This window comes from Oceanicola sp. 22II-s10i (assembly GCF_002210105.1).
GTDB lineage: Bacteria > Pseudomonadota > Alphaproteobacteria > Rhodobacterales > Rhodobacteraceae > Pseudooceanicola.
Map to the genome: position 1 here is coordinate 1 of NZ_AQQU01000020.1, position 42127 is coordinate 42127.

The 42127-nt window shown below is 60.7% G+C and carries 37 protein-coding genes and 2 pseudogenes; 17 read left to right on the top strand and 22 right to left on the bottom strand.

All coding sequences use genetic code 11. The annotated features are described in order from the left end of the window. Positions 1-1292, bottom strand: a pseudogene (locus ATO6_RS25235) (hypothetical protein); the annotation flags it as partial. Between the two features lie 427 nt (positions 1293-1719). Further along, a complete protein-coding gene (locus ATO6_RS25650) occupies positions 1720-1959 on the bottom strand; it encodes a hypothetical protein (protein WP_369597081.1) in 240 nt (79 codons plus the stop codon). A gap of 406 nt (positions 1960-2365) precedes the next feature. Here ATO6_RS25650 and ATO6_RS23380 point away from each other — a divergent pair, with 406 nt between their 5' ends. Next, complete coding sequence (locus ATO6_RS23380; protein WP_088626359.1) at positions 2366-2596, top strand: hypothetical protein; 231 nt, start codon at positions 2366-2368, stop codon at positions 2594-2596. A 564-nt stretch (positions 2597-3160) separates the two neighbouring features. Then, entirely contained in the window at positions 3161-4501 is a 1341-nt protein-coding gene (locus ATO6_RS23385; protein WP_088626360.1) for a DUF6538 domain-containing protein, read from the top strand. Positions 4502-5101: 600 nt separating this feature from the next. On the opposite strand, the gene ATO6_RS23395 is transcribed toward ATO6_RS23385, so the two are convergent. Beyond that, positions 5102-6292 carry an NnrS family protein gene (locus ATO6_RS23395; protein ID WP_088626362.1) on the bottom strand — a complete coding sequence of 397 codons (1191 nt, stop codon included), beginning with the start codon at positions 6290-6292 and terminating at the stop codon, positions 5102-5104. 76 nt (positions 6293-6368) lie between these two features. Next, on the bottom strand, positions 6369-6797 hold the full coding sequence (locus tag ATO6_RS23400) for a pseudoazurin (RefSeq protein ID WP_088626363.1): 429 nt from the start codon (positions 6795-6797) through the stop codon (positions 6369-6371). Between the two features lie 102 nt (positions 6798-6899). Here ATO6_RS23400 and ATO6_RS23405 point away from each other — a divergent pair, with 102 nt between their 5' ends. Beyond that, positions 6900-7595 (top strand): Crp/Fnr family transcriptional regulator, encoded by a 696-nt coding sequence (locus ATO6_RS23405; protein ID WP_088626364.1) that lies wholly within the window; start codon positions 6900-6902, stop codon positions 7593-7595. A 66-nt stretch (positions 7596-7661) separates the two neighbouring features. Here the strand turns inward: ATO6_RS23405 and ATO6_RS23410 are convergent, their stop codons facing one another. Next, on the bottom strand, positions 7662-7874 hold the full coding sequence (locus ATO6_RS23410) for a DUF1858 domain-containing protein (protein ID WP_088626365.1): 213 nt from the start codon (positions 7872-7874) through the stop codon (positions 7662-7664). 125 nt (positions 7875-7999) lie between these two features. Between ATO6_RS23410 and ATO6_RS23415 the strand changes: the two genes are divergently transcribed. The 11 genes from ATO6_RS23415 (at position 8000) to ATO6_RS23465 (ending at position 20121) form a co-directional block, all read left to right on the top strand. After that, complete coding sequence (locus ATO6_RS23415) at positions 8000-8452, top strand: cytochrome c (protein ID WP_088626366.1); 453 nt, start codon at positions 8000-8002, stop codon at positions 8450-8452. Positions 8453-8473: 21 nt separating this feature from the next. Next, a complete protein-coding gene (locus ATO6_RS23420) occupies positions 8474-9817 on the top strand; it encodes a cbb3-type cytochrome c oxidase subunit I (RefSeq protein ID WP_088626367.1) in 1344 nt (447 codons plus the stop codon). A gap of 4 nt (positions 9818-9821) precedes the next feature. Continuing rightward, positions 9822-10616: a CbbQ/NirQ/NorQ/GpvN family protein gene (locus ATO6_RS23425; protein WP_088626368.1), complete on the top strand. Its 795-nt coding sequence runs from the start codon at positions 9822-9824 to the stop codon at positions 10614-10616. Positions 10617-10620: 4 nt separating this feature from the next. Next, positions 10621-12495, top strand: a complete 1875-nt coding sequence (locus ATO6_RS23430) for a nitric oxide reductase activation protein NorD (RefSeq protein WP_088626369.1) — start codon at positions 10621-10623, stop codon at positions 12493-12495. Between the two features lies 1 nt (position 12496). Continuing rightward, positions 12497-12682 (top strand): hypothetical protein, encoded by a 186-nt coding sequence (locus tag ATO6_RS23435; RefSeq protein WP_088626370.1) that lies wholly within the window; start codon positions 12497-12499, stop codon positions 12680-12682. Then, positions 12679-12894 carry an NnrT protein gene (locus ATO6_RS23440; RefSeq protein ID WP_088626371.1) on the top strand — a complete coding sequence of 72 codons (216 nt, stop codon included), beginning with the start codon at positions 12679-12681 and terminating at the stop codon, positions 12892-12894. Before ATO6_RS23435 ends, ATO6_RS23440 begins: the two co-directional genes overlap by 4 nt. Next, entirely contained in the window at positions 12894-13586 is a 693-nt protein-coding gene (locus ATO6_RS23445; protein ID WP_088626372.1) for an NnrU family protein, read from the top strand. The genes ATO6_RS23440 and ATO6_RS23445 overlap by 1 nt, the downstream gene beginning before the upstream one ends. Positions 13587-13636: 50 nt before the next feature. Beyond that, the gene (hemN, locus tag ATO6_RS23450) at positions 13637-14992 is read left to right on the top strand and encodes an oxygen-independent coproporphyrinogen III oxidase (protein ID WP_088626373.1); all 1356 of its coding nucleotides are present in this window, start codon (positions 13637-13639) and stop codon (positions 14990-14992) included. A gap of 356 nt (positions 14993-15348) precedes the next feature. Further along, the gene (locus ATO6_RS23455) at positions 15349-17595 is read left to right on the top strand and encodes an ATP-dependent endonuclease (protein WP_088626374.1); all 2247 of its coding nucleotides are present in this window, start codon (positions 15349-15351) and stop codon (positions 17593-17595) included. Then, the gene (locus ATO6_RS23460; RefSeq protein ID WP_088626375.1) at positions 17592-19544 is read left to right on the top strand and encodes a UvrD-helicase domain-containing protein; all 1953 of its coding nucleotides are present in this window, start codon (positions 17592-17594) and stop codon (positions 19542-19544) included. The genes ATO6_RS23455 and ATO6_RS23460 overlap by 4 nt, the downstream gene beginning before the upstream one ends. Before the next feature lie 355 nt (positions 19545-19899). After that, complete coding sequence (locus ATO6_RS23465) at positions 19900-20121, top strand: hypothetical protein (protein ID WP_088626376.1); 222 nt, start codon at positions 19900-19902, stop codon at positions 20119-20121. Between the two features lie 288 nt (positions 20122-20409). Here ATO6_RS23465 and ATO6_RS23470 read toward each other — a convergent pair whose 3' ends face one another. From ATO6_RS23470 to napE, 16 genes are all read right to left on the bottom strand, one after another. After that, on the bottom strand, positions 20410-21225 hold the full coding sequence (locus tag ATO6_RS23470) for an SUMF1/EgtB/PvdO family nonheme iron enzyme (protein ID WP_254919257.1): 816 nt from the start codon (positions 21223-21225) through the stop codon (positions 20410-20412). 97 nt (positions 21226-21322) lie between these two features. Further along, positions 21323-22471: a copper-containing nitrite reductase gene (nirK, locus tag ATO6_RS23475; protein WP_088626377.1), complete on the bottom strand. Its 1149-nt coding sequence runs from the start codon at positions 22469-22471 to the stop codon at positions 21323-21325. Between the two features lie 83 nt (positions 22472-22554). Next, positions 22555-23466, bottom strand: coding sequence for an FAD:protein FMN transferase (locus tag ATO6_RS23480; protein ID WP_088626378.1), 912 nt, complete (start codon positions 23464-23466; stop codon positions 22555-22557). Further along, positions 23463-23996: a nitrous oxide reductase accessory protein NosL gene (locus ATO6_RS23485; protein ID WP_088626379.1), complete on the bottom strand. Its 534-nt coding sequence runs from the start codon at positions 23994-23996 to the stop codon at positions 23463-23465. Before ATO6_RS23485 ends, ATO6_RS23480 begins: the two co-directional genes overlap by 4 nt. Continuing rightward, a complete protein-coding gene (locus tag ATO6_RS23490) occupies positions 23993-24820 on the bottom strand; it encodes an ABC transporter permease (RefSeq protein WP_088626380.1) in 828 nt (275 codons plus the stop codon). Before ATO6_RS23490 ends, ATO6_RS23485 begins: the two co-directional genes overlap by 4 nt. Then, positions 24817-25725, bottom strand: coding sequence for an ABC transporter ATP-binding protein (locus tag ATO6_RS23495; RefSeq protein ID WP_088626381.1), 909 nt, complete (start codon positions 25723-25725; stop codon positions 24817-24819). Before ATO6_RS23495 ends, ATO6_RS23490 begins: the two co-directional genes overlap by 4 nt. Continuing rightward, positions 25722-26975, bottom strand: a complete 1254-nt coding sequence (locus ATO6_RS23500; RefSeq protein ID WP_088626382.1) for a nitrous oxide reductase family maturation protein NosD — start codon at positions 26973-26975, stop codon at positions 25722-25724. The genes ATO6_RS23495 and ATO6_RS23500 overlap by 4 nt, the downstream gene beginning before the upstream one ends. A 17-nt stretch (positions 26976-26992) precedes the next feature. Beyond that, positions 26993-28891 carry a TAT-dependent nitrous-oxide reductase gene (nosZ, locus tag ATO6_RS23505; RefSeq protein WP_088626383.1) on the bottom strand — a complete coding sequence of 633 codons (1899 nt, stop codon included), beginning with the start codon at positions 28889-28891 and terminating at the stop codon, positions 26993-26995. A gap of 13 nt (positions 28892-28904) precedes the next feature. Further along, entirely contained in the window at positions 28905-31085 is a 2181-nt protein-coding gene (locus ATO6_RS23510; RefSeq protein WP_088626384.1) for a NosR/NirI family protein, read from the bottom strand. Positions 31086-31249: 164 nt separating this feature from the next. Beyond that, a complete protein-coding gene (locus ATO6_RS23515) occupies positions 31250-31420 on the bottom strand; it encodes a twin-arginine translocase TatA/TatE family subunit (protein WP_088626385.1) in 171 nt (56 codons plus the stop codon). Between the two features lie 132 nt (positions 31421-31552). After that, positions 31553-32245 carry a NapC/NirT family cytochrome c gene (locus ATO6_RS23520; protein ID WP_088626386.1) on the bottom strand — a complete coding sequence of 231 codons (693 nt, stop codon included), beginning with the start codon at positions 32243-32245 and terminating at the stop codon, positions 31553-31555. Between the two features lies 1 nt (position 32246). After that, on the bottom strand, positions 32247-32705 hold the full coding sequence (locus ATO6_RS23525; RefSeq protein WP_088626387.1) for a nitrate reductase cytochrome c-type subunit: 459 nt from the start codon (positions 32703-32705) through the stop codon (positions 32247-32249). Then, positions 32705-35212: a periplasmic nitrate reductase subunit alpha gene (napA, locus tag ATO6_RS23530; protein WP_088626388.1), complete on the bottom strand. Its 2508-nt coding sequence runs from the start codon at positions 35210-35212 to the stop codon at positions 32705-32707. The genes ATO6_RS23525 and napA overlap by 1 nt, the downstream gene beginning before the upstream one ends. Next, positions 35197-35472: a chaperone NapD gene (locus ATO6_RS23535; RefSeq protein WP_088626389.1), complete on the bottom strand. Its 276-nt coding sequence runs from the start codon at positions 35470-35472 to the stop codon at positions 35197-35199. Before ATO6_RS23535 ends, napA begins: the two co-directional genes overlap by 16 nt. Continuing rightward, positions 35465-35956 (bottom strand): ferredoxin-type protein NapF, encoded by a 492-nt coding sequence (locus ATO6_RS25655; protein WP_088626390.1) that lies wholly within the window; start codon positions 35954-35956, stop codon positions 35465-35467. The genes ATO6_RS23535 and ATO6_RS25655 overlap by 8 nt, the downstream gene beginning before the upstream one ends. A 6-nt stretch (positions 35957-35962) precedes the next feature. Next, positions 35963-36214 (bottom strand): periplasmic nitrate reductase, NapE protein, encoded by a 252-nt coding sequence (gene napE / locus ATO6_RS23545; protein ID WP_369597080.1) that lies wholly within the window; start codon positions 36212-36214, stop codon positions 35963-35965. A gap of 1038 nt (positions 36215-37252) precedes the next feature. Here napE and ATO6_RS23550 point away from each other — a divergent pair. From ATO6_RS23550 to ATO6_RS23560, 3 genes are all read left to right on the top strand, one after another. Next, positions 37253-37801, top strand: coding sequence for a hypothetical protein (locus ATO6_RS23550; protein ID WP_088626392.1), 549 nt, complete (start codon positions 37253-37255; stop codon positions 37799-37801). A 119-nt stretch (positions 37802-37920) separates the two neighbouring features. Continuing rightward, positions 37921-39726, top strand: a complete 1806-nt coding sequence (locus tag ATO6_RS23555) for a hypothetical protein (RefSeq protein WP_088626393.1) — start codon at positions 37921-37923, stop codon at positions 39724-39726. A gap of 11 nt (positions 39727-39737) precedes the next feature. Beyond that, positions 39738-41480: a hypothetical protein gene (locus tag ATO6_RS23560; protein ID WP_088626394.1), complete on the top strand. Its 1743-nt coding sequence runs from the start codon at positions 39738-39740 to the stop codon at positions 41478-41480. Positions 41481-41641: 161 nt separating this feature from the next. On the opposite strand, the pseudogene ATO6_RS23565 reads toward ATO6_RS23560, so the two are convergent. Continuing rightward, positions 41642-42073 (bottom strand): annotated as a pseudogene (locus tag ATO6_RS23565) (integrase core domain-containing protein); the annotation flags it as partial. Between the last annotated feature and the right edge of the window lie 54 nt (positions 42074-42127).

Sequence of the window (42127 nt, forward strand, 5' to 3'; positions counted from 1 at the left end):
ACGCCGCTCACGATGCCGTCTTCGCCCGCCACGGTATCAAGGACGCCGCTCACGAGGCCGTCTTCGCCCGCCACGGTGTCGAGGACGCCACCCACGAGGCCGTCTTCACCCGCCACGGTATCAAGCACGCCGCTTACGATGCCGTCTTCGCCCGCCACGGTGTCGAGGACGCCGCTCACGATGCCGTCTTCGCCCGCCACGGTGTCGAGCAGTCCATTGACCAAACCGTCTTCGCCCGCGACACCCTCAAGCAGACCATCGACGATACCGTCGTCACCAAGCACCGCGTCCACGACGGTGTCGACCGCGCCATTATCGCCCGTCACCGCCCCCAGCAGACCGCCGACGATACCGTCGTCGCCGAGCACCGCATCGGTCAGGTTGCCAACCAGGCCGTCGTCGCCGGTCACCGCGTCGAGGACGGTTTCCAGCACGCCATCTTCGCCCGCGACCGCGTCAAGGAGGCCGTTCACGACACCCTCCTCTCCGAGGACCGCGTCGACGACCCCATCCTCGCCGGCAACGGCGCCGAGCAGTGTGTCCACCACGCCGTCCTCGCCCACGACGTCGTCTAGGAGGCCGTTGACGGCCCCATCCGCTCCGACGACGGCGCCAAGCACGGTGCCAACGACGCCGTCTTCACCCGTCACGCTGTCGAGGACGCCGTCCTCGCCCTTTTCGAGATCCGGGGCCGTGTCGGTTTCGGCGGCAGTCCCGGTATCCATTTGAGGCGGCGCCTCGGGACTGGCCGGACCGTTGACGAAGACGGCCACCTCGGGCACCGACTGCACGGTTGCCGCCGCGGACGCGCGGGCGATGTCCACCGGCGATGGCTCCGGAGTGTCGCTTTCGGTTGTAAAGGGGAAGGTTCCACCGTCAGGGTCTATGATGACCGGCGCCACCGTCGCCACGACATGCACATCCGGCATCTCGGTGGCGGCAACACCGGGTGCCTCGTCGGCTGCCCCTATCGCCTCACCCGCTGCGACAGGCTCCGTCGCGGAAGGCGCTTCCGCCGCCGCTGCATCGGAGGTCTCGCCGGCTCCGGGCCTGACCTCGGGCTTCGGAGAGGCCTCCGCCGAAGCCTCCTGCAACGCGGACAGCCCCTCGGCCGTGGCGCTCTGGGCCGCAAGGCCCATGCCGATCGCACCGGCCGCGGCAGTGGTGCCGCCCACCCCGGTCGCGGCCTTCAGCGACTCGGTTCTGAAATTGCTCGGGAACAGAGAAAGCTCGACGGCATCGACAGATGTCGACCGCCCTGCAGCGCCAGGCTTTTGCTTGCTCGTGGCCAACTGGCCTCTCCTCATTTCACCGGCAGATGTCTTGGCACAGCGGGGGCATACCACGAAAGGATGTTCGACGCTTGCCGGATTCTGTCTTTAGAATGTAGTGGACCTTTAGCACGTAGTAAACTGAAGACTTCGAAAAGTCTATATCCTAAAGTATGTCTTCCGGGACGCCCCGACGGCACCCTCATGCAAACCGTGTCGACGAAAACGCCTTGCCTCGCGAGGCGGCCATGCGGGTCTGATCGATGGCTTGGGAACAGATCACCGCCCTCGCCTGCGTGGCGCGCTGGATCAAATCCAACGGAACTGCCCTGAGACCCGACTCTCCTCCGAATTGGCGGAGAGCCCGCAGGTTGTTCCCGCACACATCGGCCACGTGGCCACAGGACCGCTCAGCGGCGCGATGGAAGGTCATGGGACGCCCCTGCCCCTAGAGGCGGAGGCAGATCACCACGGCCTCCGACAGCTTCACCGTGGCTTGCTGAAGCGTAGCACCTGCCACCTGGACCGAGGCAATATCGGCGTTCTGCGCAAGGCGAAGCACGTGCTTCCCCTGCAGCTCGTTGTCCTTGAGCCTGAGGTGGGACCAGTACTCATCAAGCTGCTCTGCGGCTCTGGTTGCCCTTGTCGCAGCCACCGCAACAGATCGCGTACGCAATGAGTATGCGATTTTCCGGGACGTTTAATAATGCACCAGGTCGTTCGGGACGCACCTCGCAAAGTAGTGGCCGCCGTCTTTCACGAAGGTGTGGGCCGCTGTTTTGTACTCGGCCATGTTCTACGCCCGCTCCATCCAGAGATAAAGCTGAGGCAAGCCAATGAATTAGCATGGGGAGTGGTGTCAGAGTCGGAATCGAACCACCGACACGAGGATTTTCAAGGAGGATTCATTCCATTGATATTACTCAATAATCTGAGCCAACCGATAGACTTGTGAATAAAATATTCTCGTGGCCATCCCAAAATATACCCCCAATTTCATAAACTTATGATTTCAACAGGTTAGGTGGTGAAAAACGAGACTGACCTGAGACTACGTGGTGCTATAGCCCGTTATTCAATAGCTAATTCTATTTATGCCAAACGAACCAACATACGGCAAAAAAGCCGTTGATCTATCATTCAACCCATCAGGCGATGATGAGGTGACAAACATCAAGAAATTGTATGCCAAAATTATCGACCGCTGTGCCAAACTTCGTGAGCAATCCGGTCCTGGTGAGAAGCGTCGCCTTCTTTCTGTTGCCATCACCGAGGCGCAAACCGCTCAGATGTGGGCAGTGACAGGGGTCACTTGGAACGACTAAGCTTATTTTGACCAGGGCTTGAACCCAGTCTCGAATTGGCGTATTTTGATCCTTGAGGACGTGTGTCCAGATGAAGCCCTGCTATGGCGGGGCTTTTTCGTTTCCGACCACCCTCGTCCATCAACCAATGTGAGATGCGATGCTGGAAGCCCTGCTAGTGCTTCTGCTCAAGGTTCTGTGGGATGTGGTCTGGTACCTCATCCGGCGGAAGCTTGACCGGAAGGACTAATCTGATCCTGCGCTGACCCCACAAAGCGCGTGATTTATTGGCAACGGATTTTAGTGGGCGGGAGAAGTGTGTCTGCCGAAAATGGTCGAGACCAACCCGAGACTAAACGTCTCTGAGACTAACCAACCAACCTCTAAGTCCTTGATTTTTATGGTGCCCGGGGGCGGAATCGAACTCGTCACGATTTCTCTTATTTTATTGATCAACCATGGACGGCACGGACGCCTTGCTGTAGCAAAAACTGTAGCATATTCCGCAGCAAATCGTGTGACGCTTCCTGAACGGCATGACGCGGCCTGGGATGACGTTGATCGACCAATGAGGAACCGACACAGATGGACGGGCTGTTCCCAAGAGGGAAGAAAAGAAGGTATACAGCAAGGCTTCAAGTGCCGACGCAATTTCTGAACATCGTGGGCAGGAAGGAAATTTGGCAGGCCACTGGGACGGCGGATTACGAGGAAGCTGTCGAGTTCCGTGTCAAATGGAAACGACAGATGCTGGCTCAATGGAACGCGGCGCTCGCAGGACAGCAGCCTCTTACCGCCAAGTCCAGATATCAGATTGCGGCAGAGCTGGCCGCCTCTCGCGGGCAGGAGTATCGAACTGCTGACGACGTCTCGGAAATGGCGATCGAGAAGCTACTTGGTCGAGTGGAATTGCTGAAAGCAAATAAAGATAGTCCGGATAGCGATGCTGCGCAGGCCATACTTGGCGGCGTTGCGATACCAAAAATGACACTCATGGAAGTCGCGGAAAGCATGCCGGAACGCTATCCCGAGGACTGGAAGACCAAGACCGAAAGAGGGAAAAAGGTCTGGGAACGCCGTTGGCTGCGGCCGGCTGAAAAGTTCGTCGCGTTGATCGGAAATGATCCCGAATTCACGCAGATCGAAAGAAAGCAGGCTGTCGCTTTTCGAGATGCCCTGAAAGACCGCGTAATTGACGAAGACTACAAAGCAGAATCCGCCATGACTGAGCTTCAGAACCTCAATGGTCTGTGGAAGCGACATCATGTGGCTCTGGGAGTAGACATCGAAGACGTGCCACCATCGCCTTGGCGCAACCTTTCAACACCTCTCAGCAAACTCGCCGAAGGAGACGGACAGAAGCTCGAAATCCCAATGCAAAACCTCATGAAGATCATTGCTCCAGGAGCCCTGTCAGCGATGAACGAAGAAGCGCGCGACTTGATTTATGTGCTCATCGAGACAGGCGCGCGCCAAGCCGAAGTAACTGACCTGCCCCCCGGCTCGATCCATCTTGAGCACGAGATCCCTCATATTGAGATCAAGAAGGAAACTGGTGAATTTTCTCGAACCATCAAGAACAAAGCGTCCAAACGCCGAATACCACTGGTTGGGATTGGGCTTGAGGCTTTGCGACGCCATCCTCAGGGGTTCCCTCGATATCGGGGCAAGGGAACATTCTCTGCCGCCGCCAATGCTTTCTTACATGAGAATAAGCTGTTACCTGAAGACATCACCATCGGCGGGACGCGGCACTCTTATGAGAGCCGCATGGTAGATGCTCACTTCAGCAATGAAGATCGTGCAGCTATGATGGGTCATTCGATCAAGAGGGTCAGAGGAAGAGAAGTCTACGGCAACCCTCTTTCGCTCGCTGAAAAGCTGTCAATCGCCGAGGCAATTAAGCTTATCCCTGCTTTGACATGACCAGACGCTTGGCACGTTCTATCGCTGTTTCCTTGGCCTCTAAAGCAGCAAGTTCCGCTTCCAGTCTGACAAAAATCGGGAGGTAAACCTCGCCGTCGGTCCGCTCCGCCACCATTTCCGCAACATATGCCTGTGCGCTGACGATCCTTGCCCGCAACGCTTCCCGCCCAACGTCAGACCCCAAGTAAGCCATTGTTATTATTAGACCTCATCCAAGTGAGGTCAGAACATTCTGTCGATCGAAATTTCGGCAAAAATATCGTGACAAAAGTTTCAATTGTGAAATATTTCGTGAAGACAGGGGGCGTTAGCACCCCCTTTCAATGCGCCATCGGAGCAAGGCGGCTATCACCCACAGGCGCCGGACACGACGGCCACTCACCGAGCTATCAAGACGGCAGTTTAGTTAATACTGCGGTTTGGTTCCTGCGAGGTCTAAACCGGTGGGGACAGTGCTGCGGTCACTCTATTTCTAATCGCTCGTCTGCCTCCCTGACCGGTCCTCCCGCACAGCTGCTCATCATGGCCTACCTGCGTCAAATTTAGCCAAGAAGGCTTCCACGAAACACAGGGCTAATCAACTTCAGGGGATACGGCACTTTAGACCTTTGAAACGGCCTTCCCCGCGACTTTGGGACCAAGGAGCCAGGGCGCCACACGCCAAAGGTAGACACCAAAGGCCAGCGTCCAGAGGACAGCGGATAGACCGACGCCATCGAGACTGCCAAACGACACATCCTGGCCAGCCACGCGCGCCAAGGTGGCAGCACAGATCAGGGCGAATGCGCTCGTGAGCCAAGGTCCGGCAACCAGCGGCCGACCTGTATGACCCATCGTTGCCCGCATCATCACCGCCAGCGTCATCCCGGCGACGGCTCCGATGCCCAGCACATGGGCGCTGACGGCCGGCCCCACGATACCTGCCGCTCCGGCTCCGATGGACGCAAAACCCAACGGCACCATCAGGTATGCGACATGGAGCATCAGAAGAAGCGGCGACCGCCAGGTGGCCAGTCCCCGCCAGCGCAGCAGCCGCATCAGATGCAACAAAGCTGCGGCGCCGCCGAAAAGAACGCTCACCGCATGAACTGGCGCGATCGCCCAACTGACAAGTGCGGCGGCACCGATCAGGATGCAGACACCGTCGAAACGGTTGAACGCAACCGGCATCCGCTCCGACCTGCGTTGGGCAAGCCAGTTCCGCGTGAAACTCGGCACGATGCGCCCCCCGATCAGCATGATCAGGAAGATCAGCAGGGCGATCCCAAGCCGTCGGCCGATATCGGACACGCCCTGGGTCAACGCCTCGACGTGAAACAGGATATTTGCCCCCCACAGCAGGGACACCGGGACAAGCACCTTGAGGTTCTTCCAATTGCGACCGGCGACGATTTCCCGTGCGATCATCGCGGCGACGGCCAGCAGGAACATCTGGTCGATGATGGCAGCCCCGACCGGACCGACCGGTAACAGCCCCGCGACACCGGCCCGTCCCGCCAGCCACAGTGCCAACAGCACCGCCAATGGCCAGCCGCGTGTCGGCATCCGCCCGGTCCAGTTGGGCACGGCCGTGAACAGAAACCCGGCGACCACGGCGGCACCATATCCGAAGATCATTTCGTGGATGTGCCAGTCGGTCGGTGCGAGGTGGCCGCTGATACTGATCTCTCCGCGCCAGATCAGCCACCACATCGGGATCACCGCGACGGCAAAGAGCCCCGCAAAAAGAAAGAAAGGACGAAAGCCATAGCTGAAGAGTGCCGGACCTTGATAAATTTCGCGCGTTTTCATTGATCTTACCCCTGGAAAGCAATCGGGCGGCACCACTGGCACCGCCCGGATCGGTCATCAGACGCGGGACGCTGCGTCATTCGACCTGAGCGATCAGATCGGCCATGCGGCCCTTCGCTTTGCCCTTCTGCTTTACGGCCTCGGCCGCTTCGAGATTGACCGCGTCGCCCACCTGGATCAGCGCGACCATCCCCATGGCATAGTGCGGCGTGCACTTGACGCCATAGACGCCCTCAGCTTCGACGGTCAGGTCGAATTCCTCGTTGAACTTGGTCTTGAAGCCCTCGACCCCATCGGGAAGCATGCCCTCGATATTCTCTACGTTGTGGCCCTTGTCGGTCGGAATAAACTTCACCACGTCGCCGGGTTGGGCCTTAACGAAGGCAGGCTCAAAGACCATGGCACCGGCTTCGCCCTTGTTCTGCATGTGCACCTCGAAGGTCTCGGCCCCGGCAGCACCGGCGGCAAGGGCAAGCGCGGCGGTCATCATCAGTTTCGTCAGCATCGGAACATCCTTTCGTATCTTGTCCGGTTGCATTCTCTGGCCGCGTTATGCGTTAAGGTGAGCAACCGAACGTTGCTCTGAAACAAACTCCGGACACGAAACGTGCCCAAGCTCGACGAAAGCCTTCTCAGCGATCTGCCACCCTTCTCCCTGCTCGAGAGGTCGCAGATTCGCGAGATCCTGGATCACGCGGTCTCGCGCCGCTACGAGGAGGGCACGGCGATCTTTCGGGAAGGCCACGACGCTGACCGGTTCTATCTGCTGCTCGATGGCTATCTACGCGTCGTCCGGACAACACCCGGTGGTGACCAGATCATTGTGCTGCACATCTCGCCCGGTCAGCTGTTCGGGATAGCCCCAGCTTTGCAGCGCGACACCTACCCGGCGACGTCCATCGCTGCCGCCGAGTCGATCGCGCTCTCGTGGCCGGTCAGCCTCTGGTCCGAGTTCACTTCGACCTACCCCGGCTTCGCGACCGAGAGCTACAAGACGCTCGGACAGCGCCTGGGCCAGATCCAGGAAACTCTGACCGAGATGGCCACGCAGGCGGTGGAGAAGCGGGTCGCTTGCGCGCTGCTCCGCATGGTCAACCAAAGCGGCCGCAAGACAGCCGAAGGGATCGAGATCGCCTTTCCCGTCACCCGTCAGAACATTTCCGAGATGACCGGCACTACCCTGCACACAGTGAGCCGCCTGCTGTCAGCCTGGCAGAAGGACGGCATCGTGCAGTCCACCCGCAAGCACATCGTGGTCACGGACCCGCATCAGCTTGTCCTATTGAGTGGAATGCAGGGCTGAAAAGGGTCGTCAGGAACCAATTTCCTGTTGTCTCTTTCGGCCACAATCCCGGGCTTCACAGACGGCTCAGCCTTCCGACAGCAGCATCTTCAAATCCGCACGGAATTCGTCTTCGTCCAGATCATATTCCAGGCACGCATCGGTGATCGCGTGAAAGGGAGCGATCGGGCAGCCGGGACAAAGCATCCGGCGGGCAAGAAACATGGCGGCGGCTTCCGGCCATGCCGCGAAAAGGTCCGCGAGCGGCAGGTCGGGGTCGTCGAAATCGGGCTTGCTCATGGCGGGTCCTTTCATACCCGCATGCTGCGCTCATCTTTCGTCCCGTTCTTTGCGTTTGCGCAATAAGCGGCCAAGCACCGCCCCTTAGACATCCGGTATCCGCAACAATTTGTCGGGACCGCGACATGTCAGAACTACTCACCAAATCGCGGGCCAGGAACGTGTTCTACGGGGGATCCATCTTCTTCGTCGTCGTGTTCGTGGCCCTGACGGCGCAGAGCCACCGTCACATCGTGGACAACGCCACGGCCGGAATGCCGCTCACCGAAGAGGTTCGGCTGGGCAAGCACGTCTGGGAACGCAACTCCTGCATCAACTGCCACACGCTGCACGGCGAGGGCGCCTACTTCGCGCCCGAGGTCGGCAACGTGATGACGAGGTGGGGCGCGCAGGACGACCCCGAACTCGCATACGAGATGCTGGACGGATGGATGCAGGCGCAGCCTTCGGGCATCGAGGGCCGCCGCCAGATGCCGCATTTCGAGATCACCGAGGAGGAAATGCGCGCGCTCGCCGAATTCCTCCGTTGGGCCGATCAAACCGACACCCAGAACTGGCCGCCGAACGACGCCGGCTGATCGAGGGACAGGAGAAAAACCATGAAATACCAATCTCAAAAGGTGGCCTACGCCTACTTCCTCGTCGCCATGGCCCTCTTCGGCATTCAGGTGCTGGGCGGGCTTCTCGCAGGCTGGATCTACGTGTCCCCGAACACGCTGAGTGAAATCCTGCCCTTCAACGTCATCCGCATGATCCATACCAACGCGCTGATCGTCTGGCTTCTGCTCGGCTTCTTCGGTGCGGCCTACTATCTCGTGCCCGAGGAAAGCGAGCGCGAGATCTTCTCAGTCAAGCTCGCCTACATCCAGCTGGCGATCCTCGTGGTCGGCACGCTTGGTGCCGTCGGTTCTTACCTCGTGGGCATCCACGGCGGGCGCGAGTTCCTCGAACAGCCGCTCTGGGTCAAATTCGGCATCCTCGTCGCGGCGGTGATCTTCCTCGTGAACGTTTCGCTGACCTTCCTCGCAGGGCGCAAGACAGCGATCACCAACATCCTGATGTTGGGCCTCTGGCTGCTCTGCCTGCTCTGGGTCTTTGCCTTCATCAACCCCGACAACCTGTCACTCGACAAGATGTATTGGTGGATGGTCGTTCACCTCTGGGTCGAGGCGACCTGGGAGCTCGTCATGGCCGCGATCCTCGGCTTCCTGATGCTGAAACTCACAGGCGTCGACCGGGAGGTGATCGAGAAATGGCTCTACGTCATCGTCGCCACCGCGCTCTTCTCGGGCATCCTTGGAACCGGGCACCACTTCTACTGGATCGGCACACCGGGCTACTGGCAGTGGATCGGCTCGATCTTCTCCACCTTCGAGGTCGTCCCCTTCTTCGCCATGATGTCCTTCGCCTTCGTGATGGTCTGGAAGGGCCGGAAGAACCATCCGAACAAGGCCGCGCTTCTATGGTCGCTCGGCTCCTCGACCGTGGCCTTCTTCGGCGCGGGTGTCTGGGGCTTCCTGCATACGCTGCACGGGGTGAACTTCTACACCCACGGCACGCAGATCACCGCAGCCCACGGGCACCTCGCCTTCTACGGCGCCTACGTGGCCCTCAACCTCGCGATGTTCAGCTATGCGATGCCGCTGCTGCGAAACCGCGCGCCCTACAACCAGGTGCTCAACATGGCGAGTTTCTGGCTGATGACCGGCGGGATGGCCTTCATGACCTTCACGCTGACCTTCGCCGGAACGATCCAAACGCACATGCAGCGGATCGTGGGCGACTACTACATGGACGTCCAGGACCAGCTTGGCCTCTTCTACCTGATGCGCTTCGGCTCGGGTGTGGCGGTGGTCCTCGGTGCACTCCTCTTCATCTACTCCATGCTCGTGGTGCGCCGCGAGGTGGTCAAACCCGGCCCAGTAGCCGTTCCGGGAGAATGATCCGATGAAAGACCTCAACACAGCCGACCTGCCGTTCTACCAGCCCGTCGCAGACGAATGCGCGGTGTTTGAAACGGCCCATGCCAACGCTCTGCCCCTTCTTCTGAAGGGGCCGACCGGCTGCGGCAAGACACGCTTCGTCGAACACATGGCCGCGCGTCTGGACCTGCCGCTCCACACCGTGGCCTGCCATGACGACCTTAGCGCCGCTGACCTGATTGGGCGCTACCTGCTGAAAGGGGGCGAAACCGTCTGGGTCGACGGGCCACTGACCCGGGCGGTGCGCGAGGGCGGCATCTGCTACCTCGACGAGGTGGTGGAGGCCCGCAAGGACGTCACCGTCGTCCTGCACCCGCTGACCGATGACCGCCGCCGGCTGGTCATCGACAAGACGGGCGAAGAATTGGTGGCGCCGGACAGCTTCATGCTCGTGGCCAGCTACAACCCCGGCTACCAGAACATCTTGAAAAAGCTGAAGCCCTCGACCCGACAACGCTTCGTCTCCGTCGGCTTCGACTTCCCGACGCCTGCGGTCGAGGTGCCAGTGGTCATGCGCGAAAGCGGACTGGACGAGGGCCGGGCGAAGGCCTTGGTCCGACTGGCGGGCGGCATCCGCAACCTCTCGGGCATGGACCTGGAGGAAGGGGTATCCACCCGCCTGCTGATCTACGCCGCCACGATGATCGCGAAGGGGATGCCCGTCGACCGGGCGCTTCAGGCCGCGATCATCGAACCGCTCAGCGATGAGCCGGATGTGCAACAAGCCCTGCGCGATATCGCCAGCGCCGTATTCGGGTGATGCCATGATCCACGTTCTCGACCTCATGGAACCGGAGGAAACCGTCGGCAACCTCTGGCACGACATGGCGACGCGCAGGTCGGCAGCGGACGCCGACCGCGCCGTTACATTCGACGCCATGCGCCCCAGCCTTGCCGCACTCTTCCGGGCACTCGGTGGCCCGGCGGGGGTCGAGATCGTGGCGTCCCCACTCGCCTCCTCCGACCACCGGCCCGGCCTATTCCGCCGGGTCGGCACCCCGCGCGAAATGGTGCATGTGGCAGATTTCGACGGTGACCGGCTGCGGCTGCCGCCGGTGATGGACTGCTTTTCTACACGGGAGCTGAACCGCGCCGCCTATCTCTGGCTCGCCTCTATCGCAGCCTTTGCCACGGTGCCCGCGCGGCTGGCCGACCCCTACCGCAACGACCTCGCCCAGATTGCGGCCAACGAAGCTGCCATGGACCGCGCCTTCCGCGCTTGCCCCGGTCTTCAGGAAGATTACCGGGTGCTCTGCCTCGAAACCTGCGCCTTACGCAAACGCGGCGCCCTGCCCCGACACGAAGCCTCGGTCGAGCTGATGATCCTCGACCAGATCGGCTGTCAGCGCGGCGGGATCGAAGAAATCGAAGCCACCGCCCCGCGTGGCTACCGCAGCTATGCCCCGATGCCGATCTGGCTGCGCTTTCTACCGCGCACCACCTGTAAGGGTGCGGCGGATAAAGCGGAGGAACCCGATCAGGCCCCCGCCTTCGCAGTTCCCAGCCGGAAAGAGGCGAAACGCGAAGATCGCGATCAGGCGAACCGCAACGACGGGTTCATCATCCATCGGTTCGAAACGATCATGTCCTGGGCCGAAAGCCTGAACATCAACCGGCTTGTTGACGACGACGATCAGGACAATGCCGCCAAGGCCGCCGAAGATCAGGACCACCTGACATTCTCGGAGAACATGAAACGAGCCGCGACCCGTCTGCGCCTGTCGCTGGACCTGTCGCCGCAGGATGCCGATCACGAGATGCTGGCCGGCAAGTTCACCTACCCGGAATGGAACCGTCGCACCGGTGATTACATGCCCGGCCATACCCGCGTTCTGGAAGCGCCCGCGGAACCGCGCGCCGAATACGCCCCCGACCCGCGCCTCGTCGCCCGGGTCAAACGCCAGTTCGCGCCGCTGCATCCGCGTCGCGTCATCCTGCCCCGCCAGATTGACGGGGAGGACCTGGACCTCGACGCCATCGTCACGTCCCGCACCGACATCGCCTGCGGGCAGGAAGGGTCCGACCGGGTCTGGCAAGCGGGCCGCCCCGTGGCCCGGGACCTGTCAGTGGCAATCCTGATGGACTGCTCCCGCTCGACCGAAGCTGCAATCGGCGACACGTCGGTCATCGAGGTCGCTCGCGAAGCCCTGTCATCGCTGGCCGAAGGGATCGACACCGCCGGGGATCGGCTTGGAATCTGGGCCTTTTCATCCCTGCGCCGAGATCGTGTCTTCCTGCACCTGGCCAAGACCTTCGAGGAACCGATGTCCGGCGACGTCACCGCCCGGATCGGGGGCTTGGCACCCGGCCACTACACCCGCCTCGGCGCGGCGATCCGCCATGTCTCGGCTCAGCTCGCCGAAGAAAGCGCGACCCGCCGCCTGCTGCTGGTGCTGACTGACGGCAAACCCAACGACCTCGACCACTACGAGGGCCTGCACGGGATCGAGGACAGCCGCATGGCCGTTCGCGAGGCCCGCGCGCTTGGCCAGGCCGTGCACGGCGTCATCGTCGACCAGGACGGGCAGGACTGGTTCGCCCGCATCTTCGGGCGCGCGGGCTTTACCCTGCTGCCGCATCCCGAACGCCTGCCGCGTGCCCTGCCCGAGATCTATCAAACCCTGACCATGGAGAGCTGAGATGAAACGTATCCTCACCACCACCCCGTATCTTGCCCTGACCCTGCCCACGACCGCCCTGGCCGAGGCGTTCGACAGACCGATCCCGCAGCCGCAGACGGAAGCCGCTGAATTCTGGTTCTTCGTCGGCTCGGTCGCGCTGCTGCTGTCACTTGTCGCCGTGCAGATGCTGGTGAGCCGCCGATGAGACCCTCACCAAAGCTCTTCGCGGCGCTCTACCCCTTCGGAGCCGGGGCCATGGGGGTGAACCTCTTCTTCGCCTCGCTCATCGGGTCCTGGATGGGCTTACCCGTGCTGACGCCTTGGCAATCCGCCGCCGGGGGGCTGGTCATCGGCCTGCCCGCGACCTACGCCTTTGCCTGTCACATCGTGCGACTGATGGAGAAGGCCGAAGGCTGATGACAGGATGGACGGAATACACGCTCGCACTGGCGATCTTCGTCGCCAGCCACTTTCTGCCGCGCATCGGCGGCCTGCGCGACAGGCTGATCGGCGCGGTCGGGCGGCGCGTGTATTTCTCAGCCTACGGGCTGCTGTCCTTCGCTCTGCTCGTCTGGGTCATCGTCGCGGCGGGCCGGGCGCCCTATGTCGAACTCTGGCCACAGGTGCCCTGGACGAGGTGGGTGCCCAATATCGCGATGCCCGTTGCCATGGTGCTGGTTGCCTGCGGCTTCGGTCTGCGGAACCCTTTCACGCTTGGCGGCAAGCGAAACGCCATCGCCAATCCCGACGATCCGGGTTTCGCAGCCATTACCCGGCACCCGCTGTTCCTCGCCCTGGCGCTTTGGGCCGGGGCGCATCTCGTGCCGAATGGTGACCTCGCCCATGTGATCCTCTTCGGCAGCTTCACCTTCATGGCCCTCGCCGCCATCCCCGCATTTGACGCAAAAGCCCGCTGTTCACTCGGCCCCGAAGCCACGGCATTCTTCTCCGCCACAGCTACATTCTCTCTACGCCCCCTGACCGACCGAGCCTGGCTCCGCGGCAACGCGCGTCCGCTGACAATCCGGGCCATCATCGGCCTGCTGATCTGGGGCGCCGCCCTTCACCTGCATGGATCCTTGATCGGCGCATCGCCCTTTCCCTTCTGAGCTTGATCCTGCGCAACGTTCACGATCCGGGAAAGGCACATACGGGGCATATGAAACAGATCGACCGCCTCAGATCCCTCGGCCTCTTCGACGCCCGGGTGCCCCGCTACACCTCCTATCCCACCGCCCCGGTCTTCTCGCCCGAGGTCGGTGCCGCTCACCAGGTCAAAGCGCTCGCCGCGCTGAACCCGGACGAACCCGTCTCGGTCTACCTACACATACCCTTCTGCGAGCGGCTGTGCTGGTTCTGCGCCTGCCGCACGCAGGGCACAAAGACCCTTTCCCCCGTTGAAAGCTACATCGGCACGCTGGAGCAGGAACTTGCACTTCTGAAGGAAATCCTTCCTGAAGGGTTGAGAATGGGACGGATGCACTGGGGTGGCGGCACGCCGACGATCCTGCCGCCGCATCTCATCCACCGTCTTGCGCGCGCGGTTCGTGCGATCATCCCGCCGACAGCGGATCACGAATTCTCGGTCGAGATCGACCCCACCATGGTCGACGCGGACAAGATCACGGCGCTTGCCGAAGAGGGAATGAACCGCGCCAGTATCGGCATCCAGGACTTCGACCCCAAGGTCCAGGAGGCCATCGGCCGCATTCAGCCCTTCGACATCACGAAGGCCTGTGTCGATGACCTGCGCGTCGCGGGCATCCATTCCCTGAACGCCGACCTCGTCTACGGCCTGCCGCATCAGGACCTCACCCGGCTGGACGACACGATCTCGAAAGTGCTCGGGCTGGCACCGGACCGCCTGGCCATTTTCGGATACGCCCACGTCCCCTGGGTCTCGAAACGTCAGCAACTGATCGACGGTGACGCCCTTCCCAAGGAGGTCGAGCGTTACGAACTCGCCGGCCTGGCGGAGCAGCGGTTCATGGATGCGGGCTTCAACGCGATCGGGATCGACCACTTCGCGCGGCCTGACGACGCGCTCGCCCGCGCAGCCCGCTCCGGCCACCTGCGGCGCAACTTCCAGGGCTACACCGACGACATATGCCCGACGCTGATCGGCCTCGGGGCCTCCTCGATTTCACGACTTCCCTCGGGCTACGTCCAGAACGCACCGGCCACCGCCGCTTACATCCAGCGCATCGAGAACAAGACGCTGGCCGGCGCCCGTGGACATGTAATGAGCAAAGATGACCTGCTCAGGGCCCGCGCTATTGAAATGCTGATGTGCGATTTCCGCCTCGACAGGGGTGCACTGCGCCGCGATTTCGGAGCCCAAGCCGCGACTCTCGCCCCGACTCTTGCCATGATTGCCGAACGCTACGGCGACCTCGTAACCCTGACCGGCGACTACCTTGCGGTCGAACCACGGGGCCGGCCCCTGACGCGTATCATCGCCAGTGCACTCGACGTCCACCTGTCAGACAATGAGCGATTTTCCCATGCATCTTGAACCGACGGCTCTTACCATCGGCACGAAAGGCCATCGAAAAAAGAATGTTCATATTGGGCGGTAAGCCGACCTGCGCTGCAAACGCTTTAGAGACGGTTGGCATCCAAGAGCGCGGCACTGCGGAAGACGGGCATTGACCAGAAGTTGGGCGCCAAGGCGTCAGGGGTTGCCCTTCAAGCCCGGCATGACGTGCGACACATTATGCGGTGTCCACCGCCCTCCAGTTCGCGCCAAGCGAATAGTCAGACTTGCGAAGACTGTCGGTCTCTTGGCGGTTGACTACGGCTGCACACCCGCAGGACAAGCATATACACATACGAAAGCGGAGCATTTCCTGCGAGAGGGGCACCGATATTATGAAAATAGAACGTATTGAAGTATTTAACTTTCGCAAATTGCGGCGGGCCCGTCTGGACATGTCGGGCAGGCAGACTCTGCTCGTTGGGGCCAACAACAGCGGCAAGACATCTGCCATGAAGGCGTTGCGCAAATTCCTCAAGGATCGCGGCGGCATCGACACGCGTGATGTTACAGCATCAAACTGGATCGACATCGAGCAGGTCGCGAGTGCCTGGACGCAGGAAGCCGAGGCGGATCTCAACCCTCTATTAGATAAACTCCCGTTCCTCGACGTCTGGATCCATGCGGAAAATTCAGAACTCCATCATGTCGCGCATTTGATCCCCACATTGACTTGGACCGGCGGATATCTCGGTGTTCGCCTGCGCCTTGAACCCAAAAAGGGGGTCGATATCAAGGCGGGCTACCTCGCCGCTCGCCAAGCCACCGAGGAGCTAAAGCCGGGTGGCACTTTGGACAATGGATTTGCGCTTTGGCCGCGCGATTTTCGGGAATTCTTGGACAAGCACCTGAAAGATCTGTTCCAACTGAACGCTCATCTTTTGGACCCTAATAACTTTGCAACTTCCGGAGAGGTAGTTCCACCGCCCCTGCCGGCACTGTCAGAGGGGTTCGGCGCCAACCCCTTTGCCGGCCTAATCCACATTCGTGAGATCAACGCTCAGCGTGGGTTCGCCGATGCCGGTGACGGGAACCATGATGATGGTGAACTCGTCCATACTGACAGCCGCAAGATGGCAAGCCAGATACAGACTTATTTTCGGAAACATATTGACCCTGAAACGAATCCCACGCTGAACGACGTCAAAGCGCTCATGGCGATTCATGATGCCGAGGCCACCTTTAATGACCGCCTCCAGGATGGCTTCGCCAACGCAATTAAGGAACTGGAAGAACTCGGCTATCCCGGCGGCCTCAACAATCCGAAACTGCTTATAGCTACGCAGATCAAGCCCGTTGACGGCCTCAATCACCCGGCGGCTGTGCAATATGATATTTCGGGCAACTCATCCGGGGTAAACCTGCCCGAAAGCTACAACGGCCTGGGCTTCCAGAACCTGATATCCATGGTGTTTCAGCTCATGCGCTTCCGGGATGACTGGATGCAGGTAGGTAAATTCAAGTCACAGGTGGTCACCCCGGAGGACAAGGGCATCGAACCCTTGCAACTGGTGCTGGTCGAGGAGCCAGAGGCTCACCTGCATGTTCAGGTGCAGCAAGTCTTCATGGCCAAGGCCCACAAAGTGCTACGCAACCATGAGGATCTGGAGAAAGAGAACTCGGCTTTCACCACGCAGCTGGTCGTGAGCACGCATTCGGGCCATATCGCACACGCCGCCGCTTTTGAGGATTTGCGTTATTTCAAGCGCGAACTGCCAAGTCCCGGAGTTGTTCCCACAACCACTGTGGCAAATATGACAGGGCTCTTCGGCGCGGACACAGAAACTCGTCGCTTCGTGACGCGCTATCTGTTGAGCACACATTTTGATCTATTCTTCGCCGACGCGATCATCGTTATCGAGGGTGCCGCAGAGCGGATCCTGTTGCCGCTTCTGATCCGGCATCACTACCCCGACTTGGCAGCGGCCTATCTTTCCTTCTTGGAGCTGGGCGGCAGTCACGCGCATCGGATGCGGCCTCTGATCGAGGCGCTGGAGCTGCCGACGCTGATAATCACCGATCTCGATGCTGCGACGAAGGTCAAGAAAGTGGTCAAGAATGGCGAAAGGAATGTCTGGGAGTCGGCCCGGCCGCGCTCGGGGGCAGCTCAGGAAACCACGAACCACGCTCTGAAAACCTGGCTCCCCGAGATGGCAGAGGTCGACAAGCTGATGGTCGCACCGCCAAATACTCTCTGCCATACCGATGCCACCCAGACCATCGCCGTCTCTTTTCAGACACCGCAAGTGGTGACGCTGGGCGAGGAGACTCAAACCATCACGCCCAGCACGTTCGAGGATGCTCTCGTCCTGACCAACCCGGAAGCCGTGAAAGACGCCGCAAAAACGGATCTGGCCTGCCTCATGACCCGTGATTTTGGCAAATACATCGATGCCGTGTCCACGCCTGAGGACCTCGCCACGGCGCTCTTTGAGCGGTTGGCCAATAAACCAGAGAAGGCTGCCTTCGCGCTCGACCTCCTATATATCAAGGAGATTAAAGCGCTTCGGGCGCCGCCCTATATCGATAGTGGCTTGACTTGGCTCGCGGGCAAGCTGAAGGGCGGAGTAGGTGCAATATGACGGACGTAAGCGACGACACCCGCGACGCTGGCGCTGATGCGACGATCCGCGCGTGTCTGTCCCTCGATCAGCCGCGTAGCTTCTTTCTCTATGCTGGGGCGGGATCAGGCAAGACTCGCTCTCTCAAGGACGCACTGGAGGGGTTGGACACTCAGACCCTGACCACCTTGCGCAAACACAGCCGCAAGATCGCCGTGATTACCTATACCAACGCCGCCGCAGATGAGATCACGCGCCGCGTCAAGGCTGATCCAGTGTTTCAGGTGCAGACCATCCACAGCTTCGCTTGGTCGCTCATCGAGGGACGAACAGCAGATATTAGAGGCTGGCTTGAGAGAAATTTGAAAACCGAGATTGCCGAGATCGAGGTTGCCCAGGCGAAGGGAAAGGTAGGCACCGCCGCCCATGACGAACGCCTCAAGAAGATGGCTTCCAAGACAAAACGGCTGGGGCGCTTGACTGAGATCCGAGCCTTCACCTACGCGCCTGAGGGGGACAATTTCGGTCGCGACGCGCTGCAACATGCCGAGGTTATTGCGCTCACCGCACATTTCCTGACTGAAAGCGAGACGTTCCAAAACATCGTTCTGGCGCGCTACCCGTTCATCCTGATCGACGAGAGCCAAGACACGATGAAACCATTGATGGAGGCGCTTTTGACCTTCGAGGTGCGCCATCGCGGCCGCACCGCCTTAGGGTTGCTCGGGGACACGATGCAGCGCATTTACAGCGATGGTTTGCGCGATCTCGACAAACGCGTCGGGGATTTCGAGCAACCGGCGAAGCAGATGAATCACCGCAGCCGTGCGCGGATCATTGATCTGGCTAATGCGATCCGGCGCGAAGACGATAGCCGTCAGCAGCGGGCACGCGAAGACAAACCGGGTGGCACCGTGCGCGTCTTTCTTGCACCGAACGAGCGCACGGATCGCGCAGCCTTCGAAGCCTATGCCCAGGCGGAGATGGCGCGTATCACCGGAGACCCCGCGTGGCAGGACCCGGAGACGATCAAAACCCTTACGATCGAGCGTCACATGGCCGCTGCGCGTCTTGGTTTCAGCGACCTGTTTGAGCCCCTAAGCAAAGCCGGCAACCTCAAGGACGGGTTTCGCAATGGAACCCTGCCCGCGATGCGGCTTTTCACACATCGGATCTTGCCATTGGTGGAGGCTCACATTAGTGGGGATGCCTTTGCCGCGATGGCGTTGCTGCGCGACGGTTCACCGTTAGTAGATAAGAAAATAATCCGGTCGGACCGTGGGGGCCAAGTCACAGGTCTCGATCAGGCGCGAAAGGGCGTCGAAGCCCTAATGACGCTGTTTGAGGACGAACGGGATCCGTGCTGTGCCGAAGTGTTAACGGTCGTGGCCGAGCACCGGCTGTTCCCGATCCCCGGCCAGCTTCGGCTCTGTTTGCCTGATTACGATTCCGTTGCCCAGGACTTGGCGGACAATATCGACGAGCTGGATCTGGACACGTCCGAGGCCATACCACCTACCGAACACAACTTTACCGAGGCCTGGACGCAGGCCCTTGAGGCCCCGTTTTCCCAAGTGGCGCGCTACCTCGCCTACGTCGAAGACCGAAGCCCATATGGCACCCATCAAGGAGTCAAGGGGCTGGAATTCCCCCGTGTCATGGTTATCGCTGATGACGCCCGCACACGCTTTAAGGGCCTTGCTTCCTATGAGACGCTGTTTGACGTGAAGCCTTTGTCCGCAGCCTCTCGGAAAAAGGCGGATCAGGGCGAAGAAACTACGATCGAGCGCACCCGCCGCCTTCTCTATGTCACCTGCACGCGCGCAGAAGATAGTCTCGCTCTTGTCCTCTATTCCGAGTCTCCCGAAACGATCCAAAAGTTTCTGATTTCCAAAGGATGGATGGCCGAGGACGAGGTTGTGATGGTTGAGGCAGGCACGTTCGATCAGGAAGCTGCACCGCAGAGCTGAACTTGTTCAGCAATGACCGCTGAGGGCCGTTCGCAATGGGCACGCCGATGCGGCGACTACAAACTGCATCAACATCGACACAGTCACCTTGGGCGCGAAGCCGAAATTGCGATCTACGAAGGCTGGCACCTGCACTGCCCCCGAAGACAGGCGTGAGTATCATCTGCCGCCTGTCGTGATTGCCCGGGAAACAGTCCTTCATTATTCCCACTCGCCCGAGACCTCTCCGGCAATTTAGCTGCTCTAACCGTCAATCGGATCAGGCAGAAATTAGCCCGTTTCGCCAGTTTGGCGGGCCGGATTTGGGTGTGAACGGGAATCGTGATATGCATGCCCAAGGAAGGAGGTGCTCTCTATGAACACCTTGGAATTCCATATTCTCAGTAGACTCGGAAGTGAACGCGAGGTGCTCGCAACCGATTTTCGGGACTGTCACGGCACGCTCGCGCTATTGGTCCAGCAGGGGCTCATCGAGCAACGCTCAAGCGACCTCGGCGACTATTTGCGGATCACGCAGAAAGGACGGCGAGAGACTGTGACCGTGCTCGACTCCTTCTCTCCCGATCTTACTGGGTAGAAACTCGGAGGATATGACATGCAACCGATCGCAGCATCACGGCAAGCAAGCGCCTTGCGACGCGCCCACGGACGCAGGGCGGAAGTCCTTGTCGGCACCAAAATCAGAACGTGCGAAGACACCGGCCATCATGACGAGGCCAAAAACTGGAAGATGATTCAACAGGTTCTGAGACAACGAAGCGGCGCATCAGAGAGCTGACCTGAAAACGAAGCGGGTAGGTCATCCTAAGCACCGAAGCCTATGAAAATGCGGCCCAAGCGCTACGGCATACTCGCCCCCGGGCCATCAAAGAACCTCTCGCACCAGTCGGAACCCAAGATGGTCCGGCGGCAGTCCGACGGCGCAACCACCGACACTGGCATCGCGGACAAAGTCGATGATTGCCGCCTGATGACGACCGCCCGCAATGCGCACCCCGCAGTAGGGATCGCGGGCAGTGATCACACCATCGTCTCCGATCTCTCCGTTTTCCATGCATCCATCCGTCCATTCCCAGACATTGCCGCCCATGTCCGCCAGGCCGAGGCTGTTTTCGCCAAAGCCGCCGCGCGGTCTTAGCGCCGGACTGGAACTGCCACGTAGAAATACGCCGCGCTGGTATTGCGACAACATGCGTTCTCCGGGGTCGAGGTCGCCTTCATCCGGGGCCGCATCACCCTGACGCTCGGCGGCAGCCCGGTGCCACTCCAGCACGGTCGGAAGACGCCATGTCTGGCCGGTCTGTTCGGATAGCCACGCGGCGTATGCAGTCGCGTCGATCCAGTTGACGTTTGTTTGGGCCAGCCCGCCAGTGCCGGTGTCCACGTCAGCACAAGCGCCTTCCGCAACGCAGGCCATGTAGTCCCGTCGCGAGACCTGGTATTTCATCATATCGAATGCGCCGACCGGAAGCCTCTGCACGCCCGGTGTCGCGGCTTTGCCGTCGCGGCTGAAGTTGCCAAGCGGTCGATACGCAACCTCACCAGCAGGCACCCGCACGACATCCCCTTCAAGGGATGCCGCGTGCAAAGCCTGGACGGCAACCCGATCGCGCGCCTGATCGCCAAACCAAGCCCCTGCCCCAAGGCCGCAAACCAGCGTCAGGCCAGCCAGCCCGATCAACACTCTCATCCTGTCCATATCGGCACCTCATCACGAAAAGGGGGCGCCCGGATAATCCGGCCGCCCCAGTCACCTTCCGCCTTGGAACAGCCGCGCCTTATGGCAGCGCGGTCTTGCCTTCGTAGGCGCCGTTATACTCGACAGGCGCCTGAACCTGCTCCATCAGGTCGTTGTTCCAGTTGCCCTCGACCACCACGTGGGCCGTCGCGCCGAGGTTCACAGCCTCGATCAGGTTGTGGTTCACGTAGGCATAGACGCCCGGCTGGAGGAACTCGTAGAGAGCCGCGCCGGCGGACCCGCCCGCGATGAACCACGTTTCGAGGTCACGTTGCGGCGTGTTGTTGAACTTGCCGCGTTCCCAGACGAGGTCGCCGTGGCCACCGATCAGGTGGGGCCGGGTATCCCGGTTGGCCTGGCTGTGCACGAACAGGACCTTTTCGCCCTGCGCCGCGTGCAGCGCATTGTCCCCGGTCAGGGAGCCGACCTTGCCGTTGAAGACCACGTGGCTCGGGATCAGGCCGTTCATCACCTCCAGCGTCTCGGGATAGCTTTCGGCCACGTCCTCGAACCGCTTGTAGTCGCCGTTTTCGTCCTTCGGGATATAGAAGTCGTTCTCCCCGATATAGAACACGCGGTCATAGCGCACCGGATCGCCCTTGTGGTCGGTCAGACCACCACGGGGCAGGACCATGATACAGCCGGACATGCCGCTCACGACGTGCCAGGGGATCATGGGGCCACCCGGGGCGCAGTGATAGACGAAGGTCCCCGGACGCGTTGCCTTGAACCGCAACGTGGTCTTTTCACCGGGGTTGACCAGCGTCAGGGACCCGCCCCCAAGCGCACCGGTCGCCGAGTGAAAATCGATGTTGTGCTGCATCATGTTCTCAGGCGAATTGAACAGTGTCAGTTCGACATAGTCGCCTTCGTGGACAACCATCATGGGGCCGGGAACCGACCCGTTGAAGGTCATGGCCTGAAGGTAGGCACCATCGTCGACCTCGATCTCCTTCTCGACGATCTGCATCTCGAATTCGACGATGCGCGGTTCGGCCGGGGCTTCCTGTTCATGTTCGTGCACCATCGGAGGACGCACGAGCTTGCGCTTTATGCGCTTCAGGCTCGACAGATCCACGGGGGCTGCCATCGAGGTGTCCATGATCTCTTCGGCCTTGGCGGCCTTGGCGAGAACGGGCAGCGCGGCAATGCCGGCGGCGCCCATCAGTGCGGCTCTTCTCGTCAGCATTTTCAATCTCCTTTCAGGTATGAATGCTGTTTGAGAAGACGCTACCGGCCCTGGTGTTTTCGAACGTTGCGGAAACACAAACTTCAGGACCGAATGCCAGCCGAGCCGACGATTTTCGCCCCGAGCGGCCGAAGCAGGTCGCGTTCCGATGGCGACATGAGAACGGCCGCAGTCGATGCGGCATCCGCAATCGCCGCACTGTCATGACATATCGAGACTGGCCCGAAAGTAAGCTGCGCGTCACGCCTGGGATCGAAGATGTGTCCGATACCCGCGACGGGATCGACCAAGGTGCCCGAAACATCCGAAGTGGCGATTGCGTGGTCTTTCAAGGTGACGGTCCGGCCGCCGGGGATCGATACACGCCATCCCTGCCCGTCCCCAAGGGCCCGGATTTCTCCTGCGTTCACCAGTATGTCCCGGAGACCGGCACTCTTCAGAAGAGAGGCAAGGCGATCCGTTGCATAGCCCTGTGCGATCCCGTTCAGGGTCAGAGCCATACCGCCCCTTTGAAACCTAATAGCCTGCGGGGATAGCGACACATGTTGAAATCCGACCCGGCGACGCGCGTGCTGCACTTCGTCCGCCCCGAAACGGCGTCCTTCGCCAAACGCACGAGCATGAAGGTCGAACAGCGGCTGGACCGTTGGATCGAAGGCGCCTTCCGTCGCCGTGAAGACCGCCCGGGCCTCCGACAAGAGATGCAGCATGGCGGGATCGGGGTTACGCAGAATCTGATCCCGGTTCAGCTGAGCCAGGGCGCTGTCCGTCCGGTAGAGCGAGAAGAGGCTCTCGATACGCGAAAGCTCCAATTCAAGGCCGTCAAACAGGGAAGCCGCCTCGGCCTGCGAAATGCCGCAAAGGGCGATCTCGGCGCGCGCGCCAAGGGCTTGCCCCCGCCAGTAGGCGACCTCTCTGCCCGCAGCGGATGCACGGCCAGCCGCAAGGGTCGCGGCCGACATGGCAATGAAACGACGTCTCGAGAACCGGGTCATTGCATGACCTCCCCGTGGGCGGCATGCCCGCTCATCCCGATTTCCGCGGGACGCACGTAACTTTCCGGCACATCACCCCATTGGACGATGCGTCCCCCCCTTTCCGCTACGAAGGCGGTCGCATCCTCACGGCGGCTGAACGGTAGCGCTTCCGGCACCCCCATTCCGCCAAGCTGATCGCTCTCGATGACGAGAAAGGCCGTTTCGGCAGCCTGCCAGTTGGCGATACCCGGCACGCTCCAGCTTTCCGCGTGGCTCATGTCGGAGACGAAGACCGCAGTGACCTCCATTTCGCGCTCCGGGTCATGCATATAAGCGGCGGCATCGGACACTTGGCTGAACCAGAGCGGCTCTGCCCGGCCTTTCAGGTGGACCTGTGCCTTGGGACCAGGATGGTCCGCGACAAACATCTGGCAGTAATGGCCGAGCGCATCGTCCGTCATCTCGACGGGGACAACGACACTTGCCACATCTTCCTTGCAGGCGGTCAGGGCCAGAGACACGGCAAGGGCGAACACAACTTTCTTCATGGGACAATCCTCTTGGTGCGGGCGGAGCCGATGGCGATGGTTACCACCAGCCAAAGCCCGAGGGCGGCCAGCGCGGCCACCGGCGGGAACGGAAGTGTTTGCGAAAGGCCGTCGATCCCCGCGACGGGCGCGGCGTCGATCATGGCAAGGTTGTATAGGCGGAACGCATCGGCGGGGTTCGCGATGACAAGCCATGGGAAGACATGAGTGGCGAAGATGCCCTCACCCGCCGCCATGATGGCACCCAGAAGCGCGACGTCATAAAGGACGACCAGCAGCAGCCAGACACCCACAGCGGCCGCGGCGGCCCGCGCGGTTCGCCCAGTCAGCGCCGACAACATCAGCCCGATCCCGACGAAGATCGCCCCCAGCCCGCCCGCCGAAAGCATCAACCGGAGCCAAGCCGACACGCCGTCCCGGCTGGTTTCGGCCAGGAAACCGATGATACATCCGACGGTGCCGAAGGCGATCAGGATGGCGACGCAGACCGCAACCGTCTGTGCCAAAAGCTTCCCGACGAACACCTCCCACCGACGGACCGGCGTGGCAAAGGTCAGGGCAAGAGATCCTCGCTCGACCTCTCCGGAAATCGAGTCATAGGACATGAGCAAGGCGATCAGCGGGATCAGGTAGACCGAAAGGGTCGCAAGGCTGACCGCCGTCAGCGTCAGCACGTCGACCTTCAGGCCACTTCCCTGCCCAGCACCAAAGAGCGCCAGCGCCAAAGCGAACAAGCCAAGCACTGCGGTTGCCAGAATGACCCAGAGGTTACGTCGCGCCTGCCGCAACTCCTGTCCGAAAACGGTGCCGATGCGCGTGCTCATATCTGGTCCTCCGCCGGGCTCATTCGGGAAAAATGCCGGTAGATGTCGGTGAGACCGGGAGGCGCAATCTCGACGTCCCGAAGCTTGTCATGGTGCCGCCCGAGGCGCGCAAGAAGGTCCACCTTCGCGCCCTGCGCGCAATCGAGGTCCAGGCGGCATCCGTTGACCCGCCGCCCGCCGAATTCGCCATGAAGATCGTCTGCCGCCCCCGGCTTGGCCGATATGCGGATCGTGGTCGGCAAGCCCGCTTCCTGAGCCAGCTCGGCCAGGGTGCCCTCAGCCGTCAACCTCCCGCGGGCGAGGATCGCGATGCGGTCCGTCTTGTCCTGCACCTCCTCAAGCCCGTGCGACGAGAGCAGCACGGCGGAGCCCCGGACCGCCGCATCGGCGATCACCTCGTAGAACTCGTGGCGTGACACCGGGTCGAGACCGCTGGTCGGTTCGTCGAGCAGAAGAAGCCGCGGTGCGCCGATCAGGGCCTGGGCCAGCCCGAGACGCTGGCGCATCCCCTTGGAATAGGTCCCGACCGCCCGATCGGCGGCATCCAGAAGGCCGACACGCGCCAGAAGGTCCGAAACCTCGGCCTTCGGTGTTCCCCGCAGGCCTGAAAAATAGCTCAGCACCTCGCGGCCCGACAGGTTCCTCTGGAACGAGACGACCTCGGGGAGGTAGTTCACGGCCTCTCTGGCCGCGTTGGACCCCGGCGCGCGGCCGGCGACGGCAACGGTGCCGGAGCTTGGACGCAGGAACCCGAGAACCGTCTTGAACAGCGTCGACTTGCCGGCTCCGTTATGGCCGAGCAAGGCCAACCGCTCGCCGGGCTGAACGGACAGCGAAACATCGTCGAGAACCTGCTGCCCACCGAAAGACAGACAGAGAGCATTGATGGCGAGGATTGCAGTCATGATGGATCTCCTTGCGGCAGTCCGGTTCCGGTCGGCGACGTCAGCGGATGGGTATCGGTCACGCCCCCGGGCAATAGCCCGGGGAACCTTGACTGCGACCATCGGATGAGCTGCATGGCCGGTGCCCCCATCAGCAGCCGTGCCGCCGGCTGCGACCAGACAAGACGGTCGATGCTGTCATTAGGCCGATATGGACTGTCGGCGATGCCATCGCCGTTCACGTCAAAGGCGACGTGATCGGACCAGTAGTTGCCGATGCCGTCGGCCGACCATTCCATCCACGTGGTGCCGACGTATTTCACCTGGGTTCTGTTACCGATGAAGGCGTTTCCGGCCAGCACGTTGCCCTGGCTGCCTGCGGTGAAATGGACACCGATCCCACAGCCTTCGAAGCGGTTGCCCTCTAACCGGTTGTGGTTGGAATTGTAGATGAACAGGCATTTTTCGCCGCCATTGCGCACTTCGTTCCGACGCATTTCGGCGCGATTGGCGAAGTTCATGAAAAAGCCGTGGTTGGAGTCTCCGTCCGACAGGTTCCGTTCGACGATCAGGCGCGTCGAATACATGAACGCAAAGCCCATGTCGTTGTCGCGGCTGATATTGTCCGTGACCTCGATCCGGTTGGCATACATGGAATGGAACGCGAACCGCAGATTGCTGAAACGGTTGCGCCGGTAGACCGCGTCATTTGACGTCGTGATGAACACGCCGTCCCGGCCTTTCGAGATCTGGTTGTCTTCGACCGTGAGACCCGGTGCGTTCCAGACGTAAATGCCCGGTCCGCGTTCAGCGACACGGAGGTCGTTGCGGCCGTCGATCCGATTGTTTCTGATGGTGACATCACGGGCACCATGGACGTCGATCCCGATCAGGTTCCCGTTCAACGTCACTCCGTCGATGATAGTGCCCTTGGCCGCCTTCGTCAGGCGAATGCCGCTGTCGAGTTCGCTGAGCCGGGCACCCGCGCCCGAGATTGTGAGCGCGGTGATCGTCACGCCGCCGGTATCGACCGTGACGACGGAGCCCTCGCCCGGACCTTCGATCCGGGCAAGAGGTCCCGTGAGCGTAACAGGTGTCTTGATAATCACCGGCCCGGCATAGGTGCCTTCCCCAAGCACCAATGTATCGCCGGGCCGGACGGTCGCGAGGGCCCGCACCAGCGCCCCCGGTCCCGGCCGCACCTCGACCGTCTCCGCAAAGGACGCAAGCGGAGCGAGGCAAAGGGCCAGCACGAAAACCAGAGAGCGCATGATCCGATCCCCTCCCCTTACGCGACCGGTTTCACGAGCATGCGGCCGCGCATCTCCATGTGGAGCGCGTGACAGAACCACTGGCAGTAATACCAGTGCACGCCCGGACGGTCGGCGGTGAAGGTCACCGACGCCGTGGCCTGCGGACCAACCTCGAAGGCGATGCCGTGATTGCCCAGGGTGAAGCCATGGGTCAGGTCGTCGACCTCGTCCATGTTGGTGATGTAGACCGTCACCTCGTCGCCCTGTGTCACCTCGAACTGATCCAGGCTGAACGCCGGAGCGACCGAGTGCATGTAGACCCGCACCTTGTTGCCGTCCCGGATGACATCGGCACCGTATTCCAGTTCCACACCGTCCTTCTCGGCCTGAAGCCGCGCCTCTTCCCACAGGCTGTCACCACGGTCATAGATCGACACGGGGTTCACCTTGTCGGCGCGCACAAGGATACAGTCGTGCGGCTCGGCAAAGGTCGGGCCGTCGTGAACAAGCGCCATCTTCTCGCCCGAGATGTCGATCACCTGGTCGTTCTCGGGTTTCAGCGGACCCACGTTCAGGAACCGGTCTTTCGAGAACTTGTTCAGCGAGATCAGGAACTGCCCGTCCGCCTCAAGCGTCTCGCCCATCGTGGTGTGGTTGTGGCCCGGCTGGTAATGCACGTCGATCTTCTCGATGATCGGGTCGACGTCTTCGCCGTTGAAGGCTTTGATGGCGTCCTCGATGTTCCACTTCACCATCTGGCTGTCGAGGAAGAGCGTCGTGAACGCGTTGCCCTTTCCGTCATATGCGGTGTGGAGCGGGCCGAGGCCCAGCTGCGGCTCAGCCACTACGGCCGAGCGCGGTTCTGCCCCGCCGAAGACCTCGGGCAGCTTGGTCACGTCGATCACGGTCACCGTGGGCGACAGCTTGCCGTTGATGCACAGGTGGCGCTTGTCGGGGGCCATGTTGCAGCCGTGCGGGCTGTTCGAGACGGGGATATACTGGGTGTATTTCCCGGCTTCACGACCGTCGATGACCTTCACACCATTGTATTCGGTGTAATCCCCGGCCGCGATGCCGGCCTCGATCGCTTTGATGTCGAAGACGACGACCCAGTCCTGCTCGTTGGCGGTCATGTCCGCCAGCGTGACCCCGTTCTCGGAGTTGTAGCAGGTCGAGAAGGCATATTTGCCTTCGTAATCCGCGTCGCAGTTGTCGAGGTTACCGTTGACGATCACCTGCCAGGCGATCTCCATCGTGTCGCCGTCGATGGCGGTGAAGATCGAGACGTATTTCTCGGGCTCATCCAGCACGATGCCGTCGTTTGGCAGCGGGATGCGGTGTTCGCCGTTGGCGAACACGTAGCCGGTGCGCGGGTATTTTTGCGGCCGCAGACCGTGGATATCCGACGTGTTCGGGATCTCGATGATCTTGTCGGTCTTCATGATGTCGCAGCGGATGCGCGCGACACGGGTGTTGGCCTTGTCGTTGGCGAACAGGTAGCGCCCGTCATAGGTGCCCTCGGTAAAGGACATGTGCGGGTGGTGCAGGTCTCCGTTGTCGTAGGTCACGCGCCCCCGCTTGGCGAGGAACTCTTTCGTCTCCGGCAGAAGCCCCTCGGTCAGGATTTTCAGGCTTTCGTTGGTGGACCCCCATCCGGTTGCCGAGCAACGGTTGAACACCGGGATGCGCATAAGCTCACGCATGGACGGCACGCCGATGATGCGCACTTCGCCCGACTGGCCTGAAGACCAGAAGCCGTAGTAGCTGTCCAATTCGCCCGGTGCGACCTCGATCGAGGCCGTCGCAGCCGCTGCCTTGCGGGTCGAGGCAAGCAGGCCCAGTCCGCTGGTGCCGGCGACGGTCGCGAGGGCCGCGACACCTGCTGTTCCCTTGAACAGCCCCCTGCGGGACACACCTTTGGTTTCTTCGCTCATTGTCTTTCCTCCTTCATTTGGCATTGGAAAGTTGGTTGGGATGACCGAGGTTCGGTCGTTCGGCATGGGCCGCGAGCGCTGCCGCCGATGCCGCGTCCTTGGCGCGCCGTTTGTCGGTCTTGATGACGACCGGACAGCGCGCGTGATCCTGGTAGAGCACCTGACAATTCAGGCAGGAGATGCACTCGTTCGGGTTGATCTCGCCCGTCGGGTGGATGGCATCGACCGGGCAGTCCGTCGCGCAGAGCTGACACGGGTTGCCGCATTCCTTGTAGCGTTTGAGCCAGCGGAACATGTGCAGACGCGCCGGGATGGCGAGGCCGCCGCCGAGGGGGCAGACGTAGCGGCAATAGAACCGCTCGATGAACAGCCCCGGCAGCAGAAAGGCGAATGCGATCAACACGTAAGGCAGAGGCCGCGCGAATTTCAGGATGATCGCAGTCTTGAACGGCTCAACTTCGGCAAACCGCTCGGCCAGTTCGAGCGAATAGAGCGACAGGCCGAAGAGTCCAAGAAAGATGATGTATTTGACCGCCCAGAGCCGCTCGTGCAGCCCCCATGGCAGCGTCACCTGCGGCACTCGAAACTGGCGCGCGATCTTGTTCGACAGTTCCTGAAGCGCGCCGAACGGGCACAGCCAGCCGCAGTAGGCCCCTCGCCCCCAGAACAGCAGGGCTGCCGCCACGGCGAACCAAAGGATGAAGATCAGCGGGTCCATCAGGAAGGTGTTCCACTGGAAGTCGCTGAAAACAGCGTTGACCACCGCGAGGATGTTCACGACCGAGAGCTGCGCATTGGCGATCCAGCCGACAAAGACGAGCGTGAACACGAGGTAGGCGTTGCGCAGGATCGCGAAGGTTCGCGCGTTCCGGGTCGCGAAGGCCTGGAAGAAGAAGATGCCCGACAGGAGCGCCAGCGCGGCGGCAAGAACGATCACCTGTAGCCGCTTGGTATCCCATATCCGTTGCCAGAGCGCGTCGCGGGCGTCCGTGTCGGCCGCTGCCGGTTCTGCCTGTGCGACGGGTTCAGAAGGAACCTCGCGCACATATGGGGACGGCAACTCGTAGCCCAGATCATAGGTCAGGAAGACCTTTTCGATCGGACCGACGGCACGACTGACGAGGAATTGCAGCCGGAAGGACCGGGCCGGATCGAACCCAGACGCTGCGGGGATGATGAACAGGTCCATCTCTTCGAAATCCGGTGCGCCCTCGGCCGCGATCTGTCCGATGCGCTGATGCCCGCGATCGCGAAACCGATAGGACATCTCACCCTGGATCAGCTGGAAACGGTCGAAAATGCCACCGCGCACGTAGCCCGAGCCCTTGAAGGACCATTCTCCGGCACCGAATACGGCGATGGCGTGGTCCCCCGGTTCCAGCCGTGCGGCCAGATTGTCCCAGCCCGCCTCGCCCAGCAGCGGCCGCCCAATGGCTGGATGGCTGACCAGCGCTGTCCGGACGTCGACATAGGCCTCATCGGGTGCCGCTGTTTCCGCGTTTTTCTCCGTCCGCGGATCACCGAGCGCGGCGAAATCCGCATTGATCGTTCCGACGTCCAGCATGAGGCGGCGAATGGCACCATTTCCGGCCAGCGTTTCCCAGTCGGTCACTTGACCGGCATCGGGGGCGATCTCTTTCCGCGGACCTGATGCGGACGGGGCCGCGAAACCGTCCAGCCCCAACGCGCGGGCAGCCTTCACGCCAGCCCTCAGGATCGAGTCGTCGATCACCATGATGGTGACCGTGGCCCCCGAGACGATTTCCAGGTCATCCGTATCCCTCGGCCCCGCCACGGACCGTAGATCGAACCCGGTATAGTGATTTATAACCGCCCGGATCTCGCTCTCGGGGATACCGACCAGAACGATCGGCTCCGAATGCTTGATCAGCTTAGCACCGGTCAGATGTGCCTCGGGCGAGAGGCCGACGAGTATGTGGATCGGTTTGCCCGAATACCCGGTCGTGGGCACGAAATCAGAGGTCAGGAACACCCAGCCGATCGTGTCGCTCCCCTTCAGCGTCGGCACGAGCCCGTCGTCGCGCGGAACACCGAAGGCCTCGGCTCCAGGCACGAGGTCCTGGGGCTCTACAGCCTCAATGAATTGATCCACCAAAGGCGCCGCGAAGGCTTGAACAGCAATGCCCAACAGGACGGCCACCGCCCAAGCAATCTGGCGTATCGCGCTTCGCATCTTCTCGCCGCCTCACATCAGCCCAAACTTCTTTAGGCGTTGCTTAAAGGCGGGGCCGGGTGCGGAGTTTGCGATTGAGCAACGTTCTCGGCGAATTGCGGGTGCGGAGAAACGAAAAGCGGGGCCTTGGGCCCCGCACTGTCTTTCTTTCTTTTCCCCGCGGTTCAGGCGGCTGTGGTCTCGTCTGTCTCCGGCTCCTGCCTGATACCGCGACGGAAGGCGGTCAATCCCTGCCCTACCTCGCCCATGATCGAAGAAATCTTGCCGCGCCCGAACAGCACGATCACGACGACGAGGATGATCGCCAGACCCGGCAATCCGATATTGTTCAGCATGACGTCATGTCCTTTTTTGCAATTACACCGGCACGTCGGCCGCGCCTAACTTCGCATCAAAGGCGAAGAACGCTGGTAGACATGCGCTTCCCTGCGGCTGCTGTCTTTGCGCTTCAGCAAACTCGCGAGGTTTCATTCGCCGATCTGCCGTTCCAGAAGAAAACTCTGGATCTCCTCCGCCGGTGAGAGACCCGGCTGTGTCTCGCCCTGAAGTTCCTTTGGCACGGTCCAGCCCGGTTCGACGCCGGTCATGTCCGGGAGCTCATGCGCGATACCCTTGTGACAATCGATGCAGGTTCGCTGACCGGACAGCAGGTATTCGGTGTGGATCTCCGCCGCGCGCGGAGATTGGCGGCTGAGGTCCATCGCCACTTCGGAATGGCAGTTCCGGCATTCAAGACTATCATTGGCCTTCAGCCGCGACCATTCACGCTTCGCCATGACCAATCGGTGTTCCAGGAACTTCTGGCGGGTATCGATGGTCCCGAAGATCTTGCCCCAGACCTCTTTCGACGCCTGCATCTTCCGAGCGATCTTGTCGGTCCATTCATGCGGCACGTGGCAGTCGGGACAGCCTGCCCTCACCCCGGACCGGTTGGAGAAATGGACGGTGTGCGACAGCTCTTCGAAGACGTTGTCGCGCATCTCGTGGCAGGAGACGCAAAAGTCCTCGGTGTTGGTGTATTCGAGCGCAGTGTTGAAACCGCCCCAGAAGATCACCCCGCCAACGAACCCGCCCAAGGTCAGGAACCCGAGCCCGAGCGTTCCGGCAGGGGTCCAAAGGACGTCCCAGAACCAGCGGAAAGGGGCAAGTATCCAGCGCATGTCACTCGCTCCCCGCGCCCGACGCACCCAATTCGGACATGTCCGTGAAGGTATTCCCGATCAGCGCCGACGTATCGGCTTGCGGCACATGGCACTGAGTGCAGAAATACCGACGAGGGGACACGTCGGCGAGCATCTGAGCGTCGCGCGTCATGTAATGCGTGATCGAGATCATCGGGGCCCCGGACCCGAGTGAATGTTCGCGTTTATGGCAGGACATGCAGCGGTTCGCATTGACCGACAGCTGGTAACCCTCGATCGAATGCGGGATCACCGGTGGCTGTTCCGGATAAGCCCGCATCTGGCGCACGTCGTCGGTCACATAGCGTTCCAGCGGGGCGGCTGGCACAGGCTCCATCGGGTTGGGGGACGGTCCGGAAAGCTCCGGCACGTTCTGAGCAAGAACGAAGGTCGCCGTAAGGCAGGTGCCGAGGATGGTCGGGAGGCGAAGATGTCTCATCAGACCTTCTCCACGCGCACAGCGCATTTCTTGAAGTCCGTCTGTTTCGAAATCGGGTCCGTCGCATCCAGCGTCACCTTGTTGATCAGCTGGCTGGCGTCGAACCACGGCACGAAGATCACGCCGGGCGGCATCCGGTTGCGACCGCGCGTTTCGACCCGGCTGCGTATCTCCCCCCGGCGCGAGATCACCCGCACCTCCATCCCCTGGTTCAGCCCGCGTTCCCTGGCGTCGATCGCGTTCATGAAGACCTTGGCCCCCGGAAACGCCTTGTAGAGTTCCGGCACGCGCATTGTCATCGACCCGGAATGCCAGTGTTCCAGCACCCGGCCCGTCACCAACCACATGTCGAACTCCCCGTCCGGACTTTCCGCCGGCGGCTCGTAGGGAACCGCGATGATGACAGCTCGGCCGTCGGGCTTTCCATAAAACTCCCAACCGCTGCCGGGCGTCACGTAGGGATCATAGCCTTCCTTGAAGCGCCACTTGGTCTCCTCCCCATCAACGACCGGCCAGCGCAGCCCTCGCACCTCGTCGCTTTGGTAGGTGTCGTAGGGCGCCAGATCATGACCATGACCGCGCCCGAAGGCGGCGTATTCCTCGAAGAGGCCCTTCTGGAGGTAGAAACCGAAATCCTTCGCCTCCTGGTTTTCGTAGTCGTCGCGCACCTCATCCAAGGGGAAGGCATCGACCTGACCATTGGCAAAGCAGACCTCGTAGAGCGTTTTCCCCCGGTATTCAGGATGCGCATCGAGGATTTCGGCCGGCCAGATCTCGTCTGTCGTGAAGCGTTTCGAGAACTCGACCAGTTGCCAGAGGTCCGACCGTGCCTCACCCGGCGCATCGACCAGCTGGTGCCAGGCATGTGTCCGGCGTTCAGCATTGCCGTAGACACCTTCCTTCTCAACCCACATGGCGGCGGGCAGGATGATATCGGCGGCCATGGCGGTAACTGTCGGATAGGCGTCGGAGACCACGATCATATTGTCGGGGTTCCGGTAGCCCTGGTAGGTCTCGTTCTGCGAGTTGGGTGCCGCTTGCAGGTTGTTGTTCACCTGCACCCAGTAGAAGTTCAGCACGCCGTCCTTCAGCATCCGGTCCTGAAGCACCGCATGGAACCCCGGCTTGGTGTTCAGCAGGCCGTGTGGCAGCTTCCACAACTCCTCCGCGTGGTGCACATGGTCCGGGTTGGTCACCACCATGTCTGCAGGCAAACGGTGCGCGAAGGTCCCGACCTCGCGCGCCGTGCCACAGGCCGAGGGCTGACCAGTGAGCGAAAACGGTGAATTGCCCGGCTCGGAGATCTTCCCGGTCAGAAGGTGGATGTTGTAGACCATCTGGTTCGCCCAGACGCCGCGGACATGCTGGTTGAAGCCCATCGTCCAGAGCGACATGACCTTGGTGTCCGGGTCGGCGTAAAGCTCTGCCAGTTCTTCCAGAAAGCCCGGCTCGACCCCCGACAGGTCGCTGACGTATTCGAGCGTGTAGGTCGAGACATGCTCCTTGAACGCCTCGAAGTCCGACGGTTCCATCAGCCCGGCATTGGCCGCGCCCGTCGCAGCCTGCTGACGCGGGTCCTCGTCGCGCAGGCCGTAGCCGATATCCGTCTGCCCCTTCATGAAGGTGGTGTGCTTGCCGACGAACTCCTCGTTCACCCGGCCGGTCTGGATGATGTGGTTGGCAATGTAGTTCAGGATCGCCAGATCGGTGCCCGGCTTGAACACCATGGGGATGTCGGCAAGGTCCATGGACCTATGCGTGAAGGTCGACAGAACCGCACACTTCACGCCGGGCGTGCCCAGCCGACGATCGGCCAGGCGGGTCCAGAGGATCGGATGCATCTCGGCCATATTGGAGCCCCAGAGCACAAAGGCATCCGCATGTTCGAAATCGTCGTAGCAGCCCATGGGCTCGTCGATGCCGAAGGTCCGCATGAAAGCAACGGCAGCAGAGGCCATGCAATGTCGCGCGTTCGGATCGAGGTTGTTCGACCGGAAGCCCGCCCGCATCAGCTTGGTCGCGGCGTAGCCTTCCAGCACCGTCCACTGGCCGGAGCCGAACATACCGATGCTCTCCGGCCCCTTCTCCTTCAGCTGCTTCTTGACCCGCTCGGCCATTACGTCGAAGGCCTCGTCCCACGTAACCGGCTCGAATTCGCCGTTCTTGTCGAATTCACCGTTTGTCTTGCGCATGAGCGGCGTGGTCAGGCGGTCCTCACCATACATGATCTTGGACAGGAAGTAGCCCTTCACGCAGTTGAGGCCGCGGTTGACCTCATGCTGCATGTCCCCGTGCGTGGCGACCACCTTGCCCTCCTTCACGCCAACCATTACGCCACAGCCGGTGCCGCAGAACCGGCAAGGCGCCTTGGACCACTTGATCTTCAGGGCTTCGACACCGCCCGGAACCGGCTGCGCAAGCGCATCATGCGGAAGCCCTGCGGCGGATGCGGCGAGCGCAGCAGCCTGTGCCTTCAGAAGCTGACGTCGGTTCAGGTCGAGTGGCATATTGGCTCCTCCGTTTCGTCGGGTTCTTCTGCGTGTTCGAAAACCATGTTCGCCACGAGCACGCCGGGCATGAGATTTATCTCGGTCAGTCGGTCCCCAAGCTGACCGGTGCTGTCACCCTCGATCGTGATGATCAGCCGGGTCGCATCGCCACCGTGGATTTCCACCCCTTTCAGGCTCATGAGACCTTCTGCGACGGCATCGCGATGCGTGTCCCTGACGCTCACAACTGCAGACGAGACGTGCCAGCGCTCAGGCATCGGCAGGCTCCTTTCTCACGGCATGAATGGCATCTGCCGGGCACGGTGCGACGCAAGCGCCGCAGCCCGTGCAGGCCGACTGGTGTAGGATCGGCAGGAAAGGCCCACCGATCCGCGGCTGCATAGAAATGGCCTCCTCCGGACAGGCGTCCCGGCATGACATGCAGGTGATACCGGCCTGCACGAGGCAAGCGTTCGAAATCACGAACGTGTGGGACAAGCGAAAATCAGTCGTAAAGACCGGTGCCTCGCAAACCTCCGCGCAGGTGCCGCAGAAGGTGCATTCCCCCCGGACCGGCAAGAGGATCACACCGTCATCGGAAAGGCCGAGAACCCCCTCGGGGCAAGCCGAAACACAATCCCCGCAGCGCGTGCAATCACGGAGCGACACCAGGTTCACACCCGGCGGCCTCGGCCTGAATTCAGCGGGACCAGTAGACCCTTTCAGGAGTTGCCGACGGGATATGCTGGCTTGGGCTGGCATGGCGCATCAATGACCGAGTGGTCCCGGTGGACCCGCAATGATCTGATACATCCAAACAAGGAAGCCATAGCCACCGACAACACCAACGGCGATGACGGGCCAGATTCCGAAGGCGAGGACGAGAAACCTGAAAATTTCCTGCCGCCTGCTGAGAGGCGGGGTGGTTCCGGTTTGGTTGGCGCTGCTCGAAGTCATATCAGACCTCCGAAAATCACCATGCCGAGTAAAGATTTGGTTAACGAAGCGACAAGCACTCATTAGATTGAGCCGTTGCGCCCGCAGTGAATCGGCATTTCGATTGCATCATTGCAGACCGCACCGCCATCACGCAACCGTGAGCCCCCCGGTCGTCGGATTTTGAGCGGCATTCAACCGAAGCCTATCCGGGTTCGACATGGTCCTGCCGTGCCGCGTCACCCCTGCGGCCTGTGCGCTCTTTTGCCGGGTTGTATGCCATTGGTCGGCAGCACCAATCGAACGCGCGGAACTTCGATTGCGGTCGTATTTCTTGACGCCTCACATGACCGCGGACAGATAACATTTCCGCGATCTGGACAGCAATTATTTTGCGACGTCGCGCATGCATCGTGCGGCTTAGGTCCGGCAAAACGCGACTTGGTTCAGGCTTTTTGCGACCTAACGCAGACATCCTACGGCTCACACCAGAGATAGTGCGACCAGCACCCATGCAAGATACTGAAATTACGCCGTTAAAATGCCCCCTGAATCAAGAGAATCCCAGAATCCTAAGAATCCCCGAAGGGTGTAGGTTGGGTGGTTGTTTTTTCTGCCTGCATCTTGCACCCCGAATTTTGACCTCCACAGAAACGACCAATATTCGCCGACATGAACACAGACGCCGGAACGCAGATCGCCGGCGCCATGAGCGTTCAAATTGCCTACCGCCCGACGACGGCTGATGCGAACGGCAGTTCCTGTTCAATGAGCCGATCTGGTAGGCAGAAAACGCCATCGCCAGCTACATCGACTGATCCGCAATCCTGTCAGGCGGCATTCCTCGCCAGGCTCCCAGAACCCGATCACGTTGGAGCGGAAGCTCCAGATGTGTGAGAACCGCTCGCCCACGAAAACAGTGCGGTCCAAAGGGAATTGGCAATTACCCGCGCAGTTTTCTGTGGTCGCGTGAAGTCGGCAACTCTTCTCGTCCCGAGGAACCTCTGACGTTCACTGTTCGACGTTTGATCGACCCGTGCAACCCCGTCTGTCCAGCGATGCTAAAAAAGGATTTTTCTTTGTCGTCGGCTGCACCCAGGTCCTTCCCGAAAGGACCTCAACATGCCAGCATCTCCGAATACCACAGCCGCTGAAGCCACTCCCGTCACCCCCACGTCAATGGCCTCCAACGCTGACCTCGAGCGGTTTTTTGGCGACTGCGGCGATGACACCCGCCGCTTGATCATGCGGCGTCTTGGGTTGCCGAAACGCAAGAGCCGACCGTGGACTGAGATCTGGTTTGCTGTCGGCCTTGAGGCAGAGCAGCCGGAAGCCCTTTGGGACGAACTCACCCTGGGGAGCAAACGCAGGAACATGTTGTGGGACGCGGCCCGAACGGCAGAGCACGCCGGCCTCGCGTCATCAACCGTGAATGGATACTGCCACAGCGGTGTGTTTAGGGACGGCTTTCCCCGGCCTCTGATCAATATCAGCAGGCGGATCCGCCTCTGGTTGCCGCTCGAGGTATGTGGCTACGTCGCTCCTTCAGTCTACGCCGAACGGGCAGCGATGATCAGGCGTCGGCCGGAGCAGACCAAGACCGAAAAGCCGATCGTGCCAGTCTCCTACACCGGCACAATGCAACCGCTGCCGCCGAAAAACTCAGAATAGATTGGCGTCCCCTCTCCTCGGGCCGACCGCGAGAGCCGCATTCCGTCTGGAGAGAATGCGGATCTCGCTTCGGACCAAGAAGAAATGGCCAAGATTACAGGCACAAGAAAGGATCGAAAATGTTCCAGACCATCGACCAAATGACCAAGGGCAAAGCGACGCCGGTGATTCCAAGAACCTGGGCCGCAATTTCGGAATTTCTGCGCGAGAAGGTGTCCGCGGGCGCCTCGAAGAGTTCCGCAACCAAGACAAAAAGCGCCGTGAACGGGCTGCTGAAGGCAAAGGGCATGATTGCTGACAACGCCCCGCTGAATCTTGCTTGGTTCGATCAGATGTTTCCTGCGAATGCCTGGGACCCCACGACCATGCCTTTCGAGCAGAAGACCTACCAAGATTACCGCAACCGGGTTCGTCCACTTCTCGAAGAGATGTTGGGCGTCGTAGAAGAAAAGAAGGCTCTTCGCGCTGTTATCGACGACTGGGACGACGCTGCCTCCGAGTTTGAAAGGCTCGACATAATCGCCGGGCCCAACTGCAAGAAGAAGATGATCCCGATCCGGAACACGCTGACGATGGCGGCTCGACGTATCGACATCCTACCAGCGGAACTCGACCAATTCGTTCTCATGCGCATATACGACGCAGCAAAAAAGAGTGAGCGGAAGAGTATCAGAAAAGCATCCGAACGGATCGCCTACGGACAGCAGGCGTGTCCTGATATTGCGCGCCGATTTCCGCACCCGATCACCCCCATCGTGGCCGACGGTGTCTTCCGGTATGCCGTCCCAGCGCATTTCAACTTCGAGTTGGAGGAGTTTGTCGAGAAAGGCGCTCGGATAAGGTATATTCGCGCCAAAAAGATGTACGAATACGTCGCCGATGGCACCCGTGTGGGTATGCGCACGTCGATGCGAGCCATGATCGATGCTTTTATTGCTACAGGGCACCTCAACCCGCGCGCAAACAGCTTTTCCGCATGCCTCGAAAATCCAGATGCGCTTGCGGATATGCTCGGGCACATTGTCGAACGCATTGGAGACGACGGGATTACTGCACGTCACGCCACGACCATTGTGGCGCGACTTCCTATCATCTTCGCCCGGAACGGCATTGATGATGCCGTGCTCAGAGGCTTAATCAAGGAGGTCGAGGAACTCGGCCATCACTCCAAGAAAGCGGGCATGCCGGAGCGGACGAAACAATTCTGCCGAGCGCTTATTGAGCGAAAGAAGTTCCGCAATAGCTTTCTTCTCGCTCACGCCACCCCCAGGGTAATTGCTCAAGACATTCTGGACCGTGCAGCCAGCGAAGCGCGTTCGCTCACGCGTGAAGAACGTGGTCAAGTCATAAGAAACGGAGCCGTCGCACTCTTCTGCTCGATCGAGATCGGTGGGGCACCGGCACGCGTCGAAAACGTGCTGGAAATGCCATTCGGCGTCGACAAAGCCTGGATGCGACTGGCGAAAAAGGATGTCCAAGTCGTCATCCCAGGAGCATTCGTCAAAAACGGCGAAGAGATCCGCTTTACGATGCAACCAGGCCCACACCGGTTCTCTGAGACTGTTCTTTGGTATCTCGCAAACGTCCGTCCATTGATTCTGACAGACCCGGATACCGGTGAAATGGCGTCCAGCCCTTGGCTCATACCGATGTTGAGCGACCCTGACAGGCCTTGCCCTTATGAGACATTTCACGGGTGGTTTGTGCGTATCATGCGCGATGATGTTGGCGTGCCTTGCACACCGCATAACTACCGGCACGGACAGGCATCGCTTCTCTATCACAGACATCCGGAGCGCATCGGATGGATCGCAGTGCGACTGGGCGATACGCAAGAGACTGTGCTGCGATACTACGCCTGGGTTCATAGTGAGAAGGCAATGGCGGAAGGCCAGCAACTCATTGCAGACATGATAGATTCGTAGGAGATCGCGAAATGAATAGAGATCCGCGCGACTGGAATGCTCTGGTCGAAGCTCCCGAACTCGCCGAGGTTTCGGGACTTTCCGGCTTTCGCGACATTAAGGTCGAGGACCTCCGGAAACTTGCCGAACTAATTCGCGATTTCGCCGGTGGTTCTCTCTCGGGCATCACGATCGAGACCGCCTCCGAATTCGGAGGCTCAAGCCGTCATCGGCTCCAATGTGCCAAGCGTGCGTTGCGCGACCTTGTCGGTAAGGAGCACCCCGCGACTGAATCGCTCAAAGCCGCGTTGAGCATGATCTCATCAACCAAGCGGAGGGGAACACGACACAAAGACGACCGGCCGCGGGTTGCTGTCCTGAACGAACCGCGTTGGGATAATTTCCGATCAATCGACGCGACCCAGACAATGCCATTGAACGAGCTGCGAGCCGTCGACCGCTTCATGGCGTTCAGTGAAACCCATGGACGTGGCACAGAGACCGATGATTTCCTGGCCTTCGTCGCAGATCAGGAATCCTCCATGCTGCTGCGCACCCTCAGGGGTGGACTGGAAAAGCTTCTCACACCTGCCCATCCGGCCATTATGGCGGTTGAGCAAGCACGCAGCATTAAAGAAGCGGAGCGCTACCAGAGGCGAAAGCCAGAGCCTAAGACCGAGCCTCAGACGCGTGCCTTGCGTGCATCTGTTGCGCGGGATGAACTGCCTTCTGAATGGCTGGGGCTGCTGGACAAGTTGCTGTCGGGGAAGCCGATCCGCGGGCGAAAGCTGTCTCGGAAAACGGTTTCGAACATGACCGGGGCTGCGCGGCAGATGATCTACTCCGCGCGTGAAGAAGGTCTTCCTGATGCAATCAATCTCGAAACCATCGCAGCCTACGACAAGGCACTCGAACATCGCGGCGTTCGGGCCAGCAGCCGCCAGATCCTTTTCGCCTCTCTCCAAACCTTTGCTAAACGTCTTGGTCTCGATCGAGATCTTGTTCGGGATCTCGCGGACCTTGTCGGTCACTACGAGCGTGCCTCGAGGCGGGATGTGAAAGTCAAAGAAGGAAGACTGGCCGACCTTCCAGACCTACAGGCGATTTTTGAAAAAGCAAATTCTCTGCTGGATGAAGCTCCCAGTATCATGGACCGTCGGAGTCGAACTACACAATATGTAGATGCGGCTGCCTTGCCCTTCCTCTCGCTAATCCCTTTGAGGAACGCGGACACTCTTCTGCATTGGGGCAAGGAAATCCGATACATCGGCGATGATGATCCTTCCGATTGGGGTCTCGATGAGCAGGGTGAGCATGTTTCCTATTATCTCGATCTGCGCACATCAAAGACAGACAGTGCCCTGTCTGGCCCTCTTGCCCCAATTCTGACGCCATTCTTGGATGCGTTGATCCTCCGGGGACAGGATGAAAGGATGCTCCCTGATCTACGGAAAGCGATCATGCGGGCCCATGCTCCAGTGTTCCCGAAAAGCGATGGGCAGGTGCGTAGTATCCGCAATCTATCAAACCGGTGGCACGTTCATCTGGGAACTGGCTCCGTGATAAGCCGGACCCGTATTCACACGCTGCTCGGGGCCCTCGGAGCACGCGGCACGCGAGCGGCGCTGGCGCTCTGCGCCCAAAGTTCGCAGCGGACCGCAAGATGGTATGAGGCGGTCGGGTTGGAGCGTCTGCGGATGAGTGAAAGCCAAGACATGGTTGCGGCCATGATCGAGATGGACGAAGAGGCGGAGGCATTGCTGGCGCTCCTGTAAGCCGAGTGTTTCCTCGCCTGGCCTTCCACCAAGCTTTTCCGGTCCAGTGGGTGAAGACCCACTCCACCGAAAAACGAGATGATCGACCAGAGATTTCTCGGAAGATTGTCGGACTGGACGAAGATTGACCCTTCGTTTGATGCTTCGTCGTTTCACATCTGTCACTCCCACGGGGTGAGCTCGTCGAGGCTCGTGTGGGGGCGTTGGTAGTTGTTGTCGTCGCGCCATGCGGAGATCAGCTCCCTGGCATGACGCAGGTTGGCGAACATGTGCTCGTTCAGGCACTCGTCCCGGAGACGGCCGTTGAAGCTCTCGACAAAGCCATTCTGCATGGGCTTTCCTGACGCGAAGTAGTGCCATTCCACTTGGCGCTCCTCCTGCCAGCTGAGGATGGCGTTCGAGGTCAGCTCGGTCCCGTTGTAGCTGACCACCATGCAGGGATGGCCTCTGACCTCGGCGATCCGATCCAGCTCTCGGGCGACGCGATAGCCGGAGAGCGAGGTATCGACGACCGTCGCAAGGCATTCGCGGCTGAAGTCGTCGATCACGCACAGAATGTGAAAGCGGCGGCCAGCGCTCAGATTGTCCGAGACTGTCTGACGTCAGCACCCATCGGACAGATTTAGGGGTTTGAGCAACGGAGGATT

What these genes read in the sequence shown, in the direction of transcription:
- ATO6_RS23380 (WP_088626359.1), top strand. Translation starts at nt 2,366, where the DNA reads ATGCCAAACGAACCAACATACGGCAAAAAAGCCGTTGATCTATCATTC.
- ATO6_RS23385 (WP_088626360.1), top strand. Translation starts at nt 3,161, where the DNA reads ATGGACGGGCTGTTCCCAAGAGGGAAGAAAAGAAGGTATACAGCAAGG.
- ATO6_RS23395 (WP_088626362.1), bottom strand. Translation starts at nt 6,292, where the DNA reads ATGAAAACGCGCGAAATTTATCAAGGTCCGGCACTCTTCAGCTATGGC.
- ATO6_RS23400 (WP_088626363.1), bottom strand. Translation starts at nt 6,797, where the DNA reads ATGCTGACGAAACTGATGATGACCGCCGCGCTTGCCCTTGCCGCCGGT.
- ATO6_RS23410 (WP_088626365.1), bottom strand. Translation starts at nt 7,874, where the DNA reads ATGAGCAAGCCCGATTTCGACGACCCCGACCTGCCGCTCGCGGACCTT.
- ATO6_RS23415 (WP_088626366.1), top strand. Translation starts at nt 8,000, where the DNA reads ATGTCAGAACTACTCACCAAATCGCGGGCCAGGAACGTGTTCTACGGG.
- ATO6_RS23420 (WP_088626367.1), top strand. Translation starts at nt 8,474, where the DNA reads ATGAAATACCAATCTCAAAAGGTGGCCTACGCCTACTTCCTCGTCGCC.
- ATO6_RS23425 (WP_088626368.1), top strand. Translation starts at nt 9,822, where the DNA reads ATGAAAGACCTCAACACAGCCGACCTGCCGTTCTACCAGCCCGTCGCA.
- ATO6_RS23430 (WP_088626369.1), top strand. Translation starts at nt 10,621, where the DNA reads ATGATCCACGTTCTCGACCTCATGGAACCGGAGGAAACCGTCGGCAAC.
- ATO6_RS23435 (WP_088626370.1), top strand. Translation starts at nt 12,497, where the DNA reads ATGAAACGTATCCTCACCACCACCCCGTATCTTGCCCTGACCCTGCCC.
- ATO6_RS23440 (WP_088626371.1), top strand. Translation starts at nt 12,679, where the DNA reads ATGAGACCCTCACCAAAGCTCTTCGCGGCGCTCTACCCCTTCGGAGCC.
- ATO6_RS23445 (WP_088626372.1), top strand. Translation starts at nt 12,894, where the DNA reads ATGACAGGATGGACGGAATACACGCTCGCACTGGCGATCTTCGTCGCC.
- hemN (WP_088626373.1), top strand. Translation starts at nt 13,637, where the DNA reads ATGAAACAGATCGACCGCCTCAGATCCCTCGGCCTCTTCGACGCCCGG.
- ATO6_RS23455 (WP_088626374.1), top strand. Translation starts at nt 15,349, where the DNA reads ATGAAAATAGAACGTATTGAAGTATTTAACTTTCGCAAATTGCGGCGG.
- ATO6_RS23460 (WP_088626375.1), top strand. Translation starts at nt 17,592, where the DNA reads ATGACGGACGTAAGCGACGACACCCGCGACGCTGGCGCTGATGCGACG.
- ATO6_RS23465 (WP_088626376.1), top strand. Translation starts at nt 19,900, where the DNA reads ATGAACACCTTGGAATTCCATATTCTCAGTAGACTCGGAAGTGAACGC.
- nirK (WP_088626377.1), bottom strand. Translation starts at nt 22,471, where the DNA reads ATGCTGACGAGAAGAGCCGCACTGATGGGCGCCGCCGGCATTGCCGCG.
- ATO6_RS23480 (WP_088626378.1), bottom strand. Translation starts at nt 23,466, where the DNA reads ATGACCCGGTTCTCGAGACGTCGTTTCATTGCCATGTCGGCCGCGACC.
- ATO6_RS23485 (WP_088626379.1), bottom strand. Translation starts at nt 23,996, where the DNA reads ATGAAGAAAGTTGTGTTCGCCCTTGCCGTGTCTCTGGCCCTGACCGCC.
- ATO6_RS23490 (WP_088626380.1), bottom strand. Translation starts at nt 24,820, where the DNA reads ATGAGCACGCGCATCGGCACCGTTTTCGGACAGGAGTTGCGGCAGGCG.
- ATO6_RS23495 (WP_088626381.1), bottom strand. Translation starts at nt 25,725, where the DNA reads ATGACTGCAATCCTCGCCATCAATGCTCTCTGTCTGTCTTTCGGTGGG.
- ATO6_RS23500 (WP_088626382.1), bottom strand. Translation starts at nt 26,975, where the DNA reads ATGCGCTCTCTGGTTTTCGTGCTGGCCCTTTGCCTCGCTCCGCTTGCG.
- nosZ (WP_088626383.1), bottom strand. Translation starts at nt 28,891, where the DNA reads ATGAGCGAAGAAACCAAAGGTGTGTCCCGCAGGGGGCTGTTCAAGGGA.
- ATO6_RS23510 (WP_088626384.1), bottom strand. Translation starts at nt 31,085, where the DNA reads ATGCGAAGCGCGATACGCCAGATTGCTTGGGCGGTGGCCGTCCTGTTG.
- ATO6_RS23515 (WP_088626385.1), bottom strand. Translation starts at nt 31,420, where the DNA reads ATGCTGAACAATATCGGATTGCCGGGTCTGGCGATCATCCTCGTCGTC.
- ATO6_RS23520 (WP_088626386.1), bottom strand. Translation starts at nt 32,245, where the DNA reads ATGCGCTGGATACTTGCCCCTTTCCGCTGGTTCTGGGACGTCCTTTGG.
- ATO6_RS23525 (WP_088626387.1), bottom strand. Translation starts at nt 32,705, where the DNA reads ATGAGACATCTTCGCCTCCCGACCATCCTCGGCACCTGCCTTACGGCG.
- napA (WP_088626388.1), bottom strand. Translation starts at nt 35,212, where the DNA reads ATGCCACTCGACCTGAACCGACGTCAGCTTCTGAAGGCACAGGCTGCT.
- ATO6_RS23535 (WP_088626389.1), bottom strand. Translation starts at nt 35,472, where the DNA reads ATGCCTGAGCGCTGGCACGTCTCGTCTGCAGTTGTGAGCGTCAGGGAC.
- ATO6_RS25655 (WP_088626390.1), bottom strand. Translation starts at nt 35,956, where the DNA reads ATGCCAGCCCAAGCCAGCATATCCCGTCGGCAACTCCTGAAAGGGTCT.
- napE (WP_369597080.1), bottom strand. Translation starts at nt 36,214, where the DNA reads ATGAGTGCTTGTCGCTTCGTTAACCAAATCTTTACTCGGCATGGTGAT.
- ATO6_RS23550 (WP_088626392.1), top strand. Translation starts at nt 37,253, where the DNA reads ATGCCAGCATCTCCGAATACCACAGCCGCTGAAGCCACTCCCGTCACC.
- ATO6_RS23555 (WP_088626393.1), top strand. Translation starts at nt 37,921, where the DNA reads ATGTTCCAGACCATCGACCAAATGACCAAGGGCAAAGCGACGCCGGTG.
- ATO6_RS23560 (WP_088626394.1), top strand. Translation starts at nt 39,738, where the DNA reads ATGAATAGAGATCCGCGCGACTGGAATGCTCTGGTCGAAGCTCCCGAA.